This window comes from Paenibacillus zanthoxyli JH29 (assembly GCF_000520715.1).
Lineage (GTDB): Bacteria > Bacillota > Bacilli > Paenibacillales > Paenibacillaceae > Paenibacillus_AQ > Paenibacillus_AQ zanthoxyli.
Window position 1 is genome coordinate 1 of record NZ_ASSD01000547.1, and the last position, 40,871, is coordinate 40,871.

At 48.8% G+C, this 40,871-nt stretch carries 38 protein-coding genes and 3 pseudogenes; 31 read left to right on the forward strand and 10 right to left on the reverse strand.

The features are described 5' to 3' along the window. From L691_RS31485 to yajC, 5 genes are all read left to right on the forward strand, one after another. The coding region (locus tag L691_RS31485; protein ID WP_332249107.1) for a Holliday junction DNA helicase RuvB C-terminal domain-containing protein at window positions 1–142 on the forward strand (142 nt) is incomplete at its 5' end. A 36-nt stretch (window positions 143–178) separates the two neighbouring features. Then, window positions 179–2,269: a SpoIID/LytB domain-containing protein gene (locus L691_RS0121275; protein ID WP_025692353.1), complete on the forward strand. Its 2,091-nt coding sequence runs from the start codon at window positions 179–181 to the stop codon at window positions 2,267–2,269. A gap of 6 nt (window positions 2,270–2,275) precedes the next feature. Continuing rightward, entirely contained in the window at window positions 2,276–3,304 is a 1,029-nt protein-coding gene (gene queA / locus L691_RS0121280; RefSeq protein WP_025692354.1) for a tRNA preQ1(34) S-adenosylmethionine ribosyltransferase-isomerase QueA, read from the forward strand. Between the two features lie 20 nt (window positions 3,305–3,324). Further along, window positions 3,325–4,461 carry a tRNA guanosine(34) transglycosylase Tgt gene (tgt, locus tag L691_RS0121285; RefSeq protein ID WP_025692355.1) on the forward strand — a complete coding sequence of 379 codons (1,137 nt, stop codon included), beginning with the start codon at window positions 3,325–3,327 and terminating at the stop codon, window positions 4,459–4,461. A gap of 46 nt (window positions 4,462–4,507) precedes the next feature. Beyond that, complete coding sequence (gene yajC, locus L691_RS0121290; RefSeq protein WP_025692356.1) at window positions 4,508–4,816, forward strand: preprotein translocase subunit YajC; 309 nt, start codon at window positions 4,508–4,510, stop codon at window positions 4,814–4,816. Window positions 4,817–5,135: 319 nt separating this feature from the next. Here yajC and L691_RS33055 read toward each other — a convergent pair whose 3' ends face one another. Together L691_RS33055 and L691_RS33060 are read right to left on the reverse strand one after the other, a co-directional pair. Then, complete coding sequence (locus L691_RS33055; RefSeq protein ID WP_198023083.1) at window positions 5,136–5,447, reverse strand: group II intron maturase-specific domain-containing protein; 312 nt, start codon at window positions 5,445–5,447, stop codon at window positions 5,136–5,138. Window positions 5,448–5,525: 78 nt separating this feature from the next. Then, window positions 5,526–5,942 (reverse strand): reverse transcriptase domain-containing protein, encoded by a 417-nt coding sequence (locus L691_RS33060; protein WP_332249108.1) that lies wholly within the window; start codon window positions 5,940–5,942, stop codon window positions 5,526–5,528. Between the two features lie 911 nt (window positions 5,943–6,853). On the opposite strand from L691_RS33060, the pseudogene L691_RS34500 reads away from it, so the two are divergent. Next, window positions 6,854–8,042, forward strand: a pseudogene (locus L691_RS34500) (transposase). A 499-nt stretch (window positions 8,043–8,541) separates the two neighbouring features. Here the strand turns inward: L691_RS34500 and L691_RS31490 are convergent. Continuing rightward, window positions 8,542–9,306, reverse strand: a pseudogene (locus L691_RS31490) (IS5 family transposase). 456 nt (window positions 9,307–9,762) lie between these two features. On the opposite strand from L691_RS31490, the gene L691_RS34380 reads away from it, so the two are divergent. The 7 genes from L691_RS34380 (at window position 9,763) to L691_RS30820 (ending at window position 16,765) form a co-directional block, all read left to right on the forward strand. Beyond that, complete coding sequence (locus tag L691_RS34380) at window positions 9,763–9,894, forward strand: transposase (protein WP_408634782.1); 132 nt, start codon at window positions 9,763–9,765, stop codon at window positions 9,892–9,894. A gap of 438 nt (window positions 9,895–10,332) precedes the next feature. Next, complete coding sequence (locus L691_RS0121335; RefSeq protein ID WP_025692361.1) at window positions 10,333–12,093, forward strand: ABC transporter ATP-binding protein; 1,761 nt, start codon at window positions 10,333–10,335, stop codon at window positions 12,091–12,093. Between the two features lie 69 nt (window positions 12,094–12,162). Next, the gene (locus L691_RS34385; RefSeq protein ID WP_156934311.1) at window positions 12,163–12,360 is read left to right on the forward strand and encodes a CLI_3235 family bacteriocin precursor; all 198 of its coding nucleotides are present in this window, start codon (window positions 12,163–12,165) and stop codon (window positions 12,358–12,360) included. A gap of 115 nt (window positions 12,361–12,475) precedes the next feature. Next, a complete protein-coding gene (ccpM, locus tag L691_RS0121340; RefSeq protein ID WP_051459426.1) occupies window positions 12,476–13,906 on the forward strand; it encodes a Cys-rich peptide radical SAM maturase CcpM in 1,431 nt (476 codons plus the stop codon). A 16-nt stretch (window positions 13,907–13,922) separates the two neighbouring features. Beyond that, the gene (locus L691_RS0121345) at window positions 13,923–15,062 is read left to right on the forward strand and encodes a TIGR04066 family peptide maturation system protein (RefSeq protein ID WP_025692363.1); all 1,140 of its coding nucleotides are present in this window, start codon (window positions 13,923–13,925) and stop codon (window positions 15,060–15,062) included. 43 nt (window positions 15,063–15,105) lie between these two features. Next, on the forward strand, window positions 15,106–15,399 hold the full coding sequence (locus L691_RS0121350) for a peptide maturation system acyl carrier-related protein (RefSeq protein ID WP_156934312.1): 294 nt from the start codon (window positions 15,106–15,108) through the stop codon (window positions 15,397–15,399). Then, window positions 15,392–16,765: a S8 family serine peptidase gene (locus L691_RS30820; RefSeq protein WP_025692365.1), complete on the forward strand. Its 1,374-nt coding sequence runs from the start codon at window positions 15,392–15,394 to the stop codon at window positions 16,763–16,765. The genes L691_RS0121350 and L691_RS30820 overlap by 8 nt, the downstream gene beginning before the upstream one ends. A gap of 200 nt (window positions 16,766–16,965) precedes the next feature. Here the strand turns inward: L691_RS30820 and L691_RS34390 are convergent. From L691_RS34390 to L691_RS0121375, 4 genes and pseudogenes are all read right to left on the reverse strand, one after another. Next, window positions 16,966–17,470: pseudogene (locus L691_RS34390) on the reverse strand (transposase). 125 nt (window positions 17,471–17,595) lie between these two features. Beyond that, a complete protein-coding gene (locus L691_RS30835; RefSeq protein ID WP_051459428.1) occupies window positions 17,596–17,778 on the reverse strand; it encodes a hypothetical protein in 183 nt (60 codons plus the stop codon). 595 nt (window positions 17,779–18,373) lie between these two features. Continuing rightward, window positions 18,374–19,213, reverse strand: a complete 840-nt coding sequence (locus L691_RS0121370; protein WP_025692367.1) for a phosphatase PAP2 family protein — start codon at window positions 19,211–19,213, stop codon at window positions 18,374–18,376. Between the two features lie 99 nt (window positions 19,214–19,312). After that, entirely contained in the window at window positions 19,313–19,705 is a 393-nt protein-coding gene (locus tag L691_RS0121375) for a TIGR04086 family membrane protein (RefSeq protein WP_025692368.1), read from the reverse strand. Between the two features lie 214 nt (window positions 19,706–19,919). Here L691_RS0121375 and L691_RS0121380 point away from each other — a divergent pair, with 214 nt between their 5' ends. Continuing rightward, a complete protein-coding gene (locus tag L691_RS0121380; protein ID WP_025692369.1) occupies window positions 19,920–20,696 on the forward strand; it encodes a DUF421 domain-containing protein in 777 nt (258 codons plus the stop codon). Here the strand turns inward: L691_RS0121380 and spoVB are convergent, their stop codons facing one another. The 3 genes from spoVB to L691_RS0121395 form a co-directional block, all read right to left on the reverse strand. Next, window positions 20,697–22,385, reverse strand: a complete 1,689-nt coding sequence (gene spoVB, locus L691_RS0121385; RefSeq protein WP_084654349.1) for a stage V sporulation protein B — start codon at window positions 22,383–22,385, stop codon at window positions 20,697–20,699. Between the two features lie 201 nt (window positions 22,386–22,586). Beyond that, complete coding sequence (locus tag L691_RS29710; protein ID WP_036737646.1) at window positions 22,587–23,195, reverse strand: Crp/Fnr family transcriptional regulator; 609 nt, start codon at window positions 23,193–23,195, stop codon at window positions 22,587–22,589. After that, window positions 23,189–23,836, reverse strand: coding sequence for a Crp/Fnr family transcriptional regulator (locus L691_RS0121395; RefSeq protein ID WP_156934313.1), 648 nt, complete (start codon window positions 23,834–23,836; stop codon window positions 23,189–23,191). The genes L691_RS29710 and L691_RS0121395 overlap by 7 nt, the downstream gene beginning before the upstream one ends. Before the next feature lie 343 nt (window positions 23,837–24,179). Between L691_RS0121395 and L691_RS0121400 the strand changes: the two genes are divergently transcribed. The 17 genes from L691_RS0121400 to recJ form a co-directional block, all read left to right on the forward strand. After that, window positions 24,180–25,157, forward strand: a complete 978-nt coding sequence (locus L691_RS0121400; protein WP_025692372.1) for a sugar ABC transporter substrate-binding protein — start codon at window positions 24,180–24,182, stop codon at window positions 25,155–25,157. Between the two features lie 85 nt (window positions 25,158–25,242). Further along, complete coding sequence (locus tag L691_RS0121405) at window positions 25,243–26,730, forward strand: sugar ABC transporter ATP-binding protein (RefSeq protein WP_025692373.1); 1,488 nt, start codon at window positions 25,243–25,245, stop codon at window positions 26,728–26,730. A 15-nt stretch (window positions 26,731–26,745) separates the two neighbouring features. Continuing rightward, window positions 26,746–27,726, forward strand: a complete 981-nt coding sequence (locus tag L691_RS0121410; protein WP_025692374.1) for an ABC transporter permease — start codon at window positions 26,746–26,748, stop codon at window positions 27,724–27,726. A 27-nt stretch (window positions 27,727–27,753) separates the two neighbouring features. Then, window positions 27,754–28,626, forward strand: coding sequence for an MBL fold metallo-hydrolase (locus L691_RS0121415; protein ID WP_025692375.1), 873 nt, complete (start codon window positions 27,754–27,756; stop codon window positions 28,624–28,626). A gap of 69 nt (window positions 28,627–28,695) precedes the next feature. Beyond that, window positions 28,696–29,124 carry an arylamine N-acetyltransferase family protein gene (locus L691_RS33755; RefSeq protein ID WP_232229243.1) on the forward strand — a complete coding sequence of 143 codons (429 nt, stop codon included), beginning with the start codon at window positions 28,696–28,698 and terminating at the stop codon, window positions 29,122–29,124. Continuing rightward, window positions 29,097–29,558 carry a hypothetical protein gene (locus L691_RS33760; RefSeq protein WP_232229244.1) on the forward strand — a complete coding sequence of 154 codons (462 nt, stop codon included), beginning with the start codon at window positions 29,097–29,099 and terminating at the stop codon, window positions 29,556–29,558. The genes L691_RS33755 and L691_RS33760 overlap by 28 nt, the downstream gene beginning before the upstream one ends. Window positions 29,559–29,625: 67 nt before the next feature. After that, the gene (locus L691_RS29720) at window positions 29,626–30,735 is read left to right on the forward strand and encodes a C45 family autoproteolytic acyltransferase/hydolase (protein WP_025692376.1); all 1,110 of its coding nucleotides are present in this window, start codon (window positions 29,626–29,628) and stop codon (window positions 30,733–30,735) included. Between the two features lie 4 nt (window positions 30,736–30,739). Then, window positions 30,740–32,170 carry an aromatic ring-hydroxylating oxygenase subunit alpha gene (locus tag L691_RS0121430; protein ID WP_025692377.1) on the forward strand — a complete coding sequence of 477 codons (1,431 nt, stop codon included), beginning with the start codon at window positions 30,740–30,742 and terminating at the stop codon, window positions 32,168–32,170. Then, complete coding sequence (locus L691_RS0121435; protein ID WP_025692378.1) at window positions 32,167–32,688, forward strand: aromatic-ring-hydroxylating dioxygenase subunit beta; 522 nt, start codon at window positions 32,167–32,169, stop codon at window positions 32,686–32,688. The genes L691_RS0121430 and L691_RS0121435 overlap by 4 nt, the downstream gene beginning before the upstream one ends. 14 nt (window positions 32,689–32,702) lie before the next feature. Next, window positions 32,703–32,924, forward strand: coding sequence for a hypothetical protein (locus L691_RS29725; RefSeq protein WP_036737649.1), 222 nt, complete (start codon window positions 32,703–32,705; stop codon window positions 32,922–32,924). 101 nt (window positions 32,925–33,025) lie between these two features. Further along, window positions 33,026–34,186 carry an ADP-forming succinate--CoA ligase subunit beta gene (gene sucC / locus L691_RS0121445; protein WP_025692379.1) on the forward strand — a complete coding sequence of 387 codons (1,161 nt, stop codon included), beginning with the start codon at window positions 33,026–33,028 and terminating at the stop codon, window positions 34,184–34,186. 33 nt (window positions 34,187–34,219) lie between these two features. Beyond that, entirely contained in the window at window positions 34,220–35,167 is a 948-nt protein-coding gene (sucD, locus tag L691_RS0121450) for a succinate--CoA ligase subunit alpha (protein WP_025692380.1), read from the forward strand. A 208-nt stretch (window positions 35,168–35,375) separates the two neighbouring features. Continuing rightward, complete coding sequence (locus tag L691_RS0121455) at window positions 35,376–35,600, forward strand: post-transcriptional regulator (protein ID WP_408634783.1); 225 nt, start codon at window positions 35,376–35,378, stop codon at window positions 35,598–35,600. A gap of 229 nt (window positions 35,601–35,829) precedes the next feature. After that, on the forward strand, window positions 35,830–37,083 hold the full coding sequence (gene secD / locus L691_RS29730; protein WP_036737651.1) for a protein translocase subunit SecD: 1,254 nt from the start codon (window positions 35,830–35,832) through the stop codon (window positions 37,081–37,083). Further along, window positions 37,073–37,969: a protein translocase subunit SecF gene (gene secF, locus L691_RS29735; RefSeq protein WP_051459429.1), complete on the forward strand. Its 897-nt coding sequence runs from the start codon at window positions 37,073–37,075 to the stop codon at window positions 37,967–37,969. Before secD ends, secF begins: the two co-directional genes overlap by 11 nt. 120 nt (window positions 37,970–38,089) lie before the next feature. Beyond that, entirely contained in the window at window positions 38,090–39,049 is a 960-nt protein-coding gene (locus L691_RS0121465) for a cation diffusion facilitator family transporter (protein WP_025692382.1), read from the forward strand. 31 nt (window positions 39,050–39,080) lie between these two features. Continuing rightward, the coding region (gene recJ, locus L691_RS0121470) for a single-stranded-DNA-specific exonuclease RecJ (RefSeq protein ID WP_025692383.1) at window positions 39,081–40,871 on the forward strand (1,791 nt) is incomplete at its 3' end.

Below are 40,871 nucleotides of genomic sequence, written 5' to 3' on the forward strand. Positions count from 1 at the left end.
CGAGGAGAGCCAGACGATCGAAGATGTCTATGAGCCGTACCTGCTGCAAATCGGATTTCTGCAGCGCACGCCCCGGGGAAGAATGGTTACCCCGGCAGCTTACCAGCATTTAGGAATTCCGCTCCCTCCGGAGCAATCCTGATCTTTTCGAATTTGGCGATTGGAGGAGAACGTGAAGATGAGGCATTTATGGAAGAAAGGGAAACGGGCACTGGCAAAAGGTCTGCTGGCCGCGGTGCTGGCGGCGGGATGCCTGCTCACTCCTTCTGGAGCAGGTTACGCCGATTCCCCCCGAACAATACGCGTTGCGTTATTTGCGGATATCGGCAGTAAATATAAATTGACGGTTCCGGCGGTCACGCTGCTCTCGAGCCAGGCTTGGAGCCTGGCCGCCGAAGATGGCGGGAGCGTTCTCGTTACGGTCCCTTCAGGGGCGAAGGTGCGTGCAAGCCTGGACGGTTACCGCGTCAAAGTGCTGGAGACATCCTCCTGGCAGACGGCGGCCGACGCGGCGAAGAAGCTTCAATCTACATCGGACAAGCCTCTGCTGTTCTTGAATTCAAAGGGTGGCAGCAATGTGTATCAACTCTATACAGGAACATATGCCAGCGAAAGCGCCGCAAAGAATGCGGTTGACAGATTGGCTAATGCCGGCTTGAGCCTTCCTGCGGATCAACCTCCCGTCATTAAGGGCGGCAAGCATCTGACCGCAGGCAGCTATGCCACGCAGTTGGAAGCAGATACAGCCAGGGCAAGTATCGCCGCTGCCGGCGTTGACGCTTGGACTGCGGTCGTGCCTTCCGAAGGCGGGGGATCGCGGTACGAGGTATGGGTGTCCGAAGCTGCCAGCGATAGTGATCTGGATGCGGCGCGGATTGTGCTTCGCCAGGTGCTTCCGCAGTTGTCCCTAACGACAGCTTCTGCGGGCCTCATGATCCGGACGGAAGCCGGTCTTGACCTGAGCAGCGAGACGCTGGCGCCGCATTATGCGGTATCCGGCGGGGCGAAGTTCATGGCTTCCGGAAGCAGCGCGGGTATTCAGCTTGCCGAGAGATCCAAGCGGACTTACCGAGGCAGTCTGGAGCTTGGCGGAATGAATGGTTCGTTATCGGTGATCAATGAATTGCCGCTGGAGCAATATCTATACTCGGTCGTTGGCGGAGAGGTCTCTTCGAGCTGGCCGGCAGAAGCGCTTAAAGCTCAGGCGGTGGCGGCCCGCAGCTATGCGCTTGCGCAGGGAATGCGGTTCGATATCGCAAATGTCGTTGATACTACGCTCAGTCAGGTATACAACGGAATCGGAACCGAAGCGGCTTCAGTTACCTCGGCGGTGGATGCCACCGCCGGAGAAGTGCTGAAGAGCGGAGTGAATATTATTGAAGCCGTCTTTTCGTCCAACAGCGGCGGTATGACCGCCGACCCGTCCGAGGTATGGAACAACAACGGCGGGAATGTATTTGCCAGCGTCGACAGCTCCGCTGACAGTTCTGCCGTGGCCGCCGCGAAGAAATGGTATTATGTGCAGCTGCCTGGCGGCACTGATGGCTATGTTCGGGAAGACAACGTAAAATTGACGGGGGAGAAGACCGCAGCCGGCCTCGACCTGATGACGGCGACGACCAAGGATGTCAATGTACGGGCTCTGCCTGTTCTGGATAGCAGCGTAAGTCCCGTCGGCAAGCTGAATCCGGGAGAGAATGCGGTTGTACTGGCCAAAGTGCTGGAGTCGGGCAGCTACAGCTGGATTAAGGGACCTTATACATCCGCCGAGCTTCTGAAGAGTCTGCAAGGGAAGACGAGCGTTGCTCTGCCATCATCCATTATCAGCCTTCAGGTGACGGAACGCGGTCCGTCGGGACGGGCGGTTCAGGTCAAAGCTAATGGTAATGCTCTAAGTGTGAAGTATCCCGATTTGTACCGCTCTGCTCTGGGCGGGCTGCCCAGCACTTTGTTTGATATTGTGCCATCCGGCAGTTATACTGTACTAGGCGCCGACGGCAGGACCGCATCAGTAAGCGGTTCACAGCAGGCCGGCGTGCTGTCCGCTTCGGGAATGGTAACGCAAGGAGGCAGCGGAACCGTAGTTATGAACGGAGATAACAAGGCGAGGGTGATTGACGCAAGCCCGGGCTTCCTGTTCATTGGCTGGGGCTACGGCCATGGACTTGGCATGTCCCAGTGGGGCGTTAAGGGAATGGCAGACCAAGGGAATGACTACCAGAAGATTTTGCAACACTATTTTCAGAACGTTACTATAGTTAAGGAATGACAAGCAATGAATGTAGATTTGTATGATTTCCATCTGCCGGAGGAACTGATTGCCCAGACTCCGCTTCCCGACCGCAGCGCATCCAGGCTGCTCACGTTGGACAAGCGGAGCGGCAGGACGGAGCATCGGCATTTTACCGATATTATCGACGAATTGCAGCCCGGGGATACGCTTGTGCTGAATGATACGAGAGTCATTCCTGCCCGGCTGTTCGGCATCAAAGAAGACACCGGGGCTAAGGCCGAGGTGCTGCTGCTGAAGAGCCTTGGCGAGGACCGTTGGGATGCGCTGGTGAAGCCGGGGAAAAAGCTTAAGACCGGAGCCGTCATATCTTTCGGCGAGGAACTCCGGGCCGTAATCGAGGAAGAAAGCGATATGGGCGGGCGAACGCTGCGGTTCATGTACCAAGGGATATTTCAGGAGATTCTGGACAGACTTGGTACGATGCCGCTACCGCCGTATATTAAGGAGAAGCTGGATGACCGGGAACGGTATCAGACCGTATACGCCCGTCACGAAGGCTCGGCGGCAGCACCTACGGCAGGTCTGCACTTTACAGAGGATCTGCTGAAGCGGATTCAGGATAAAGGGGTTCGGTTAGCCTATATTACCCTTCATGTCGGACTGGGTACATTTCGGCCTATGTCTGTTGATACGGTGGAAGAGCATGTCATGCATTCGGAGTATTTCATGCTGCCTCAGGAGACGGCGGATTTGCTGAATGAAGCCAAGTCTAAGGGAAGCCGGATCGTAGCGGTAGGGACGACCTCCTGCCGTACACTGGAGACGGCCGGCGGCATGTTCGGCGATGGACCGCTTGAAGCATGCAGCGGCTGGACGGATATCTTTATCTACCCCGGCTATGAGTTCAAACTGGTGAACGCCTTGATTACGAATTTTCATCTGCCGAAATCGACGCTGGTTATGCTGGTCAGCGCTTTGGCGGGCAGGGAACATATTCTTGCCGCATATCAAGAGGCGATCCGGCAGAAATACCGTTTCTTCAGCTTCGGCGACGCAATGTTCATTTATTAAGTATGAGGATGGTTACGCATATGGCAGCAATTACTTACGAGCATATTAAGACATGCAAGCAGTCGGGAGCCCGGCTTGGAAGAGTTCACACCCCCCATGGGGTTATTGAAACACCGACTTTTATGCCGGTTGGCACTCAGGCAACGGTCAAGACGATGAGTCCTGAAGAACTGAAGGATATGGATGCTCAGATCATTCTGAGCAACACCTATCATCTGTTTCTCCGCCCTGGACATGACATCGTTCGCGAAGCCGGAGGGCTCCACAAGTTTATGAACTGGGATCGTCCAATCCTTACGGACAGCGGGGGGTTTCAGGTGTTCTCGCTAAGCGAGATGCGCAAAATCACGGAGGAAGGCGTGCATTTCCGTTCCCATCTGAACGGAGATAAGAAGTTTCTGTCGCCGGAGGTGGCGATGGAGGTGCAGAATGCGCTGGGTTCCGATATTATGATGGCTTTTGACGAATGCCCGCCTTATCCGGCGGAATACGATTATGTGAAAAAATCGCTGGAGCGGACAACACGCTGGGCGGAGCGGTGCCTGAAAGCCCACGCCCGTCCTCATGATCAAGGCTTGTTCGCTATCGTTCAGGGCGGGATGTTCGAAGATCTTCGGAAGCAGAGCGCTGCTGAGTTGACTTCCATGGATTTCCCGGGGTATGCTATTGGAGGACTCAGTGTCGGAGAGTCCAAGCAGCTTATGTATGAAGTGCTGGATTACACGGTTCCGCTGCTGCCGCAGGACAAGCCGCGCTATCTGATGGGCGTCGGTTCTCCTGATGCGCTGCTGGAAGGCGCAATTCGGGGTGTGGACATGTTCGATTGTGTTCTGCCGACCCGTATTGCCCGCAATGGAACGACGATGACCAGTCAGGGAAGACTCGTTGTCCGAAATGCGCAGTATGCCCGTGATTTCGGGCCGCTTGATCCGGAATGCGGCTGTTATACCTGCCGTAATTATTCGCGTGCGTATTTACGTCACTTGATTAAGAGCGACGAGACCTTCGGACTTCGTTTGACAACCTACCATAATTTGTACTTCCTGTTGGAACTGATGCGTAAGGTGCGTAAAGCCATCATGGAAGACCGGCTGCTGGATTTTCGCGATGAGTTTTTCGCGCAATACGGTTTAAATGATAATTCAAAAGGTTTCTAAAGTGCTGGATTGTGCTTTATGACGATTTGAAAGGGGGGTGAAATATATGTTTCAGTATGCTGCGGCAAACCAGTCCTCAAGCATTTTAGGGCTTGTTGGTCCGTTTGTCCTGATGTTTGTCGTGTTCTATTTTCTGTTGATCCGTCCTCAGCAGAAGAAGACTAAGACGCGGAATGCCATGTTGAGGGCTTTGAAAAAGGGTGATAAGGTCGTTACAATCGGCGGCCTGCACGGTACGATTATGGAGATTTCCGACGACATTGTCGTTCTCCGGGTGAATGATGTGACGAAGCTAACCTTTGACCGGGGTTCAATCAGCCACGCTGTTACGGCTAAAGTGGAAGATAAAGAGTAGTATTTCTGTGTAACCTTATATTAAAAGCGGCGTCTTGGTATAACCCCGTCATGTAGACAGTAAAAAGAAGCATTTTAGCGGCGATCTGTTGTCGGTACTCTACCGGCTACAGGTCGCCGAGTTTTTTGTGGAAGCATTCCTTATTGTAATATAGGATGTATTCCGAAACCAAACGTTCAGCGTTCTCTAAATACTCCGGCTTCTCCAAGTACAATTTTTCTGGTCTTAAGGTGAGAAAAGAATGACTTTACACAAGGGTGAGTAGCCCGGAGCAGTTACACCTCCAGGCTCTCTCAGAACCGGACTTGAACCTCTCAGCTCATCCGGCTCCCATTATCCAGCCCAACATATATAGTTCTTCTCCCACTAAGAGTGTTGTTTCTCGCTTTGCAATCTGACTGAGCCAATCCCAGGCTCGTTTGCGTCGCTGCCTAAACCGCTTGTACTTTCTCATCGCCCAGTTCAGTAACGCTCGATTCATGCGTCGATATACCGAATGCATTTCCGCTTTGTAGTAACGTCCGTAATAATTAACCCAACCTCTTAAAACGGGATTGAACATCTTGGACAGGTCTTCCAACAATTTTTCCGACTTTAACTGAATCCGCAATATCCGGATGGTTTGCCGCATAACCTTTTTGGCCGAATTGCTTGCACCCGGAATGAAGCTGATGAAAAATTTCCCTCCTCGATTCTTAGCTCTGCGTCGTCAAAATGTATATCCCAGAAAATCAAACGTAATTTCACTGTATGTTAATATACGATTAGCATCTTTACAGTACATAACGTGCGTCTTCACCGGGTGCAATTCCAAATCAAACTCTCTACGTCTGTACTCCAGTTCGCTCTTGAGCTGTTCTGCTGCCTTTTTGCTATGACAGTGAGCTACTGCATCATCTGCATATCGTGCAAACGGCTTGCCCGGATGGTGCTTTTCCATCCATTTGTCGAAAGTGTAGTGGAGAAACAGGTTTGCTAACACGGGACTGATTACGCCACCCTGTGGTGTCCCTTTTGTTCTCATCACGAATTCCTTATTCGGTATTTGTATGGACGCTCCCAGCCATCTTTGGATATACACAATGAGCCAGGGGTTGTCCGTATGCTTACGTACGGTATTCATCATTAATTCGTGATTGATATTGTTCAAATAGACCTTTGATATCAAATTCCAGCACCCAGTCATATTTCCAGCAACGCTGTCTCATCACGGCCAGTACATCCATGGCTGACTTTCCCGGTCTATAGCCGTAGAAATCCTGATGGAAATACGGTCGACCCGGGGTTCAAAGTACAGTTTTGCGACCATTTACGCGACGTGATATGCCACGGTAGGCACGCCCAGCAACCGCGTTCCTCCGCTTTTCTTGGGTATTTCCATCGCTTAAACTGGTGGTGGAAAGTAACTTCCAGATTACATTCTATTCCAAATTTTATAGAGGTTGTTCTTGAGGTTGGATTCAAACTTCTCCAAACTGATCTGGTCAACACTCTCACCATGCAGATTTGAATTGAGCTTTTTAGGTATTCGACCTGTGCCTTCAAATACGCAACTTCTACGTCCTTACTGTCAAAATGTTTTCTATCCCTCTCCCGCGTCGATTCTCAAAGGTCTCTCCACTTTTGGATTTATGTATCCACCTCACCAACTGTGCATCGCTCTTGATTTTCTGAGTTATTCTAGGATTTGTGAATAACTCATGTGTTTCTCCAGGTGAAACCAAACCGCCTCTTTCTTCAACTCTTCGGAATATTTCGTATGCTTCTGCCCTTTTTTAGCCATGAAAAATACCCTCCGGTTGACTGTGTTTGAACATGTGCTCTTTTTTCACTACAAATCATGAGGGGATAATACCATCTCTTTTGAGAGACGCCGTTTTTTTCTGCGCCTACCTGACCTACTACCTATATGAGTAATTTGCACTAATCTGAGCCCATGCTGGGCAAGGAGATTTTGAGCATAAAAAAGGACTTCACCCCAACTTAGAGAAGTTTTTTAGTAACCACACCAAAAAAACCAATAATATAGGAAGTAATTTGTATATTATCCAATAAAGTCTATTTTCCTTTGAGGAACCGCAAACTTGAATCTAACGAACGACTGCCCATCTTTTTCAGCGCTCTTGACTTGCGACCTTATGCGAAAGAGCTGAGGAGTTCTTCACTCCGAGGAGCTGACGGGCACTGCCGCCAAGGCATTCTTCGTGCCTTGCTTGCAGCTCCTTTAGAGTACATCGATCCTTTACCGGCTTACAACGCAGGCTCCAATTCGATTTGCGTTTTCGTTACCAATGCGGACTGCGGCTGGGTTGCTCCCCCCCCCCTCGATCTCCACCTTGAGCCGTATATTTGCCGAGATGACGCAAAAAGGTATGGCTCAGCGCTTGTTTAAACATCTTGTCCTTCAGTGTCAGGAAGCTAAAATTTTGGATGGAACCCATGTCGCCATCGATAGTACGGCGATCCAAGCCCACGAGAGAAAACATCCTAAGTCGAAAAGTGAGCTCACCGGCAACGCCAATTGGGGAGTGAAGCTCGATACCTTTGCAACAAGGTCGAGTGGTTTGGCTACAAACTGCATCTAGCCGTGGATACCCAAAGCGAACTGCCCTTGGCACTGAAGGTTACGCCAACCCACGTCAACGATGGCGATGAGGGTCCCGCGCTCATGGAACAGGCTGCTGCTAAAACCAAGGTGCGATTTTTCATGCTGGATCGGGCTATGACCAGTTAAAAAACTACGAAGCTGCTCGAAATCTTAAGGTCCAGGCCATTATCCCCCTTAATCTTCGCAACGAGAAAGAGCCGCCTGCTGGGATGACCAGAAAAGCCATACCGTGCTGCTCTATGGGGTTTCCATGACCTATTGGGGGCAAGAAAACGGACGTTTGAAGTTTCGTTGTCCGCACGTCACGGGCAAGGCAGATTGCCCGGTCGGCATGACGGCTTGTCCCAATTCGGACTACGGCATGGTCGTCAAGGTGAGCGGCCGGACGATCTACACCGCTACTGCCTGCCCCACCGGGAAAGTCGGGGCTGGAAGGAACTGTACAACAAACGAACCAGCGTGGAATGCTGCAATTCCAGGCTGAAGGACGACCTAACCGCTAACCGATTACAGGTGTGGGGCATTCAAAAAGTCACTACCCACCTTTATCTGATTGCCATTGTTCTGCTCGTTTCAGCGCTAGCTGTCACAAAACAGCCTAAGATAACCACCGCATAAATTTTTAAGTCTTCTAAAAATCCTGTCCGTCTGTCCTTTTTTTCAGTTTACTTCACTAACGGCTGCATTTTAGTTTGCCTTTAAGAGAAAAAATGAATTATGCAAATTGCTCATTTATGAAAATCTGGTTACATGTAAGGAGCGGAATTATAATTTTTGGCCTGCTCGCTATAGCTCATAGCTAATGTCTGAACAATAGAAATAGTTAAATACTGCTCATTAATACCTTAATAGGGCGGGATGACTGATGTGGACCTCATTAAGCAGTAACGACAATATAATTTCAGAAATGTTCAAAGTGGCCTTACAGTTGGAAGAACCATGGAAACTGACACACATTGAATATGACGATAAGGATCAAGCATGGCACTTGTTTATCGACTTTGATCGGGGAGCCACATTTGCCTGTCCCTTGTACGGATCGGCTTGCAAAGCTTATGATAACGACACGAAACATTGGCGGCATTTGGACTTCTGGGACTAGGGCCTGTACGCAAACCTATTTGAGCCATAAGCGAATCGAAAGCAGCGTCAAAAAAGCCATGAACATGTTCGCTGTTTTTTCATAGCGAGTGGCCAGGCGTCGATAGTTTTTGACTTTGTTGAAAAAGCATTCGATTAAGTGTCGCTCTTTATACGTTTCAGAATCGATCGGGCGCTTTACCCGCCGATTGCGTTTGTTTGGGATCACCGGAGTGATCGCTCGGCTTTGCAAAAGCTCCAGAATGGCATTGGTATCGTAGGCGCGATCCGCTAACACTTCACCCGTGGCAGAAGTCCAGTTCATGAAGAAGGCGATAGCCGGTGACGGAGTCGTGGTCTTGCCCTGGCGTCAATTCGAAGCGCAGCGGATAGCCGAGCGCATCCACTATCGCATGAATTTTGGTGGTTAATCCTCCGCGCGAACGTCCGATGGCTTGCTGGTCCTGCCCCCTTTTGCGCCCGCTCCATGTTGATGGACGCGGACGATGGTGGCATCAACCATAACTTGCTCCCAGTCCGGTTCGATGGCGACATGCTTCAATATTTCATCCCAAAGGTTTGCTTTTTGCAACCGCCAGAAAAAGCTGTAGGCGGAAGACCAAGGCCCATAATAACCCGGTAAATCTCGCCATGGCGCTCCCGTTCGAGCCACCCAAAGAACCGCATTGAGCATCTGACGCCGATCCTTAGGCGGACGTCCTCCTTGTTTTTTTCGGGCCGGGGGCAACAGGGGTTCAAGTATATTCCATTCTTCATCCGTTAACTCGTATCTTCGTCTCATGTTCCTTATTTTACTAGATTTCTACGAGTTGTACAGTTTGCGTACACACTCTAGAAAACCTACATGTACGCTAGACTGCCACGAGTAAAGTACAAGGCCTCTAATAAAATAACACAAGTGAACGTGAGATGGGTAAGGCCGTTATCGTATTTCACCCTGCTGTTTGAAGCGTGGGCATGAGATTGATAGCTGAAATGCCCGTCAATAAGGCTGCACGTGAACTCCGAGAGCATGATACACAAATGTGGCGCATTTTTCACTACCACGTCAATAAGGCAATGGTAGAACTTGATGTATCGTGTGTGACGAAACGTCGTCAAGGCGCAGTCATCGTTATATTACCCTGTTCGTCGATGTTGATTGTAAAACCGTTCTCTTCGCTACAGAGAGCAAAGGAATGAAACCTTGGAATGATTCAAATCGCATCTGATTGCAAAAGGCACTGCCACATAGTAGATAGAAGAAGTATGCTGCGATATGTCTCTCACTTTTATCCGTGGTATTGAAGAATATTTTCCGGAAGCAGAGATCACCTTTGACAAATTCCACGTGATGAAACTCGTAGGCGAAGCCATCGATGAAGTGTGAATTCAAGAGCAAAAACAAAATCAGGAACTGAAACGAACGAAATACATTGCTGAAAAATAAGGCGACCTCAAGGAGGAGCAGAAGAAAACCTTGCTGCGCCGTAAGGATAGCAGCCTGCAAACAGGACGAGCTTACCGGCTCAAGCTAGCTTTACAGGATCTTTGGATAACGCCACACATTCTAGCGGACATATATTTGTGGAAATAGATCGGTAGTACATCAAAAACTTGGATAAGTTGAGGATAAATTAAAATATTAAACAATATTACTTTAAATATATGGAGTTAACATACTTTAATTTGAAATAAAGTGAATATATGTTTACATTTTAGTGGATTGGATTTATAATTACTATGCAAGTAAAAAAAATACAAAGTATGCTGAAATGACCTATTTGCATTTGTTTTTATAAAATTTTACTAATAGAGGGCATGCCTAATGAAATCCATAGTTAGTAAAAAGGATATTAGTTTGTTGAGAAGATGTTTGATTTATCTTTTCCCTTATAAATTACGAGTTACTGCTACTTTTTTCTGTATTATCTTTTGTCTGATCCTGCAAATCATCGAGCCTTTATTAATGGGCAAGGTTATAGCACTTCTGTTCGATAAGGAATTTAAAAAGCTTAGTATAATGCTAGTCTATCTGTTTGTTATAGAACTGTGCGTTTCAATTTTTAATTTTTTCCAATCCTACTTGTTTTCCTCATTAAGTGAGCATATTATTTATGACTTGAAAAAGGATATGTTTAAAAAGATCATCGAACTTCCTATTGAAATTTATGACCGTATGAAAGTAGGAGAATTTATATCCCGTCTGCAAGGTGATACTGCAATTGTAGCAGACATCCTTACAAACCAATTTATCAATACGACAATTGACATACTCAGAGTTGTTATCATAAGTATTACTATCTTTCAAATCAGTATTCCGCTTTCTTTGGTGATTTTAATAAGTTTTCCAATCACATTTTTTATCTTCACTTTTTCGGGAAAGAAGATTAGAAAGAAAAGCGATGAACTTGCCAGGTTAAATGATAATTACTTTGCTAATCTTCAACAGTCTATTGTTGGCATTAAGGAAATAAAAAGTTTAGGAATCAAGGACAGGAATTTCAATCAATTTCTAAACCTAGCTGTCAAACTACGAGGAAAAAATATCAATATAAACGTTATAAATACGGTGGCGAGATCATTATCACAGATGACTTCTTTTCTATCTCAGCTTAGTGTTATGGCAATATCCGGTTTTCTGATTTATAAAGGCCATCTGAAAATTGAATACTTTATTGCGTTTTCGTCTTACTCTGGCCAACTGACAGGCTCATTGATGAATCTTACACAAACAAGCAGCAATCTCCAGAGGGCACTGACTTCGCTTGAAAGAATATTCAGCCTGTTAGATGAATTCGGTTATAAGAGAGAAAAGTTTGGGGATTTAGAAAGGCAGCAAATTGAAGGGGAAATCCATTTTCGTAATGTTTCTTTCGGTTATAATGAAAACTTGCAAATTCTTGATAATTTAAGTTTTAAAATTGCAAAGAATACTACAACCGCAATAGTAGGAAGCAGTGGCGGGGGGAAATCCACAATTTTCAATTTGCTGCTGCATTTTTATGAAGCTGATAGAGGAGAAATTCAGATTGATGGAATGGATATAAGCAGTTTCAATGAGAACACAATACGGAAACATATATCCGTAGTACATCAAACTCCCTATTTATTCAATGCAACGTTTACGGAAAATATGCTGATTGCAAATGAAACGGCTACAGAAGAAGAAATGATAGCGATTTGTAAAAAAATTAATATTCATGATTACATAGTAAATCTGCCTGATGGTTATAACACAATGATTGAAGAAAATGGCGTGAATTTATCAGGCGGTCAAAAGCAGCGGATAGCGATCGCAAGAGCTATGCTGAAGAAATCAAAGATTATCCTATTTGATGAAGCCACCTCTTCACTGGATAATGAAACCCAGCAATCGGTTAAGGAGCTAATAAATTTGATTTCTGATGAACATACAGTTGTAGTTATTGCTCACAGACTTTCAAGCATTATTAACTCCGATCAAATTCTCGTTATTGACGCCGGGAGACTGGTAGGACAAGGAAATCATAGAACGCTGCTAAATGAGAATTTGACCTATAGAAAATTATATGAAAATGAACTGGAGTGCGCAGAGCTGATCAGTTGATATAACTTCCATTGTGTATGAATCACTCTGGGAATTATATATTGATTAAATAAGAAGGGAGGCGAAGAAATGAGAAAGCTTAATAAGAAGAACTTCTCGCATATGCATACCATTGAGGCTTATGCGGACTGCAGTCTTTCTTGTGCTTGTTATTGCCCTACTTGCAGTTGTTCCGGTTGGGATTGGATTCACTGGAGCGATACTAAAGTTACATCAAATAGTATTGCTCAAAACTATACTCCTACTGCAACTGCTCAAGTAAGATAGACCTTAATTAAAATACACTAGGGCTCTAGCCGATATTACTTTCATTCATCAGAGCCCTGGTGGAATTATTTTTGTTGTAACAAATTGACTATAAAACTGTAGAGGAGACAGTCAATTGCCGATAGATAAGAAACCATTGATTAATTCATTCGAAAATATGAATAAATTTTATTTTTTTGATGTGAACAAAAATAAAATTATTAATGTCGACGAGGAAACCTATAAAGCTTTAAATGCTCCTGAAACGACGGGTTCAAGTGAACTCCCGAGTATAAAAAAGTTGAAGAATCAAGGATATTTGTCAAATAACCGCGTAGAAAAAATCGAGCATATTAATGGAAGAATGCTTGAAGAGCTTTTAGGCTATAATCTGCGGAAAATAATTCTCCAAGTTACTCAAAACTGCAATTTCAGATGCAATTATTGCGTGTATTCCGGATCTTATGTGAATCGAATACATAGTAATAAAAGAATGGATTTTGCTACTGCCCGAAAAGGAATAGACTTCTTGATAGCGCATTCAAAGGATTCCAAAGAGATAGATATCGGTTTTTATGGCGGAGAACCGCTGCTGGAAATTGATCTGATTACTCAATGCATGGACTATGCTGTAAAAGCGGCTGAAGGGAAAAATGTTACTTTTAGCTTAACCACGAACGGTAGCTTGCTTAATGAGGCTAATGTAAAAAGATTGTTAGGATACAAGTTGAGAATAACAGTAAGTTTGGATGGACCGCAGGAAGTTCATGATAAGAATCGCACCTTTGCTTCCAATGGATGCGGGACCTTCAATGCTGTATATAATAATATCCGAAGAATTGTTGAAAAATACCCTGAAATCAAAAGAAATCTCTCTTTTTCTATGGTTATTGATCCGACGGCCCAATTCAATTGTTTGGATGAATTTATTGCAGGTGAAGAAGAATTTTTTAATGAGTCGGCTGTGATGGGAAGCTTTATATCCAATGTTTATCGAGATGACCAGCTTCAGTTTAGCGAGAACTTTGTAGGAGAATGGGAATATAGTAAATTCAGATTTCTGTTGTTTGTATTGGGGAAAATTTCAGTAGCTAACAATTCACAACTGATCAGAGCAGCTTATCGGGAACATTTCGAATATATCAGCAAATCACACAGAGAAATTACTCCGTTAGCGAAACAGGACCATCACTCAGGACCTTGCGTACCGGGTCAAATTCGATTATTTATGAGTACGGATGCCAACTTTTATCCTTGCGAAAGGGTAAGTGAAACATCGGATATTATGAAAATAGGCAATATTGAAGATGGTTTTTATTTTGACAAAATAGAGGAACTATTAAATGTAGGAAAGCTTACAGAAGAGAACTGCAAGGAGTGCTTCGCATTCCGTAATTGCAGAATATGTGCCTCTTTGTCAGATGATGGAAATCAATTGAGCAAAGAAACCAAATTAAAAGCCTGCCAAGATGTCCGCTTTAATGTTGACGAAATGCTAAAAGATGTATGTACCTTAAAAGAATGCGGATTTAAAAAAGAAATGATTCAGATGACAACGGGATTCTAATATGGAGGGAATATCTTTGAATAAAGAAAGTGTATTAATCTATCCGTATGACTCGCAGTTTACTCCCTTGTTAAGACACAAAGGCTTCGTTGACAACTATGACAAAATTCAGCTCTCCTCTTTGCCCGGTTGGGGATTATGCGGCAAAGATGCCAGTTATGCAGATGGAGGAGAGTTCATAGGCCTAACTGTGAGTCAAGAATTTGATGAAATATTGAGTGAAGCAGATACGGTTATTTTTGCCGAAGCAGACAATCCATATCATTTGGAAAAGATGATCTATCCCAAAATATTCAGTGCTATTGAAGCCGGGAAAAATATTGTTACTCTTATACAAGTAGATGAGAAAGCAGATGAAATAAAAAAGAAATGTGAAAGAAAAGGTGTCCGTTTTACCAATTATAGGGAAAACAGTCTGGACCATACTGATTTTTTAGATCAAATGAAATCGGAATTTAAAAAAGAAATCGTCGATTCTCGTATTCCCATTCTCGCAGTCATTGGTTTAGCGGAACACACTAATAAGTTTCAGCTGCAGTTGGATCTAAAGGCAACTATCGAAAATATGGGCTATAAGGTTAGTATGGTTGGTTCAAGAGCGTATTGCGAATTGTTGGGATTCCACTCATTTCCGGCTTTTATGAAAGAAGTAATCAGTGAGTCGGATAAAATTTTATGCTATAACAGGTACATCAAAAGAATTGAATTAACGGAGAAGCCCGACTTAATTATCGTGGCCGTGCCTGGCGGCTTTATGCGGTATAACAACAAAATCATCAATGATTTCGGAATTACGGCATACGAAATTTTTCAGGCAATTGTTCCGGATGCGGTAGTGCTAAGTCTATTTCATGAGAAATATACAGTGGATTATTTGGATGGAATTATTAAGTCCGTGAAATATAAATTGGGATTGGAAATCGATGCGTTCAATATTTCTAATCGGCAAATTGATTGGGTGGAAATGACGAATTCCCAACCCGATGTCATTAGCACTTTAACGCTTAATCCGGAGTTTATGAAGAAGAGCATAGAAGAATGCAAAGCTTTGTCCCAGATTCCTGTATTTAACATTCTGGAAAAGGGGGATGCCGAGAGAATTACCAACTTAATTATTGATAAATTATCGGAAATTGAGATGGCAGTTAACTTCTAAAAATTATGGTTGTTCTCAATTATAGCGAGTAGTTGGAGGAGAAATGGATATGGGAATTCTAAATCAGGAAATCAGTGTTGAGGAGATCGCGCAGATACTGGATGAGATATTAAAGAACACATTGCTAATTAATACCGATTTATGGGGGCAAGACAAATACAATCAGAACTTTCTTGAACCGAGGGCGCAAATGAGAGCAAGGCATCTGCTGAAATTGTATTTTGAAATCGAAGAGTGTTTTGGGATTTCGATTCAGGAAAAGGACATTGTCTCAGGTGCATTTAACTCTATAAATAATATTTCTGTCATCCTTTATAGTGAAATGAAAAATGCCTGACGAAATCGATATTTGTATTATTGATGATGGAATTAATGAAGACATTTTTAATATCGGTGCCTTAAAATATAATAAAGAAATAACCGAAAATTTGCTCATAACAACTAACAGGAAACATTATGACCAACATTTATTGAGTCATGGGACGGTATGCGCAGGAATTATAAAAAAGAATGCGCCTGCGGCAAAACTCTCAAGTGTTAAAATATTACAGAAGAGGGAAAAGATTGATGGTTCGGTACATCAGTTAATCAAGGCTTTATACTGGTGTGCCGAGAATAATATCAGAATAGTTAATCTCAGCCTGGGTACTACGTATTTTAGGGATTTTGCAGATGTTACATATTGCATAAATGAAGTTACGGAACGTGGCCTGATCGTTATAGCTGCGTGTAATAATAATAAGCTTTTCACCCTGCCTGCCTGCTTAACCAATGTAATCGGGGTGAAAAGCTCTGAAGCCCTTATGCCCAACCAGTATATATTTAATCCTTATCCAGCAGACGGAATAGAGGTAATTACAAGCGGTAGACAAACAATTCCCAGAATAAATGGGGAGAACTTTGAAACAAGGAATTCGAACAGTTTTGCAGCATCCTTTATAACGAGCATGGTTTACCAGATACTCAGAAGGAAGCCTAATTTAGGTGTAGAGGGAATAAAAAAGGAATTATATGACTATTCGGAAGGGGATAATAAAGAGGACTACAACCCGTATTTAACTATAAGTACAGATTGGATAAAACAAAATACTGTGCTTGATATAACAAATTTAAGCCAAAGAGGAAATCATATTGGAACGATTTTAACAAACGCTAGCACACTGAATTTAAATTCAATATCATTTGTCGAAGGTGATAATTTGATTGACGGACAAGAGAGGCTGAAAATTTGGAATAGTGCATTTTATGAAGAGTGTATAAATGCTTGGTTAGACCAACAGGAAACTGAAATTGAATTGCCCATACCTGTATTATCAATCAACGGTTTGCCCGGAACAAATATTTTGTTAAGGCTGAATGAATTGTTTCATAAGGACGGGTATTATTCTAAATTGATTTCTGATAACTCAAAATATGCAATACACAACTTCGAATATTTACCCAATGGTGTAAATTATGTTGATTTTTTTCTTTTCGTCTACAAAAAATACAATTGCGACTTAATTATTTTTAGTAGTGAAAAGCCTTCGGAATGTTATTCTCTAAATAGGCAACTGTTTGATATTGTTGTTAGATTTACATATCCAACCAAATCCGATAGTCTACAAGTTGATTATAGAGCTGTAGCCATTATAAATGGGAAATCATTAAAGGGGAAGATAGAGAGGATCTATAAGTATATTAGAAAAGTGTTGACAAGTTAATTCAAGCAATCTGAGTTGCGTATTATTAAAGACTCGGGTTGTTTTGTTTAACTTGAAGACTTACATGGTTGTAGAAAAGGTTGCACATATGAACTTTACATTCCGCTCCCCAAGAATATAGAAGGAATTGGATAGAAACATTTGGTTTTTAAAATGGGGCTGTCCCAAAAGCTCCACTAAATTGAAGTGAAGTGCTCAAATTAAAGCCGAAATGAGCAAACGGGACGAAGCGGAAGGTTTTCCTGCATTGCGCCTTTCTTTTGTAAGTAGTGGGCAAGACAAAGCCATCCGACCTCCAGGCTAACTTTGCTCAAGCCCTGAAGCAGAAACCTCTGAAATCCCCGGTCGTTCTTCATTTGGCTGAATACGCTCTCCGGCTGGGTCATGCGACAGACGGACAAGGCGTATCCTTTCTCGCTTTGCAGCCGCTCTCGCATTTCGTTCTTCTGCGCCTATTGTCAGCCTCACCACAATCTCCCGGTCTCCTTGGGCTTTGGTGCAAGCTGCCTTGAGCGGGCAGTCCGCACAGCCCTCGCTTCGGTAATGGTGCGTTCGAATCTCATAGCCTCTCTCGGTGAGCGTGCGGCTCTCGTACTGGAAGGTAAGCTTCTGCCCGGCCGGCGCACGTCCAGTATTCTTCTTCGTTGTAGTCCCAGTTGCCCACCTTGCTAATGTCTTGCTTCCATGCCCAGCTCTTTTCCTTATGGTATGTCCTGTCTTGGACGATTCCCGGGATTTGCTTCTCTTTCAGGTAGACGTAGTTCTCCTCGTTTCCATAAGCGGCGTCCGCAATGATCGTCTTCGGCACCTTGCCTTCTCCAGGTGAGGCTTCAGGATCTCGTGTTCGTGGGCCGCTGATGCACACTGGAGCCCAGCAACAAACTGATCCTCCGTCCCGATCTGCACATTGTATCCGGTTTCAACTGGCCGTTTCGCATATAATCTTCTTTCATCCGCATGAACATCGCATCCGGACCGGTTTTGCTGTAGCTGTTCCGCTCGTCAAGGAGCATCTGTTGGTACTCGTACTTCAGCAGGCGGGGTAGAGGATTATGGAACTCTGAGCAGGCGAAGAAGGGTTCGGCTTCTTGGGAATGCACCACCGAAAGAGTCGTGCGAAAACCTCAAAAGGAGGACTATACCACACGCAGCAGCGGCTGACGAAGTAAGCGGAGGCGAGTATTCGGGAAGTGGTGAAGGAAGACTACCCCGACAACGATGCGAGGAATGTCCTTTCAAGAACAGGTACAGTTGCTGAATCTGAAAATTTAAGGCTGGCGGAATTATTACTTTACGGCGTACAGCCAGAATAGAATGGCCAAGTTGGACTGGCATATCCTTCAGCGACTGCGCGGTGGTATGCTAAGAAACGGCAACACCAATGATGGATAAGTTCATGGAAAAAAGTCACGGGTGTCGCCAGAATGTATGAACTCAAAACGCTATTGTAATCTGTATGCCCATGGTAGAAGAACATTGGAAAGTCCTATGAGGGAAAACCTCATATACGGTTTGATAAGGAGGGGCTGGTTATGAATCCAGCCCTATACTCTAGCAAGTTCTTCATCATTTCCGAATCTTTAAGGACGACTGTAGCCTATTAACCGTTTACCGCATCGGGGTAGCTTCGTTTCCGACACGCAGCGTAACCTCGTTCTCGCGGAGCGTAAGCTTGGCAAGTTGAACGCCGAGCGAAGAAGAGAGAATGGCCAGTAAAGTACCGCCCATCATATCGGTAAGCCAGTGAATGCCAAGGTAGAAGATGCCGAAAATAATGACGGCGGCCGAAACAGACGTAACCATCATCCAGCGCCGGTTGCCCGATCTTAGAGCGAGCAGCGCTGTTGTCAAGGAAATGGAAGTGTGCAGGCTGGGGAAGCAGTTGTTAAGTCCGGACAATGCCCGGTACTCCTGTTCAAATTTTGGAAATACATCCAGCATGACGAACCGGACACCCGCCGGAGCATAGGACCATACCTCATTCACAGGGAGATACAGGTAAAAAGGAATGGCAATCGCGTAGTTCAGGATAACGGCGTAGCAGGTTGCATAGACCATCAGACGGTTCTTGTCCATCAAATACACTCCAAGTGATGCGGCGAGCACCGATTGCAGCATGAACACGTAAAAGAACACGATAATCGGGGTCAGCCATGGAGCGTAGAACAGATGCTGTAATCCCTGAACAAAATGCCCTTCGAGACCATACACAAAGCCGGTAAAATCGGAAGTGAGATGCAAATTCTTCTCGATTTGCAATTCATACTTGTTAAGAGCGAGCACGCCGGACATTCCGGCGATGAGCAGCACTAATTTATAGGACCGCAGCAGCTCTTTAGCGAGATAATAGATCGGCGCAAACGGATTGCGGCGGGTCACAAGGCCGATCAGCAGAAAGACGATGACTACGGTAAACCAAGAAACGGTATTCATAGAATGATAAAGCAAGACGTTCGAAGCCTCCTTGAATGTGAGGAAAACAACAGTAGGATGAAGACAGTGTATCACATTTTGGGAAGCGGCGTTTTAATTTTTTAAATGGAATAATTAAGCTTTTTGAAAATTAACTCCAAACATACCGCCAAGCGCGCCGATGACGGCAGCAGCCGCTATCCACAGCAGATCGACCGCTTTCAGCGGGCTGTCCAAAGCCAAAAAACCGATAACCAATACAATGATTCCGTAAAAACCTCCGGTAAGACTGCCTTGATACCACCCCTTGCGGATCGCTCGCTTTCCCGCCGTCCAGCCTCCGAAGGCGACAGCCAGTCCATGTACAACGTAGGTGTACAAAGAGAGATCCTGTTCGCTCAGACCGCTTCCCCAGAGCAGCAGCGAAAGAATGAAAGCTCCCAGCAGCATCCACAGAAAAGCGCGGCACAGGCCCGACAGGACGGGGCTCCCGATTTTCAGTGAGAACAGTGTCCGTAGCAAATGCATGGTTTAACCTCCTCTTTTTACAGGTTGTAAAATCAGTTACTTCATACTATGAGACGGCTTGCCCCAATAGTACATGAAAGCCCGAAGGGCATTACCAGTAATTGAGCGCGGACTTCCCGAATGTTACATGGGCTGCGCGGTCAGAATAGGGTTACATTGTTCCGTCCGGCGCTTATTGGTGTTCGGAGGACCCGAAAAAGGAGAGCGAAGCCATATGATACGGCATATCAGCGCACATCTCTTTATGACTTTGCTGATGTATTTCTTCATCTTCCTGAGCATGCGAATTATGGGTAAGAGGGAGATTGGAAAGCTGTCGCTGTTCGACCTTACAATTTCCATTCTAATCGCCGAAATTGCCGTATTCGCCATTGAAGATATAAAGCGCCCGCTGTATGACAGTATTGTGCCGATGGTGACGCTGGTTCTAGTTCAGGTGGTGCTGGCCCAGTTCAGCCTGAAGAGCCGTAAGCTTAGACTGCTCATAGACGGCAAACCGAGCATTCTGATTGCGGAAGGCAAAATTCAGCGCAAGGAAATGCGTAAACTGAGATATAATATTGATGACCTGCTTCTGCAGCTAAGGGGGCAAAATATTACCAGTCCGGCCGATGTCGAATTTGCGATATTGGAGCCAACCGGCCAGTTGACCGTGATCGAGAAAAGTAATGACGTCTCCTCTTCCAATCGTTCCGGTAACAGCAAATACGATAGTAATTCCCGCAGTAACCGTTTCGGCAGCAGCACCGGCTCGGAAGGCAGTGCGTCTGTTCAAGATTTTCCCAAAGATAAAATCCGGTATGAAGGGCTGCCGGTGCCGCTGATTATGGATGGCAAGGTACAAGACGATAATCTGGAAATGATCGGAAAAACACGGTTTTGGCTAAGAAATCAGATTCGGCAAAAAGGCGTCTCGGATTTTCGCGATGTGTTTCTCTGTTCAATCGACCATAAGGGTAAGCTTTATGTGGATCATATCCACTCCAAGTAGCTACAGCCAGCGGCCGATAAGCGGAAGTTTCTCGAGATCACGCCGTGTAAACAGTCCTGTCAGCAGCGAGATGCCGAGATAAAACGCCATGCCTAGAGCAGAGGCGAACAGAAACTGCACCCACTGTGCCTCGGCTATCGATATGTGGGTGTGTACATACTTTACGCCGGCGCCCATAATCAACATTACCGCGCCTGTCTTAGCAAGATCGCTAAGCTTCAAGCGAAGAGAAATCAATCTGACGACGCTGAACCCATGCAGCAGGGTGACCAGAATACTGTTGACGATGATGGCGATCAGAGCGCCATTGATTCCGTACTCGGGCCTTGAAGCAAGCAGCAGGATGAGCAGAATTTTTACAATCGCCCCGACCAGCGTATTGAATAATGCCGTCCCCGGCCGTTCCATTGCTTGAAGCACCGCCTGAAGCGGAGCCTGCACGTACAGAAACAGGGCGAACGGAGCCATCATTCGCAGCATTGGAGCGGTATCTGGGCTGCCATAGAGCAGGCTGCACAGCGGGGAGGCGAGCACGTACATAATTACAGCGAATGGCGCACCGGTTACCAGGGCCAGGCGCAGCGCCTGATGAATCCGTTTATGGATCGCCCGAAGATCGCGGCGGGCCGAGGCCTCGGACAGCGAGGGCACCAGCGAGACGGCGAGTGCACTGGTGAGCGCCCCTGGCAGCAGGATCAGAGGGATAACCATTCCCTGAAGTGAGCCATACTGGGCGGTTGCGAGCGAAGTGGCAATTCCTGCCATGGCCAGGCTGCGGGCGGTAATAATCGACTCCAGCAAATAAGAGAACGAGCCGACAAGTCTTCCGGCAGTTACCGGAACGGAAATGCCAAGCAGGCGTCTCCATATTCCTTCGCTGTGGACAGCGTTACCTTCGCCGGGAGGTTGTTCCGCAGTCTCGACCGGCGCACCTTTTTGCTGGCCAGGCTGCGGGTTGTCCTTTTTTTCACCAAAATGGTACTTAATCAGCAGCACGAGCATCCCCATAATTTCACCTACGGTAACCCCAAGCATTGCGCCTGCCGCGGCAAAGGAAATGCCCTTGGGCAGCAGCAGCCACGAGAACCACAGCATGAAAATAATACGCGTTACCGTCTCCAGAACGGAAGACAGCGCAGAGGGAATCATGTTCTGCAGACCCTGAAAATACCCACGGTATACGGCGGAAACGGCGACAATGGACAGCATCGGGGTCATGGCGATAAAAGTGTAATATACGCGGCTGTCCGTTAGAATTGAGGTGGATACCCAGGAAGCTCCGGCCAGGGCGATTCCTGTAAACAGAATGCCAAGCGAGACGCTGATTGCCAGAGCCGTATGCAGGATGCGCCGCGACCGCTCCGGCTGATTTCTGCTCTCGGCTTCCGCCACCATTTTGGCAACAGCGAGCGGAATTCCTCCGGCTATGACAGTTACAAGCACTAAAAAGAAAGGATATCCAAGCTGGTACAAGCCGACGCCTTCGGCTCCGATTACACGCGGCAGAATGATGCGCGGAATAAAGCCCAGCATCCGGTTGACAATACCCGCTGTTAGCAGGATCAAGGTTCCATAAATAAAGCTCTGCCTCTTCGGTTTCCTCAAACGGCATTCCTTCTTCCCGGGGTAAAATGCGGCGGCAGCCGAACGTTGTCCTACTAAATGGATATGCTGTATGTGATCGGACATGACTGCCGTTTCCGCATAACATTTTGGGACGAAAGAAGGAAAACCATGATTTACCCAGAAAAAAGCACCTCTCTCTCAAAGTTCTGCCCCCGTATGCATATTTATGCATATGAGTGAAAACGATACCGTTGAAGAAGGTGCTTCATGAATCCGCGATATTTGATTGTGTTGTTTTCTCTGCCGGATAAGGCAGCGGCTTCTCTATTGCGCAAGCTGCTTCATTCGGTCCGAATCAAGGATGCAAATCATCCGGTTGGATACTTCAATAACTCCTTCCTTCTTCCATTTGTTCAGCACCTTGTTAATGGTAACCCGGGAAGTGCCCAGACTGTTGGCGATCGTTGTCTGATCAACGGGAACCCCATCAACCTCAGCTTTGAGCCTGAGCAGGTAATGGGCCAGCTTGGTTTCTACTGTACTGTCCATAAATTTGATCGTCTGAGCGAGCAGGCGCAGCTTGTACATGAGCGAACCGGTGAAGATGATGGCCGCATTGGGATCATCGGTGCATGCCGCCAGAAAGTCCTGCTTCGAGAAATGGTATAGGGTGCAATCCATTGTCGCAACGGCATTGGCAAGGTAAGGCTCCCTGTTCATTCCGTCTTCTCCGAACAGCATCCCGTCTGCAATGTTATAAATAATCCGTTCGTCTCCGTTGTCGGCGAAAATCGTCTTCTTGATACTCCCGGCATCCAGGTAATAAAATCCGTTTCCGATGTCGCCCTGATTAAAGATGACGGTGTTCTTCTTCAGCTTTATTAACTGCCCGTATTTCAGAAATGGACGCCATGCATAACGGTGCTTTAGCATACACTCCCCCCATTTCGCATGTGTTTTTCCAGCAGCAGTTTTTTCAACAGATCGGGCCGTTGAATGATTACTTTTCGCTGCTTGATGTCCACCATTCCGTTTTGCACCCATTTTTTTAAAATTTTGTACACGGTTATGCGTGTCAGGCCAGTACAGTTGACTACGTTATCCTGGGTCATGAGAATCTGGTATTCTCTGAATTCATGGCAAATTTTCAGCAGGACATAAGCGATGCGTTGTTCGGCGGTCAGGGAGTCCATCACAATTTCCTGTGTCAGAACCCGCATGTGCCGAACAGCGGTTTGTGTAATCAGACTAACGGAATCCGGGTGACGATTCATCAGCTCCACCATTTGCTCAACAGAAAAGTAATAGAGGACAGAATCATTGACAGTTATGGCCGTTGCGATGTGAGGCGTTCGATCCAGAACATTGATCCCGGCTATTTTGCCTGGCAGCATGATGTTCAGAATACGATCGTTGCCTTTTGCCGTGGACGTCATTATTTTAACCAGACCACGATGCAGGTAATAAAATCCCTCTCCCATCTCCCCTTGTCTGAAAATCATCGTCTGTCCCTTATAAAACCGCCGAGTTCCATAATTCAGATACATTTCCCAGGGGCTTGAAATGTCCGGCATAATGATGTGGCTCCTTTGAACTTTATTCTTGTCGTACACAACGCCGCAGTTGGGATTTTTCTGTACAGATTATGTTATACATTATAACGATGGACGTTATCAATATAAAGAGAAAACAATTGTAAATGGAATGCAAAACAAAAATGCAAGTAATAAAATACCTTAATAACGTTAATTTGTTTACAGTTTTGCGAATTTAAATGTATTATACTGAGTTTGAGATTGGATAATGTCATTTTTAATAACATGAGCAAGGGGGTATCTTCTACGAGCTTGTTCGCCTGAGTATTTAAAAAAAGAGATTCGCAATTTTAAAATTATGCATTCGGGAGGAGATACGTTAATGCGTTCACACAAGAAGATCACAATGATTTGGCTGCCGGTGTTGGCCTTGATGCTGCTCATTACGGCATGCGGAGCCAAAAGCGGCAGCGGGAGCGCGACAAGCACCAGCATCACTTCGGCGCAGGATGACAAAATCACCATCGGGTTTGCCGTCCCGGACATGACCAATCCGTTCTTTATCCAGCAAATCGACGCGCTCAAAAAAATGCTTGGCGAGCAAGGGGCGGAATTGATGGTCGCAGGGGCCGACAACAATTTGAACAAGCAGATCGGCAATATTGAGAATATGGTGGCCTCCAAAGTAGATGTCATTATTGTCGCCGCGGTTGAACCGAAGGGAATCGAATCTTCGCTGAAGAGCGCAAGAGAAGCCGGAGTTAAAGTCTTTTCCTTCGGACAGGATCAGGAAAACGCGGATGCGGTCATTATGTCCGACAACAAGATGATTGGCCGGAAGCTTGGAGAGAATGCCGCCAAATGGATTAACGAGAAGCTTGGGGGAAATGCCGAAGTCGGAATGATCGTGTCAACGGGTGTTCCCATTATGGCGGATCGAACGGCAGCCATGGAGGAAGCGATCCGGACGAATGCTCCGGGCGCGAAAATTGTGGCCAAGCAGGAGGCGGTAACGACTGCGGATGCGCAGAAAGTGGCGGAGAACATTTTACTCGCCAATCCAAAGCTTCAGGTGATCGCCACGATTTCCGATCAGATGGGGCTTGGAGCCTATGAAGCGGTGAAAGGTGCGGGCAGGGCCTCCGATATGTTCTATATTAACGGAAGCGATGCGACACCGGAAGGAATCGCGAAGCTGAAGGAAGGGGGAGTCTTCCGGGCAACGCTTGATTTCGGCACTAAATTCGTTCCTCAAATGACAGTTGACAGCGTAATGAAGCTTGCCAAAGGCGAACAAATTGACAAGTATATCTATACTCAGATCTCGATCGTGGATGCAAGCAATGTAAATCAGTATTAAGGATGCGCTCCGGGTTTTCGTTCACTGGCCTGAGGATAATGTCCATCCACGGCCAGATTAAACGGTGGAAAGGGGGAGCGGCGGCATGCAGAAGACGGGCGGGGTCCTGTCGTTGCGACGGATAACCAAGAGATTTCCCGGGGTGTTGGCCCTGAACAATGTATCGATTGATTTCCGTAAAGGAGAGGTTCATGCCCTCTTGGGGGAGAACGGCGCGGGCAAATCAACGTTGATCAAAGTTCTGGCGGGGGCGCACGCTCCCGACGAAGGGGAAATAGTAATCGAAGACAAGACTTATGATCAAATGAATCCCCGATTGGCGAAGCAGCTGGGCATTCAGGTCATTTACCAGGAGTTTAATCTGATTCCTCCGCTTACGGCAGCCGAGAATATTTTTCTGGGGGACATGATCGGCAACGGATTTACGATTAACCGGAAGGCCATGATTAAGGAAACTGAGAAATTGTTCGCAAGCCTGAATATTAAGATGAACCCGCTTGCGCTTGTGCGCGATATGTCCCCGGCCCAGCAGCAGATCGTGGAAATCGCCAAGGCCATTTCCAAAGATGTCAAGCTGCTGGTGATGGATGAGCCATCCGCTCCGCTGACGCTCAGTGAAGTCGGCGCCATGTTCGACATTGTAAGGGCGCTGAAGGCCAAGGGGGTGACGATTGTCTATATCTCTCACCGGATGGAGGAACTGTTCGAAATCGCCGACCGGATCACGGTCATGAGGGACGGTCAATATATCGGCACGATGAATACCGGGGAAACCAATCGCGGGGAATTGATTAGTCTGATGGTAGGCAGAGAGCTTACAGAGACGTACCCTGCCCGTCACGTTGAACCGGTGGAAACAATTTTGGAAGTCAGCCAATTATCGGGTTATGGCTTCAGCGATATTTCGTTTAGCGTGAAAAGGGGAGAAATCCTTGGTTTCTCCGGTCTGATCGGCGCGGGCAGAACCGAGCTTGTCCGAAGCATCTTCGGCGCGGAGCCGGCTTACAGCGGCAGGATTCGGATGGAAGGCAAGGATGTGGTAATCCGATCACCCAGGGACGCCATTGCGCTCGGGATCGGGCTGATTCCGGAGGATCGCAAGCAGCAGGGCGTCATTCTCAGGAGCAGCGTGAAGCGGAATATCTCACTTCCCAACTTGCGGGCCTTGTCCAGGTTTGGTCTCGTGAACAGCGCCCTGGAGCAGCGGCTTGCCCAGCAGTATAAAGACAGCCTGCACATCAAGACCCCGTCGCTGGACCAACTGGTCAACAACTTAAGCGGCGGCAATCAGCAGAAGGTGGTGCTGGCTAAGTGGCTGGCGAGAAACTGCAAGGTGCTGATTTTCGATGAGCCTACAAGGGGAATTGACGTAGGGGCCAAGCAGGAAATTTATAAATTGATGTGCGGTCTGGCTGAAAGCGGCGTGGCGATTATTATGATTTCGTCCGATATGGAAGAAATCTTCGGGATGTCGGATCGAATTATTGTTCTGTGTGAAGGGCGGAAAACCGGGGAGCTTCAGAAATCCGAGTTTGCCCAGGAACGCATTATGGAACTCGCTTCCAATCATTAATAACGGAGGAACGTTATGAATCTCATTCATTTTTTTCGGAGATACGGCATTTATTTGGTGCTGATCCTGCTGTTCGTTTCGTTCTCGCTGGCATCGGAAGCCTTCTTGTCCACGACCAACCTGCTGAATATCGTCCGGCAAGTGTCCGTTCTGGGGATCGCGGCAATCGGCGTGACCTTTGTCATGATCGCGGGCATACCGGATCTTTCGGTCGGCTCCCAGATTTCGCTTGTATGCATTTTAACTTCATGGCTGATGGTGAACGGCGGCATGCACCCGGTTGTTGCCGTGGCGGGAGGCATAGCTTCGACAACGCTCGTCGGGCTGATTAACGGCTATCTGTCCATAAAGCTGAAAATTTACCCGCTCATGGTTACGCTGGCCACGATGATTATTTTCGCCGGTGTAGCCAAAATGATCAGCGGAGGGATGGCTATCTTCGGATTTCCGCAGCAGTTTTCCCTCATCGGCCAAGGCTATCTGGGTCCTATTCCGATTCCGGTCCTGATTCTGATTGCGCTGTCCGCGCTGGGAGCTTTTATCCTGACGAAGACTTATTTCGGCCGCTACGTCTATGCGATTGGTGGCAACGAGGAAGCTGCGCGGTTATCGGGCATTCATACGACAAAAATTAAATTGATTCTGTTCTCCATTACCGGTTTCTTTAACGGCATTGCCGGCATCGTCCTGTTGTCCAGAACGAACTCCGGGCAGCCGAACGCCGGGGTCGGGCTGGAGTTCGATGTATTGACTGCGGCCGTTCTGGGCGGCGTCAGCATCCTTGGCGGGGAAGGGAAAATATCGGGCGTCATTACCGGCGTCCTCATTCTCGGCGTCCTCAGCAACGGGCTGACTCTCCTGAATGTGGGCGATTATTACCAGAGCATAATTAAAGGCATCGTCCTGATTGGAGCGATTGCGCTGGACAGCCTTCAGCATAAGCGTAGAAAGGCGAAAAGGGCCGAGCAGGTTCAGGCGGTCCGGGTATCGGTTTAACGACAAGCACAGGAAAGGAAGCGGACGATGATTGACGCAAAAACGGCATCAGTATGGTTCAAAATAACGCCGGTCGGGCATAACGTATGGGCAATCGACCATCGCGGTCTTGTGCTCTCCTATCTGGTGGTTGGCGGAGATCGCGCGCTTTTGATCGATACCGGCACAGGGATGGCCGACCTTCCCCGGGAGGTGAGGAAATTAACGTCCCTTCCGCTGATTGTCGTCAATACGCACGGGCATCCCGATCATGCGGGCGGCAATTATCAATTTCCCGAAGTCTTCGCGCCGGTTAAAGACATCGGATTAATGGCGTCGTCCGCTATGAACATTGAGGTGAGACGGCTGTACCTTGACAGCATTATCGAGGCAAATCCGGAAATGGACAGGGACTCATTCGAGCAGTGGTGCAGTATGGATTTGCCGGAGACGAAGCTGCTGCCGCTGGAGGAAGGCCAGTGTATTGAGCTGGGGGACAGGCGGCTTGAGGTTATTGAAATACCGGGACATTCAGCCGGAAATGTGGCTTTTCTGGATTCCAAGTATAAGTATTTGTTCGCCGGGGACATGATCGCCACATCAACGATCCTGTTGTTTCTCCCCGAGAGTACATCGGTAGAGCAATATATCCTCAGCTTGGAAAAGCTGTTGCAGCGCGTCGGCGAATTTGACCGGATTTATCCCGGTCACGCTCCCGACCTCTCCAATCCGCAGGACAGGTGGAACTCGCAACTTCCGCTTGATACAGGATATTTGACTGAACTGCTTGCCTGTGCGAAGCAAATTGCCACCGGAGAGGTAAAGGGGGAAGTGTACAAGTTTCTGCCCGTATACGGAGATGCGCTGCGGCACCGCTTTGGCAGAGCGTCTATTGCCTACCCGGCAACGGGGGGCATGTAAGCTTATCGCCAGCGGCAGCGGGCGGTAGTAAGCCGGGAGGACAAGCGATAAAGGAGAGGAGTGTTATCAGTGCTGAATAACGAAACGCAGCAGCTTGAGCTGAGCAGGGAGCTGGCCGAAGCTGTGCTGGAAAGACTGGGATTCAATCAATGGCCCGACATTAATCTGACAAGCTTGAACGCGCTGTACCGTGCCTGGTGCGCGCATGTGCCGCAGGACAGTATTCATAAACGGTTTTATTTCGGCAATGGGCGGACCGGGCCGCTACCAATCGGCAATCCCGTTGAAATCTTTCATTCTTTCCTGAAGCATTCGACAGGCGGCACATGCTGGACTCATGCAATAGGTTTATACAGCTTGCTGCAAACGATCGGGTTCCCGGTTCGCGCCGCAGCAGGCTCTATGGTCGGACTGACACCGCCGGAGAACGGCCCGAGCCACGGCACGGTCATCGCGCGACATTGGGAGGAATGGATTATCTCGTGGACGGCATTATGATGATTGATGAGGTCGTTCCGCTGTATCCCGACCGTCCGTCGGCGGGCGGACCGATGCCGTTCACGGTTCATGCCGCTCCCAATGAGGAAGGGCTTTGGGATATTGTGTTCAGAATGGGTCATAGCACCAAGGAATTAACCTGCAAGCTAAATGTGGATAAAGTTCCTATGGCGTACTTGCAGGAACGATGGGAGAATACGCGAAATTACAGCCTCTTCAACAGCAGTTTATATATTCGAAAAAATATAAATGGACGTGGCGAAACGATTGGCCGTCACAAGCACTTTACGCTCCATGAAGACGGTCAAATCACCGTTGTTGAATTGGACGGTGATGAAGCGAGAAGCCGGATGCTGGTAGAGCAGTTTGGAATTAGCGAGGAAGCGGCGTTCTCGCTGCCGCCGGACGATCCTGATTCCGGCAAATCCGTCTAATGAAACATACCGCCGGCCTTTGCATTCCGGCTATGATGTTGGTTCAGAACAGAGAGGTGGTACTTGGGTGAAAAAGCTTGTTTTGCAGGGGACTCCGCGCGAAATCGGAGTGCAGCATGGCCAGCAGGGCAAGGAGGAAGTGTTGCTCAGTCTGGAATTGTATGAGCGCCTGTTTTACGAACAGGCGCGGATAAGCTGGGCAGATGCCCGGCAAACCGCGAAGCTTTTCTTGCCGGCCATTGAAAGCGGGTATGCCGATTTCATGGAGGAAATGGCAGGCGTGGCTTACGGAGCCGGAGTAGACTTTGAAGATATATTAACCCTTCACGCGCGAAGTGAGATTGCTTTGACCCAGGGAGCGGTGGGAGAGGTTGAGGATGGCTGCAGCAGCATCGCGATTCTACCGCCTGTTTCCCGGCATACGATCTTGGCGCAGAACTGGGATTTCTATGGTTTCTTCAAGAGACATTTGTTGTTTCTTCATATTGAACGGCACGGAAAACCGGCTATTGATATGGTGACCGAGGCGGGAATGATCGGCAAAATCGGGATGAACGCATGCGGCGTCGGCGTCTGTCTGAACGCTCTGCGCGCCCGGGAAGCGCATCCGGGTAAGCTGCCGGTGCATCTCGGTCTACGCGCTGTGCTGGATTCGCCCGATATCGAGCACGCTCTGGCGGAAGTGGGCGGCAATCAACTTGCGACTGCTGCCAATTTTCTGATGGCGGAATCCCACTGGGAGACGGGCGCGAAGCGCGCGGTAAATCTAGAGGCTTCCCCCGCCGGATCGTCGCGCATAGAAAGCACGGATGGCGCGATCCCCCACACGAACCATTTTTTATCTAACGATCTTATCGAGAAGATCGGCAAGGATAACCTGATCATTCCGGAGCATTCGTATTCCCGTCTGGCAACAATGAAGGAGTATCTCGCCTCAGTGAAAGAGCGTTCTGCCGGAGAACGGCTGGATGAGACGGCGATCCGGGAACTGTTGTCGGATCATACCTGCTATCCAGACTCGATTTGCCGCCATACGGACGACCCGCTTCATATGAGCGTTACCCAGTTTGCGGTCATTATGAATCTGGACAAACGCACGATGAAGGTAGCGGAAGGAACTCCGTGCTCTGTACTGTTTGAACTTATGAACCCGAATATGTCGAAGCAAAGGAGTTGATCTAATGAGCCAATCCATTGATTACAACACATTGGTTTACGAAGAGCGCGTACACAGCAGATGTTATATTGATCCGGACATTTTTAATGAAGAGATGGAGAAAATTTTTCATCAGGGCTGGGTGTATGTCGGACACGCAAGCGAAGTGCCGGAAAACGGCGATTACAAGACGACGACGATTGGGCTTCAGCCCGTGATTATGAGCAGGGGACAGGACGGGAAGATCCGGGTTCTGATGAACCGCTGCAAGCATAGAGGACCGACTGTATGCCAGTTTCAGAAAGGGAACGCCAAGTTCTTCAGATGCGCGTACCACGGTTGGACGTATAAGAACAGTGGCGAACTGATCGGCGTTCCTTTCCCGAAAGGGTATGGGGACGACTTCAACAAAGTGGAATACGGTCTGGATGAGGCAGCGGTGACAGGCGAGTACCGGGGGTTAATCTTCGCCAGCCTGAGCGAGAACGCCATGCCGTTCGAGGAATATCTTCCCGAGCCGGTCCGGAAGTATATTGACAATTTCTTCAACCTTTCGCCGCTTGGCGAAATTGATGTAAGGCGTGGTGTGCTTAAAACGGATGTGAACGCGAACTGGAAGCATCAATTGGAGAACGGGAGCGCGGACGGCTACCACCCGCATTTTACACATGAGAACTGGATGAACCTCATTGCCGAACGGCTGGGCAGCGCGAGAAAGATGGGGGTATGGGAAGACGGTGGCCCGGATAGCGGCGAGCGGCAGCGATATCTCGGCGGGCCCGCCCATTGCACAATTGATTATTTGGAGAAAAGAAAGCGGCGTGCGGAAAGGGAAGGGCTGAAGATTCCGACGCAACTGGAGCAGTCGATCCTGGCCGTTATGCCGCACCCGGATACAAAGGGAGACGGAAGCAAAGCCTGGGAGGTGTATCCGGAAATGTCCGACGAGGCCATTGAACGTTATATTGCGGATATGGTTCAGGCGCACGGTGAGGAACGGGCGAAAGAACTGCTGGCGTCTGGCGGCTCGCATATGTCGATCTTTCCGAATTTGCAAATTACGCCGCTCAGCATCCGGGTGCTGCGGCCGGTGGCGGTTAACAAGACGGACGTGGAGGTGTACATTCCGTGGTTCAAGGGCGTGCCGGATGAATTTAATATTCACCGGATGCGCGGAGGGGAAGGCTTCTTCGGTTTGTCCGCCTGGGGCGGGCAGGAGGACTATGAGATGTTCGAGCGCATTCAGGAAGGCATGGAGGCGCAGAAAAATCCATGGACGCTGCTGACTCGGGGAATGAACCGCCAGGGAATTGACAGCGATGGACTGATGGAAGCCGGCATTACCGATGAACTGTGCATCCGCAAAATATGGGAATACTGGCTCAAAGTGATGAGTGGGGAAAAAGAGGTGCAAGACTGCGGCAAAATATCATCGGAAGAGGTGGCCCGGTCATGACGATAGTTTCCAGACTGTTGAACGTCGGCGATGAGGAAATGATCGCTTTACAGGCCAAAGCAACGGCGTTTCTGGCGAAAGAAAATCAATTGCTGGATGCGTTTCGATATGATGATTGGGTCAATTTGTGGGCCATGGACGGCATCTACTGGCTGCCTGTAGAGCGTGGTGACGATCCCCGGGAGATGCTGTCGCATATCTATGAGGACATCCACCGGATTAAGGACCGGGTGAAAACGTCGCAGAAGGAGATTGCCTATCCGCAGGAGCCGCGTTCCGAGACGTCGAGGCATACTTCGAATATTATCATAACGGACCTGGGGGAGGACAGCGTGACCGTCTATTCTTCCTTCTGCGTCGTTGAATACCGGAAGCGGAAGCAATCGATATATGCGGGACATTTCGAGCATGTGTTGACGACCGGAGACGGAAGATTGGAAGAAATGCGCATCCGCAAGAAGACGGTATATCTGATGGGCTCAAATTATCCTGTGGGGAATATATCTTTTATTTTATGACAGGAGGCTGCGGGATGAAAAATAGGACAGACGAAGAAACGGAATTTGAACTGCTGAATGAGTTTGGCCATGTTCGACTGAAGAAAGACCTGAGCGGCAATGGCCCGCGCCTTATGATCGAAGATTTGTCGACCGGATATATTTGCTATATGGACCCGCTGGAACTAAGCAGTCTGACCACATTGGCTGTCCATATCCAGGAAATGATCGTCAATCCGTCGATTCGCTGGAAATGACGTTCTCGCAGCTATTGGTGGGCATTTATTGAATGAAAAAGAACAGGCAGACGGCCCGTATACGGGTTCGCCCGTCGCATTCCAGGGAGGACATACAGGCAGTGAATATTCATGAACATGAGAGCAAGGAGTTGCTTAAAGCCTACGGGATTTCCGTACCTCCCGGCCACACGGTATTCACCGTGGAGCAGGCGATGCGGGCCGCGGAAACATTGGGAAGCCCCGTAGTGGTAGTGAAGGCTCAGATTCATGCGGGCGGACGGGGAAAGGCCGGCGGCGTAAAGATCGCCGGTAGCCTCGAAGAGGTCCGCGCGTATGCGGAAGAGCTTCTGGGCAAGACGCTGGTAACGCATCAGACGGGTCCGGAAGGAACGATTGTGCGAAGGCTGCTGATTGAGGATGGCTGCTCCATCGCGAAGGAGTACTATCTCGGTCTGGTCGTGGACCGAAGCTCCCGCCGCGTCGTAATGATCGGCTCGGAGGAAGGGGGGATGGACATTGAGGAAGTCGCCGCCTCCCGTCCCGAACGAATCCATAAAGAAACGATTGATCCGGCTATAGGCATACAGACTTTCCAGGCGCGGAGACTGGCTTACGCCATCAATATCCCCGGTGAAAAGCTCGGTGAAGCGGTGAAGCTGATGCAAGCGCTCTATAAGGCGTTCATCGATTATGACTGCTCCATTGCGGAGATTAATCCGCTGGTGATTACCGGCGAAGGCGCATTGATGGCCTTGGATGCCAAGCTGAATATCGACGAGAACGCGCTGTTTCGCCAGCCGGATATCACCCTTCTCCATGATCCGAACGAGGAAGATCCGCTAGAAACCGAGGCGGCCGAATACGGTCTGAGCTATATCTCGCTGGACGGCAGCATCGGCTGCATGGTGAACGGAGCAGGACTGGCGATGGCAACCATGGACATGATTAAGCTGCACGGGGGAGAGCCCGCCAATTTTCTGGATGTGGGCGGCGGCGCGTCGGCGGACAAAGTGGCGGCGGCGTTCAAGATCATTTTGTCCGATCCCCGGGTCAAAGGGATACTTGTTAACATTTTCGGCGGCATTATGCGCTGCGACGTCATTGCGAGCGGTGTAGTGGAAGCGGCCAGGCAAGTCGGATTATCTCATCCGCTTGTTGTGAGACTGGAAGGTACAAATGCGAAATCTGGCCGCCAGATTCTCGCGGATTCGGGCATCGGCATTATCTCCTCTGATTCGATGGAGGACAGCGTGCGAGAAATTGTCTCTCTTGTACAATAATTATTTGGCGGCACAGAAGGATGTGATCTGGTTTTGAGCATTTTGGTGGACGCGAGCACGAAAGTTATTACACAGGGAATTACAGGGGCGACAGGTTTTTTTCACACGAGGGGAGCGCTGGAATACGGAACACGGATCGTTGGGGGCGTTACGCCCGGCAAAGGTGGGTCGGATATCCGGTTTACACTTGAGGACGGAGGGGTGAAGCGGGTTCCTGTGTTTAACACGGTCGGCGAGGCCAAATCCGAAACGGGAGCCACGGTAAGCGTTATCTACGTTCCCCCTACCTTTGCCGCCGATTCCATCATGGAAGCCGTTGATGCGGAAATGGAATTGGTGATCTGCATTACTGAAGGCATTCCCGTCCTTGATATGATCAAGGTATCCCGCTATATGGAGGGTCGATGCACGCGCCTGATCGGCCCGAACTGTCCGGGCGTCATTACGCCAGGTGAATGCAAAATCGGCATTATGCCTGGATATATCCATATGCCCGGCCATGTCGGCGTTGTCTCGCGCAGCGGTACGCTAACCTATGAAGCGGTGCATCAATTGACGGCGAGGGGAATCGGCCAATCGACGGCCGTCGGCATCGGCGGGGACCCGGTCAAAGGGCTCGAATTTATCGACGTGCTGAAGTTGTTCAATGATGATCCGGACACGCTGGCGGTTGTCATGATCGGCGAAATCGGAGGCACGGCGGAAGAGGAAGCGGCGGAATGGATTCGATCCCATATGACAAAGCCGGTTGTCGGTTGTATCAGCGGTCTCACCGCTCCGCCCGGCAAGCGGATGGGCCATGCTGGAGCCATTATATCCGGGGGAACAGGCATGGCCGCCGACAAAATAGCCTGGCTGGAAGCGTGCGGCATTCGCATTGCTCCCAGCCCTGCCGAAATCGGCAGGACGCTTGCCCGGATGCTGGAGGAACACGGGATCATGGATAGTTGTACGGACAAGATGAGTATTTATCGCGCATAAGGGCTTTCATAAGGCAAGCAGCCTTTCATTTTCGGCAGCGTCCGGAAATGAAAGGCTGATTTTTTTGCTTCTGGGGAATAATTTTAGGGAGGAAAGCGCGCGCAAAGGTCGAATATTAGTTTCTAAGCAGGCAGAACATAGGTTACGGACAATGCCCAATGACCCAGGGAGGTGTAAACACGTGGAATCGGAGCACCATAATCAAGAGATGCTGGACAAGGATATCGAAGCCATGTGCCGCAGCAAGGCGGAGGAATTCCGGCTTCTCGGATATGAATATGTAACCGCCAAGGATATCTGGGAGTGTGTCAGCCGCAATTACGCCAAGGAAGGAACGCCGCAGATCCATAGAATTGTGAATGATATCTATTCTTTGAAAGTGACAACTTACATGAATTACTTGACTATTTCCGCCTATAAAGGACTGAAATAATCACGAGGGATTTTTGCAAACGGCTTCACACAGGCGTAAAGTAAAAAAGCGCCGACTTCATAGCTTCTCTGGGAACGGATGGCTTGCCGCATTGTAACAAAAGCGGCTGAAGCCGCCGTTTCTTTTTGATAATATGGAGGAAGTTGTTCATCTTTGCTTGAATTGACGCTCATTTGGTGCGTCGCTATAATAGGAATATTGAGTTTAAGAAAGGGGAACTAGCAAGAGCATGAAAAGACTTGTGAGCTTTATCATTACCGTGCTAGTCTTGGCGGCCGTTATGGCGGTATCGACTCCGGGGCTGCTCGACAGAGTGCGGTTGGGTCTTGATTTGAAAGGCGGCTTCGAAATATTGTATCAAGCCCAGCCTTCCGAGCAAGGCCAAGAAGTGACCCGGGCTTCTCTGCTGCAGACCGCTGCAAGCCTGGAGAAACGGGCCAACGTACTGGGAACAAGCGAACCTGAGGTTACCACCGAAGGAACGGATCGCATCCGTCTGAAAATCGCCGGTGTTACCAATGAGGCTGAGGTTCGTGAGAAGATGAAGGAACCCGCGGTCCTTACTTTCCGCAGCGCCGCCCCAGGCGACGCCCCGGGAACGTACAGCAAAATCGAACTGGTAGGCAGCGACTTCGTGGAGAACGCCGCGACCGTCGGCCGCGACAACCTGAATCAGATCGAAATCAGCATCAAGGTTAAAGATAAACAGAAATTTGCGGAAATTACGAAGCGTCTGCTCGGCCAGCACCTAGCGATCTACCTGGATGAGACGCCACTCTCTGAACCCCCTGTGGTAAGAGCGGTATTAACAGACGGTACCGCATCTATTTCTGGAAATTATACGCTTGAAAGTGCTCGTGAGTTGGCCGATACAATCAATCTCGGGGCTCTGCCGCTGAAGCTGACGGAGAAATACTCCCAAAGCGTAGGGGCGACTCTTGGCAAGCAGTCCCTGGATCAGACGGTTCGAGCCGGCCTGATTGGTTCTGTATTTATTCTAATCTTTATGATCGGCATGTACCGTGTTCCTGGCCTGATCGCCAGCTTTGCCTTGATTCTGCATACATGGCTGCTGATCCTGGTCTTCGTGGTTGCCGATTTTACCTTGACGCTTCCGGGTATAGCGGCATTCATACTCGGGATCGGGATGGCGGTTGACGCCAACATTATTACAAATGAACGGATTCGGGAAGAAATGCGGAGCGGCAAGAGCATCATGTCCTCCGTCAAGGCAGGCAGCAAGTCCTCCTTCCGTACCGTTATGGACTCGAATATCACCACGATTATCGTCGCGGCCGTCATGTTCGCTTATGGTACAGGCTCGGTAAAAGGCTTCGCGCTCGTGCTGATTGTAGAAATTCTGCTCAGCATATTTACGAACCTTTATTTCGCCCGCTGGCTGCTTAATATGCTGGTTAAGGCCGGCAAGCTGAGTAAGCCGAAGCAATTCGGGGTAAAGGAGAGTGAAATCAGTGCGCTTTAAGAAAGAGCTGGATTACGTTCACTTGAGCAAGTATTTTTATATTTTCTCTATCACGCTTACGATTCTGGGGATCATATTCCTGGCCATATTCAATCTGAACTACAGCGTCGATTTCAAAGCCGGCTCCAACGTTGACGTTTCCCTTTCCAAGAATTTGACGGTGGACCAGATTCGTACGGCTGTCGCTAACATTGGAACGGATCACGAGCCGGATATTACACCCGGAACGCAGCGCGTGACCATCCGCTATGACAAAGAGTTGACAAGCCAGCAGGATGCCGCGCTGAAGAGCGCCATTACCAAGCTTGACGACAAGGCGTCGTTTGAAATCAACACCGTCGATACCGAAATGGCCAAGGAGCTTGCCCGCAACGCGATTTATGCGGTTCTCATTTCCTGCCTGGGCATTATTGTTTACGTCAGCATCCGTTTTGAGTGGCGCTTTGCGATAGCTGCGATCGTCGCTCTTATCCATGACGCGTTCATGGTCGTTGCCGTATTCTCCATTTTCCGGCTGGAAGTGGACCTGACATTCATTGTCGCGGTATTGACGATCATCGGTTATTCAATCAACGATACGATCGTTATTTTTGACCGGATTCGCGAGAACCTGCGTTTCGGCAAGCAAAAGACTTATGACGATCTGAAAAATCTGGTGAACAAGAGCGTATCCCAGACGATTATGCGTTCGCTCTACACCGCCTTTACCGTATTCATCGCCGCATTCTTCCTGCTTGTGCTTGGCGGCGAGTCGATCAAAATGTTCTCTCTGGCCATGGTTATCGGCCTGCTGTTCGGAGCTTATTCCTCCATCTTTATCGCAAGCCCGCTCTGGCTGCTGCTGAAGAAGAACCAGAAGTTGAAGTCCAAGAGCAAGCCTGCCTAAGCATAATGAGCTACCAGACGAAGCCGCGTTCATGACAACGCGGCTTTTGAAAACCTGGGGGAGATATCAGGTCTTTATACTCAACACGCCTATATTTGGAAGCGGCAAGGAGGAACCCAGATGAATGAGAAGTACTTGTCTCAAAAAGAGCGTGCGGCCTGGCTCGGAATTGCCGGTGATTTGGCGCTGGCTTTGGTTAAGGGGGGCGCGGGCTATTTTTCCGGGAGTAAGGCTTTGATCGCCGATGCCTTATACTCGGGCGCGGATGCCGCAGCGAAGCTGGCCGAAATTCTCCCGTGGCGTGTCGAAGGTAAGGGGAGCCGCAAGAAAAGACCGATTGCCCGGGATGGGAAGAGTAAGCGGGAGCCTGTTTTATCCGTAGTGTTTGCAGTACTTATCTTGATGGGCGGTCTTCAGATCGCTTTTTCCGCAATCCGCGATTTGACGAGCGGTGATTTGAATCCTTCGGGAGAACATGCCCTGTTGACGATCTTTTTGTCTCTACTGGTGAAAGAAGTTATTTTTCAATATCAATACCGTTCGGCCCAAAAAATCGGAAATGGCAGTCATGCCGCCTATGCCGATAACCACCGTTACAGCCTGTATACTTCGCTGACCGTATTGATTGGCGTGGCAGCATCCACCATGCTCGGAGGTTACCTGCATCCTCTCTTATACCTGGACCCGATCGCCGCCCTTCTTGCCGCTTGCCTGATTCTCCGTAAAGGGTATTTGCTTATTCTAAGTACGATTCAAGGCAAGGAAGGCCAAGAGCTTCCGCATGAGGACTCGGTCAGCTTTATCGATACCGTTCAGAAGGTGCATGGAGTTATTCGCGTAGAGCATTTAAAGGCGCTAGAAGATGGGCGCTGCGTGAATCTCGATGTGACCATCAGCGTGAATCCGCGAATCACCGTATTGGAAGCCCGCGAAATTGCGGACTGCGCTAAAAAGCTGCTGCAGCACCGTTTCGTCCACGTTAGCGAGGTTCATATGGATATCGTCCCTTACGAGCCGGGTTATCCCTATAAGACCAACTATGAGCTGGCGGATAGCGAAGCGCCGACACTGCTGCAATAACCGGCTTAGCATGAGAGAAAGGTGAACCGCATTGCTGTATTCAAAAACCAAATGGCACTCTCCGGCTGTCGATTCCGTTCAATCCAGGGAATTGGCCCGGAGTCTTTCTGCTTCTCCACTGGTTGCTTCCTTACTTGCCGCAAGGGGAATGACAGCACCGGAGGAAGCTCTTGCATTTATTAACGCCGGAACGGAAGAAGAGCATGACCCGTTCTTGCTGAAAGGGATGAAGGAGGCTGTTCCCCGGATTAAAAAAGCGCTGCAGGAAAAGGAACATATTCTTGTATACGGAGATTACGACGCTGACGGAGTATCCAGCACGTCGCTGATGATCCATCTGCTGCGCCATCTGGGGGCTTCTTTCGATATTTATATCCCCCACCGGTCGGTTGAGGGCTACGGACTGCATAACCATGCGCTCGATTGGGCGCTGCAGCAGGGCGTCTCACTGGTTATCACCGTGGATACGGGGATCAGCGCATGCAGCCAAATTGCTTATGCGAACGAGCTGGGAATGGATGTTATCGTAACGGATCACCATGAGCCGCCGGAGGTTCTCCCTGCTGCTTACGCTCTTATTAATCCGAAGCTGCCCGGCTGCCCATATCCGTTCAAGGGATTGGCCGGAGTGGGAGTTGCCTACAAGCTGGCTCAGGCTCTCCTGGACGGTGAAGTTCCGGAAGAATGGTCGGAGATCGCAGCTATCGGAACAATTGCCGACCTGATGCCGCTGCTTGATGAGAACCGCGCGATTGTGCGCCGGGGGCTTAAGAGCATGCGTAGCTCGAAATATCCTGGCGTCCGGGCTCTGCTTGAAGTGAGCGCCGTAAACGTGAAGAGTGTGGACGCGGTTAATGTCGCTTTTGCCCTTGCACCGCGCATTAACGCCAGCGGGCGTCTGGATCATGCCGGACGGGCCGTGTCACTGTTGACAACGGATGACCCCGTGGAGGCAGAGCGCCTTGCCGGAGAACTAGATTTGCTGAATAAAGAGCGGCAGATGGTCGTAGAGCGGATTGTTGCGGAGGCTGTTAGCCGTTTGGAGGAGAGACTCAAGGACGGAAAGCTTCCGGGCATTATCGTTCTGGCCGGGGAAGGTTGGAACGTTGGGGTTGTCGGGATTGTGGCTTCCAAGCTGCTTGAGCGGTACTACAGACCGGTGATTATACTGGATATCCATCCGGAGACGGGCTGCTGCAAAGGCTCGGCCCGGTCCATTCCGGGCCTTGACATCTATGAGGCGCTTTCCTCCTGCTCGGAGCTCATGGATCACTTTGGCGGGCATCCGGCGGCGGCAGGCATGAGCCTTCATCTGGATAATCTCGAAGCATTTACCGCAGCGCTTGAGAAATTCGCTTCAGGCGTCCTGACGGACGAGCATTTGGTGCCTGTTACTGAGGCGGACGGAGAGTATGCGCTGGCTGATTTGACGCTCCAGGCCGCCGAGGAGCTTGAACTGCTGGCTCCTTTCGGCATGAGCAATCCGCTGCCAAAGTTCATTGTGCGGGAAGCGGTGGTGAAGGAGACGCGTACGATGGGGCAGGGCAATCGGCATCTGAAGCTGGTTCTGCAGCAGGGAGGCGCGACGGTCGAAGCCGTCGCTTTCGGCAAGGGAGAGCTGGCAGAACTGCTTCCCCCAGGTACCGGTATCGATGTCCTGGCGGAATTGTCGATCAATGAATGGAACGGTTCCCGCAAGGTTCAGCTTATGCTTAAGGATTTGAGCGTCCCTCAGCCTCAGCTGTTTGATTTTCGCGGGGTGCGGGATGCCGCCGCCAGGACGCAGCGCCTGCGGAATTTGCTGCTGCCGCAGACCGGCGGG

Coding starts and splice junctions, on each gene's coding strand:
- L691_RS0121415 (WP_025692375.1), top strand. CDS start 27,754: ATGATTGACGCAAAAACGGCATCAGTATGGTTCAAAATAACGCCGGTC.
- L691_RS0121430 (WP_025692377.1), top strand. CDS start 30,740: ATGAGCCAATCCATTGATTACAACACATTGGTTTACGAAGAGCGCGTA.
- L691_RS0121410 (WP_025692374.1), top strand. CDS start 26,746: ATGAATCTCATTCATTTTTTTCGGAGATACGGCATTTATTTGGTGCTG.
- L691_RS33060 (WP_332249108.1), bottom strand. CDS start 5,942: ATGATGAATACCGTACGTAAGCATACGGACAACCCCTGGCTCATTGTG.
- L691_RS34385 (WP_156934311.1), top strand. CDS start 12,163: ATGAGAAAGCTTAATAAGAAGAACTTCTCGCATATGCATACCATTGAG.
- L691_RS0121350 (WP_156934312.1), top strand. CDS start 15,106: ATGGATATGGGAATTCTAAATCAGGAAATCAGTGTTGAGGAGATCGCG.
- L691_RS29725 (WP_036737649.1), top strand. CDS start 32,703: ATGAAAAATAGGACAGACGAAGAAACGGAATTTGAACTGCTGAATGAG.
- L691_RS0121465 (WP_025692382.1), top strand. CDS start 38,090: ATGAATGAGAAGTACTTGTCTCAAAAAGAGCGTGCGGCCTGGCTCGGA.
- secD (WP_036737651.1), top strand. CDS start 35,830: ATGAAAAGACTTGTGAGCTTTATCATTACCGTGCTAGTCTTGGCGGCC.
- L691_RS0121400 (WP_025692372.1), top strand. CDS start 24,180: ATGCGTTCACACAAGAAGATCACAATGATTTGGCTGCCGGTGTTGGCC.
- yajC (WP_025692356.1), top strand. CDS start 4,508: ATGTTTCAGTATGCTGCGGCAAACCAGTCCTCAAGCATTTTAGGGCTT.
- L691_RS33760 (WP_232229244.1), top strand. CDS start 29,097: ATGGATTATCTCGTGGACGGCATTATGATGATTGATGAGGTCGTTCCG.
- L691_RS0121335 (WP_025692361.1), top strand. CDS start 10,333: ATGAAATCCATAGTTAGTAAAAAGGATATTAGTTTGTTGAGAAGATGT.
- tgt (WP_025692355.1), top strand. CDS start 3,325: ATGGCAGCAATTACTTACGAGCATATTAAGACATGCAAGCAGTCGGGA.
- L691_RS0121395 (WP_156934313.1), bottom strand. CDS start 23,836: ATGCCGGACATTTCAAGCCCCTGGGAAATGTATCTGAATTATGGAACT.
- L691_RS30820 (WP_025692365.1), top strand. CDS start 15,392: ATGCCTGACGAAATCGATATTTGTATTATTGATGATGGAATTAATGAA.
- queA (WP_025692354.1), top strand. CDS start 2,276: ATGAATGTAGATTTGTATGATTTCCATCTGCCGGAGGAACTGATTGCC.
- L691_RS29710 (WP_036737646.1), bottom strand. CDS start 23,195: ATGCTAAAGCACCGTTATGCATGGCGTCCATTTCTGAAATACGGGCAG.
- L691_RS0121405 (WP_025692373.1), top strand. CDS start 25,243: ATGCAGAAGACGGGCGGGGTCCTGTCGTTGCGACGGATAACCAAGAGA.
- L691_RS33055 (WP_198023083.1), bottom strand. CDS start 5,447: ATGCGGCAAACCATCCGGATATTGCGGATTCAGTTAAAGTCGGAAAAA.
- spoVB (WP_084654349.1), bottom strand. CDS start 22,385: ATGTCCGATCACATACAGCATATCCATTTAGTAGGACAACGTTCGGCT.
- L691_RS0121375 (WP_025692368.1), bottom strand. CDS start 19,705: ATGCATTTGCTACGGACACTGTTCTCACTGAAAATCGGGAGCCCCGTC.
- L691_RS0121275 (WP_025692353.1), top strand. CDS start 179: ATGAGGCATTTATGGAAGAAAGGGAAACGGGCACTGGCAAAAGGTCTG.
- L691_RS0121455 (WP_408634783.1), top strand. CDS start 35,376: ATGCTGGACAAGGATATCGAAGCCATGTGCCGCAGCAAGGCGGAGGAA.
- L691_RS30835 (WP_051459428.1), bottom strand. CDS start 17,778: ATGCTCCTTGACGAGCGGAACAGCTACAGCAAAACCGGTCCGGATGCG.
- L691_RS0121435 (WP_025692378.1), top strand. CDS start 32,167: ATGACGATAGTTTCCAGACTGTTGAACGTCGGCGATGAGGAAATGATC.
- L691_RS0121380 (WP_025692369.1), top strand. CDS start 19,920: ATGATACGGCATATCAGCGCACATCTCTTTATGACTTTGCTGATGTAT.